This is a genomic window from Polyangium sorediatum (genome assembly GCF_029946465.1).
GTDB classification, from domain to species: Bacteria; Myxococcota_A; Polyangia; order Polyangiales; family Polyangiaceae; genus Polyangium; species Polyangium fumosum.
Window position 1 is genome coordinate 1 of record NZ_JARZHI010000083.1, and the last position, 41,807, is coordinate 41,807.

At 69.1% G+C, this 41,807-nt stretch carries 31 protein-coding genes; 18 read left to right on the forward strand and 13 right to left on the reverse strand.

The genetic code is table 11. The annotated features are described in order from the left end of the window. Window positions 1–1,079: ferritin-like domain-containing protein (locus tag QHF89_RS43580; protein ID WP_284721717.1), on the reverse strand; the 1,079-nt coding region annotated here is incomplete at its 3' end. 27 nt (window positions 1,080–1,106) lie between these two features. Here QHF89_RS43580 and QHF89_RS43585 point away from each other — a divergent pair. The 8 genes from QHF89_RS43585 (at window position 1,107) to QHF89_RS43620 (ending at window position 11,441) form a co-directional block, all read left to right on the forward strand. After that, window positions 1,107–1,871: a glutathione S-transferase gene (locus QHF89_RS43585; RefSeq protein WP_284721718.1), complete on the forward strand. Its 765-nt coding sequence runs from the start codon at window positions 1,107–1,109 to the stop codon at window positions 1,869–1,871. A gap of 122 nt (window positions 1,872–1,993) precedes the next feature. Next, window positions 1,994–3,349 carry a restriction endonuclease gene (locus QHF89_RS43590; protein ID WP_136968076.1) on the forward strand — a complete coding sequence of 452 codons (1,356 nt, stop codon included), beginning with the start codon at window positions 1,994–1,996 and terminating at the stop codon, window positions 3,347–3,349. A 442-nt stretch (window positions 3,350–3,791) separates the two neighbouring features. Next, the gene (locus tag QHF89_RS43595; protein WP_136968075.1) at window positions 3,792–6,503 is read left to right on the forward strand and encodes a bifunctional serine/threonine-protein kinase/ABC transporter substrate-binding protein; all 2,712 of its coding nucleotides are present in this window, start codon (window positions 3,792–3,794) and stop codon (window positions 6,501–6,503) included. 63 nt (window positions 6,504–6,566) lie between these two features. Continuing rightward, the gene (locus QHF89_RS43600; protein WP_136968074.1) at window positions 6,567–8,231 is read left to right on the forward strand and encodes a hypothetical protein; all 1,665 of its coding nucleotides are present in this window, start codon (window positions 6,567–6,569) and stop codon (window positions 8,229–8,231) included. Between the two features lie 18 nt (window positions 8,232–8,249). Then, window positions 8,250–9,314, forward strand: coding sequence for a hypothetical protein (locus QHF89_RS43605; RefSeq protein WP_136968073.1), 1,065 nt, complete (start codon window positions 8,250–8,252; stop codon window positions 9,312–9,314). An 80-nt stretch (window positions 9,315–9,394) separates the two neighbouring features. Beyond that, a complete protein-coding gene (locus tag QHF89_RS43610) occupies window positions 9,395–10,279 on the forward strand; it encodes a phytanoyl-CoA dioxygenase family protein (RefSeq protein WP_136968072.1) in 885 nt (294 codons plus the stop codon). A gap of 7 nt (window positions 10,280–10,286) precedes the next feature. Next, window positions 10,287–11,051, forward strand: coding sequence for a hypothetical protein (locus QHF89_RS43615; RefSeq protein ID WP_136968071.1), 765 nt, complete (start codon window positions 10,287–10,289; stop codon window positions 11,049–11,051). A gap of 21 nt (window positions 11,052–11,072) precedes the next feature. Then, entirely contained in the window at window positions 11,073–11,441 is a 369-nt protein-coding gene (locus QHF89_RS43620; RefSeq protein ID WP_136968070.1) for a VOC family protein, read from the forward strand. Between the two features lie 3 nt (window positions 11,442–11,444). Here the strand turns inward: QHF89_RS43620 and QHF89_RS43625 are convergent, their stop codons facing one another. The 5 genes from QHF89_RS43625 to QHF89_RS43645 form a co-directional block, all read right to left on the reverse strand. Continuing rightward, window positions 11,445–12,014 (reverse strand): cytochrome C, encoded by a 570-nt coding sequence (locus QHF89_RS43625; RefSeq protein ID WP_136968069.1) that lies wholly within the window; start codon window positions 12,012–12,014, stop codon window positions 11,445–11,447. A 107-nt stretch (window positions 12,015–12,121) separates the two neighbouring features. After that, window positions 12,122–13,390: a c-type cytochrome gene (locus QHF89_RS43630; protein WP_136968068.1), complete on the reverse strand. Its 1,269-nt coding sequence runs from the start codon at window positions 13,388–13,390 to the stop codon at window positions 12,122–12,124. A 146-nt stretch (window positions 13,391–13,536) separates the two neighbouring features. Next, window positions 13,537–14,196 carry a tetratricopeptide repeat protein gene (locus QHF89_RS43635; protein WP_284721719.1) on the reverse strand — a complete coding sequence of 220 codons (660 nt, stop codon included), beginning with the start codon at window positions 14,194–14,196 and terminating at the stop codon, window positions 13,537–13,539. 206 nt (window positions 14,197–14,402) lie between these two features. Further along, a complete protein-coding gene (locus QHF89_RS43640) occupies window positions 14,403–15,821 on the reverse strand; it encodes a tetratricopeptide repeat protein (RefSeq protein WP_136968067.1) in 1,419 nt (472 codons plus the stop codon). 85 nt (window positions 15,822–15,906) lie between these two features. After that, window positions 15,907–16,284: a PDZ domain-containing protein gene (locus tag QHF89_RS43645; protein WP_136968066.1), complete on the reverse strand. Its 378-nt coding sequence runs from the start codon at window positions 16,282–16,284 to the stop codon at window positions 15,907–15,909. 811 nt (window positions 16,285–17,095) lie between these two features. On the opposite strand from QHF89_RS43645, the gene QHF89_RS43650 reads away from it, so the two are divergent. Next, on the forward strand, window positions 17,096–20,266 hold the full coding sequence (locus QHF89_RS43650; protein WP_136968065.1) for a beta-propeller domain-containing protein: 3,171 nt from the start codon (window positions 17,096–17,098) through the stop codon (window positions 20,264–20,266). A 69-nt stretch (window positions 20,267–20,335) separates the two neighbouring features. Here the strand turns inward: QHF89_RS43650 and QHF89_RS43655 are convergent, their stop codons facing one another. Continuing rightward, a complete protein-coding gene (locus tag QHF89_RS43655) occupies window positions 20,336–22,264 on the reverse strand; it encodes a potassium transporter Kup (protein ID WP_136968064.1) in 1,929 nt (642 codons plus the stop codon). A 138-nt stretch (window positions 22,265–22,402) separates the two neighbouring features. Here QHF89_RS43655 and QHF89_RS43660 point away from each other — a divergent pair, with 138 nt between their 5' ends. From QHF89_RS43660 to QHF89_RS43700, 9 genes are all read left to right on the forward strand, one after another. Then, window positions 22,403–23,569, forward strand: a complete 1,167-nt coding sequence (locus QHF89_RS43660; RefSeq protein ID WP_284721720.1) for an outer membrane beta-barrel protein — start codon at window positions 22,403–22,405, stop codon at window positions 23,567–23,569. Window positions 23,570–23,571: 2 nt separating this feature from the next. Continuing rightward, entirely contained in the window at window positions 23,572–23,820 is a 249-nt protein-coding gene (locus QHF89_RS43665) for a hypothetical protein (protein ID WP_136968062.1), read from the forward strand. A gap of 88 nt (window positions 23,821–23,908) precedes the next feature. Beyond that, window positions 23,909–24,001 (forward strand): K(+)-transporting ATPase subunit F, encoded by a 93-nt coding sequence (kdpF, locus tag QHF89_RS43670; protein ID WP_136968061.1) that lies wholly within the window; start codon window positions 23,909–23,911, stop codon window positions 23,999–24,001. Next, window positions 23,998–25,743: a potassium-transporting ATPase subunit KdpA gene (kdpA, locus tag QHF89_RS43675; RefSeq protein WP_136968060.1), complete on the forward strand. Its 1,746-nt coding sequence runs from the start codon at window positions 23,998–24,000 to the stop codon at window positions 25,741–25,743. Before kdpF ends, kdpA begins: the two co-directional genes overlap by 4 nt. Window positions 25,744–25,756: 13 nt before the next feature. Further along, entirely contained in the window at window positions 25,757–27,832 is a 2,076-nt protein-coding gene (gene kdpB, locus QHF89_RS43680) for a potassium-transporting ATPase subunit KdpB (protein WP_136968059.1), read from the forward strand. Window positions 27,833–27,844: 12 nt separating this feature from the next. Next, on the forward strand, window positions 27,845–28,426 hold the full coding sequence (gene kdpC / locus QHF89_RS43685) for a potassium-transporting ATPase subunit KdpC (RefSeq protein ID WP_136968058.1): 582 nt from the start codon (window positions 27,845–27,847) through the stop codon (window positions 28,424–28,426). After that, window positions 28,423–31,128: a DUF4118 domain-containing protein gene (locus tag QHF89_RS43690; protein ID WP_136968057.1), complete on the forward strand. Its 2,706-nt coding sequence runs from the start codon at window positions 28,423–28,425 to the stop codon at window positions 31,126–31,128. Before kdpC ends, QHF89_RS43690 begins: the two co-directional genes overlap by 4 nt. Continuing rightward, on the forward strand, window positions 31,125–31,844 hold the full coding sequence (locus QHF89_RS43695) for a response regulator (RefSeq protein WP_136968056.1): 720 nt from the start codon (window positions 31,125–31,127) through the stop codon (window positions 31,842–31,844). The genes QHF89_RS43690 and QHF89_RS43695 overlap by 4 nt, the downstream gene beginning before the upstream one ends. Window positions 31,845–31,980: 136 nt before the next feature. Next, entirely contained in the window at window positions 31,981–32,271 is a 291-nt protein-coding gene (locus QHF89_RS43700; RefSeq protein ID WP_136968055.1) for a hypothetical protein, read from the forward strand. Here QHF89_RS43700 and QHF89_RS43705 read toward each other — a convergent pair. The 6 genes from QHF89_RS43705 to QHF89_RS43730 form a co-directional block, all read right to left on the reverse strand. After that, the gene (locus QHF89_RS43705) at window positions 32,268–33,605 is read right to left on the reverse strand and encodes an ArsB/NhaD family transporter (protein ID WP_136968054.1); all 1,338 of its coding nucleotides are present in this window, start codon (window positions 33,603–33,605) and stop codon (window positions 32,268–32,270) included. The two genes, QHF89_RS43700 and QHF89_RS43705, sit on opposite strands and share 4 nt — an antisense overlap. Beyond that, complete coding sequence (locus QHF89_RS43710; protein WP_284721721.1) at window positions 33,602–34,306, reverse strand: hypothetical protein; 705 nt, start codon at window positions 34,304–34,306, stop codon at window positions 33,602–33,604. The genes QHF89_RS43705 and QHF89_RS43710 overlap by 4 nt, the downstream gene beginning before the upstream one ends. Further along, window positions 34,303–34,836, reverse strand: a complete 534-nt coding sequence (locus QHF89_RS43715) for a hypothetical protein (RefSeq protein WP_284721722.1) — start codon at window positions 34,834–34,836, stop codon at window positions 34,303–34,305. Before QHF89_RS43715 ends, QHF89_RS43710 begins: the two co-directional genes overlap by 4 nt. 83 nt (window positions 34,837–34,919) lie before the next feature. Then, complete coding sequence (locus tag QHF89_RS43720) at window positions 34,920–38,072, reverse strand: CusA/CzcA family heavy metal efflux RND transporter (RefSeq protein WP_136968053.1); 3,153 nt, start codon at window positions 38,070–38,072, stop codon at window positions 34,920–34,922. Between the two features lie 4 nt (window positions 38,073–38,076). Then, window positions 38,077–39,333, reverse strand: a complete 1,257-nt coding sequence (locus QHF89_RS43725; protein WP_284721723.1) for an efflux RND transporter periplasmic adaptor subunit — start codon at window positions 39,331–39,333, stop codon at window positions 38,077–38,079. Next, window positions 39,330–40,673, reverse strand: a complete 1,344-nt coding sequence (locus tag QHF89_RS43730; protein WP_136968051.1) for a TolC family protein — start codon at window positions 40,671–40,673, stop codon at window positions 39,330–39,332. Before QHF89_RS43730 ends, QHF89_RS43725 begins: the two co-directional genes overlap by 4 nt. Window positions 40,674–41,807: the final 1,134 nt, after the last annotated feature.

A 41,807-nucleotide genomic window follows, 5' to 3' on the forward strand; every position in this document is an offset into this window, starting at 1 on the left:
GCGCGGGGCACGTGGCCATGCGCCGCGGCCACGGCGGGCGCGAGCTGCGGCTCCGCGGGCGGCGGCGGCAGGCGGCCCGCGGCGTCGCGAAACGCTCGCGCGACGGCGTCGCGCACGGGGGCCCCGCCTGCGGCGATCGTGAAGGAGATGATGCGGAATGCGAGTTCTGCGTGGCGTGCTTCGTCCTCTGCGATGCCTGCAAGGACGTGGCGCACGGCGGGGTCGGAAGCGCGCTCGGCTTGCTCGGCTGCGAGCACGGCTGCGAGTGTCTCGCCCACGGCGCCCTCGATCACGGTGGAAACGGCGAGCTCCGTGAGACCCTCGCCGAGGGGGAGCGAGAGCGCCTCGGGCAAACCTCGGGGTGCGATGGGCGCGCCTCGGTAGGCCGCTGCCAGGGAGAGCGAGAGCCGCGCGTGCCGCACCTCGTCGAGCGCCGCTTCATGGGCGGCTCGCACGAGCGATTCGTCGGCTCCGTGTGCGAGCAGCGCGAGGGCGAGGCGTGAGAAGGCGGCGACCGAGGCGTGCTCGAAGAGACCGTCTCGGATCCAGCGCTCGGCGAGCACCTCGCGTGCTTCGGCGGAGAGTCCTTCGACGTTGGGCGCGAGGGGCTCCTCGGACCAACCTCGCCGCGTGGCCTCGACGGGCGCGACCACGGGGCCGTCCTCGGCGCGGAGCGGCCGGCCGATGGCGCATGTGACCTCGATCGTGGTGTCGTAACAGCAGAAGCCATTGCCGCTCGGATCGGGCTTCGGGCCGGCGTCGACCGAGTGCAGACAGGAGCAGGAGTCGAGGTTCTTCGCGATGAGGCCGGGGGCCTCGTTCGTCGACGGGCAGGACTCGCCCACCGAAGAAGGGAAACACGCGAGGAACGGCGTGATCGTCCCGGTGCCCTCGCACGCGGGGATGCCCGTCGAGCTCGTGCTGCCCGTGCCGCCTGTGCCGCCTGCGCCCGTGGACTCGCTGTCGACGACGACCTTCGCGCCGCAGCCGACGAATGCGACGGGCGCGGCGAGCGTGACGCCGAGCGCGGCCGCGACGCGGTATACGAGTGTTCTCCGAAAGATAAGCGAGCTGTCCATCGGCGCATGATACATGACGAGGCGCCCATGCAAGCCCCCCAGCTCGTGACGATCACGTTCAGCCACTACTGCGAGAAGGCTCGGTGGACGCTCGATCACGCGGGCATCCCCTACCGCGAGTCCGGGCACCTGCCCGCGTTCCACATGCTCGCCGTGCGCCGCGCGGGCGGGCACCGCAGCGTGCCTGCGCTCATCACGGACGAGGGCGCGATCAACGACTCGACGGACATCGCGAAGTGGGCCGATCGAAGAGCGCCGGCGGCGCGGCTCTACGGGACGAACGACGCCGAGCGCCGGGAGATCGAGGCGCTCGAAGAGCACTTCGACGAGCATTTCGGGCCGCACACCCGGCGATGGATGTACTTCCACATGCTGCCGGATCGCGACCTCGTGCTTGATCTCTCGAACAAGCAAAACGCGCCGGCGCTGGAGAAACGCCTGCTCCCGTTTTTCTTCCCCGTCGTCCGCCCGGCCATGCGCAGGGCCATGCGCATCACACCCGAAGGCGCCGAGCGCTCGCTCCGCAAGATCGAGGCGATGTTCGCCGAGGTCGGCAAGCGGATCGAGGACGGTCGATCGTTCCTCGTGGGCGACGCGCTGACGATGGCGGACATCACGTTCGCGAGCCTCGCGGCGGTGGTCCTGGCCCCGCCGGAGTACGGGGCGCCGCTCTGCCCGATCGAGACGCTGCCGCAGGAGCCCGCCTCGCACATGCGCGGCTGGCAAGAGCTGCCCGCGGGGAAGTTCGTGGCGCGTATGTTCCGCGACCACCGCGCCCCCGCGCGCGCTTGAGGGTCGACGGCGGACCCATCCCGCGTGACAAGCCGTCCCACCCGCACCGGCGCGCATGGTAACGTCAAAGGGCAGACGCTCGCCGGGATCCCCATCCCGCTCACCGAGCCTCGGTTCTCCCCATGCCCCGCCGCTACCTCGTCCTTCGCACCGATCGCACGCAGCGCGCGTTTCTCACCCGCGAGCTCGAGCAGGGCCGCCTGCGCCAGGGCTTCGGGTGGCGACGCGAGCACGATCTGCGGCTCCTGCGCGACCAGGTGCGCGCAGGAAAAAAGCTGACCGAGGAGGAAGCGAGCGTCTGGCGAAACCGGCGCCTGCTCGACACCGAGCCCGACGGCCTGAAGCCAGGCAACGTGCTCATCCTGCCAAACCTGCTCGATCAAGGCCGATGGGCCCTCGCACGCGTGAAGGGCGCATACGAGTACGCGCCCATCGTGGCGCCCGGGCGGGAGGGCCCCGATTACGGCCATATCATCGCCGTGGACCCCATCCGCACGCCCGCCGGGAAGGTCGCCAGCGTGGAGGCGGAGAACACGCACGTCGACGCAGAGCTACGCGCGACGATGCGGAACCCATCGAGGATGTGGTCGATCGACGCGCTCGGCTCCACGGTGGAGGCGCTCGTCCACGCGATCGAGTCCGGCAAGGATACGTGGACGCCGGACCCGGAGACGCAAAAAGCCGAAGGGTTCTTCACGGCGGTCCGCGACGCGGCGTGGAAGCACATCCTGACGAAGTACAAGGGCAACGAGCTCGCGCACCTCGTGCATCACCTGTTCATGTGCATCTACGAGGGCGGGCGCGTCGAGCATTGGGGCGGCGCCGGCGAGAGGGGCACGGATCTCATCGTCTACACGCGCGATCCGCTGGGCCTCGAATACAAAGTCGCCGTCCAGATCAAGCAAAACGACGGGCTCCACGACGACGAGCGCACGCTCAGTCAAATCGAGCAAGCCAAGGAGCTGCACAAGATCGACGCAGGCGTGATCGTGACGACCGCCGAGGTGACGAGCAACGGATTCGAGGAAAAGTGCGCCGCCCTCGAAGGCCGACTCGGCATCGACATTCGCGTGATCGCAAGGGGCGAGCTCATCGAGCTCGTGATGAAGTACCTCGGCAAAGCCCGAATGACAGTCCGCGAGGCGCTCATCGACCTGCTCCGCGGAAGCACCCCCACCCCCGAACCCAGGGAGCACACAGCCGTCACGGACCGCATCTACGACGAGCTGCAACGTCTCCCCGAGCTCGAACGCCAAATCGCCGGAACCAAGGTGGCCCACCAGAACCGCGGCAGCGGCATTCACTTGATCCGCGTCGAACTCCCCCAGGAAATGATCGGCGCCGTCGTCGAGCCCATCGCCCAAAGCATCGTCTCCTGTCTGCGGCGCATGGTCCCAAGCGCAAAATGCCAGCGCGGCAAACCAGGCGGCAGCGGCACGAAATGGATGGTCGTGGACACCCTGCTCGAGCTCGCTTGATGGGCGTCGCGCTGGGGCTTTGCCCCAGACCCCACCAGGGGTTGTCCACCCCTGGACCCGGACCAGGCACGGCCTGGACCGGGGTCGATGAACTGCGCTCCGCGCAGTTCATCGAACAGCCAGGGTCAAGACCCTCCACGATCCTGCCAACCACCGCGACGACGCTGCAGGTTCAACGGGCAGCGTCACCGTCGCCGGCTTGAAACCCCCCCCGTGGTCTTGCCACCGGCTCGTGGGAAGAACTGCGCATCGCGCAGTTCTTCCCCTCGGTCCAGGCCGTGCCTGGTCCGGGTCGAGGGGCGGACAGCCCCCGCGGGGTCCGGGGCAGCGCCCCGGCGCGACGACCTGGTGAGGCGGAGAACCGCTTGCCGGGACCGACGTAGCGCATCGCGGCGAACCTCCCGTTCCGGAAATTCCCTGATCGGGTATCCTCCTTTCCGCCATGCCCCCGCCTTCCGCCCGAGAGCACGCCGAACGTCGTGTCGGCAGAACGCTCCGGGAGAAGTATCGCATCGAGCGTGTGCTTGGTGTGGGTGGGATGGCGACGGTGTACCTCGCGGTTCATCGCAACGGCCATCGGGTGGCGGTCAAGATCCTTCACCCGGAGCTCTCGGCCAGCGTTACCCAGCGGGATCGCTTCGTTCGTGAAGGGTACGTCGCGAACTCGATCGAGCACCCGGGGGCTGTGCGCGTCCTTGATGACGACGTCTCGGATGATGGGTGCCCTTTCCTCGTGATGGAGTTGCTCGAGGGTGAGACCCTCGACCAGCGGCGTAGACGCGCGGGCGGCAAGATTGCTTGCCGTGAGGTCCTCGTCATCGGGCATGCGCTCTGCGATGCGCTTGCGGCGGCTCATGACAAGGGCATCGTGCATCGCGACATCAAGCCGGAGAACGTGTTCGTCACGTCGGACGGCACCCTCAAGATCCTCGACTTTGGCATCGCGCGGGTCGTCGCCGATGAGGAGGGCGGGCCCGGCGGCGTCGCGGGCACCCCTGCGTACATGCCGCCTGAACAGGCGCTTGGGGATCGGGGCGCCATCGATGCGCGCACCGACCTCTGGGCTGCGGGCGCGACCATGTTCACGCTCCTCACGGGCAGGCTCGTGCATGATGCGAGCCGCGCGACGGAGCTCCTCACGAGCACGGCGACCAAGCCTGCGCCGCGCCTCATGGATGTCGCGCCCGAGGCTCCGCGCGATGTGGCCCGCGTCATCGACCAGGCCCTTGCTTACTCGCGCCATGACAGGTTCGAGGATGCGCGCGAGATGCGGGATGCGATCGGCTCGGCTCACATCGCGGTGTATGGCGAGCCCCTCTCTGTCGTCCCTCGCAACAGCGGCAGTTCCCTCGCGTTTGCGCCTTCGTCGTCGGGGCGTATCTCGCTTCAGCCTGCTTCGGGGCGCATCGTCGCTTCGCGACCGCGGGCCGAGCTCGTCGAGACGGTGCTCGATGTGCCTCCTGGACAGGAGGGCACGCCGCGCCCGCCCTCGCTCGCGCCGGCCGCTGCGCCTGTGGACGGCGCGCCGCAGAACACGATCAGCGAGCCTCTCTCGTCGAGCCCCACCGAGGAGCGCCCTTCCCGGGCGCGGGCCCTGCTCATGATGTCGGCGGGGTTCGGCATGATCGCCACGCTCGTCGTCCTCTTCGTCGCGCGGGCCAGCCGCACCGCGCCGACCGAGGCCCCGCCGCCTCCGACGCCGCGGAGTGCCTGCGTCACGAACGCCGACTGCATGCCCCCGGGCGGGGACAAGCATGCCATCTGCCGCAAGGATCGCGGGGCCTGCGTCACGCTCGAGACCGATCAGTGCCGCGTCCTCGCCGAGGCGGGCGACGTTGAGAACGACGGCACGATCTGGATCGGCGCGATGTACCCGCACGACGAGAAGAAGGGCACGACGTACGGCCGGCAAGCGGCGCGCGCCGTGGACCTCGCCCGCCGTGATTTTGCGGGCCTCACGGGCGGCTTGCCGCCTGCGAGCGGCGCGGGCAAGCCTCGCCCGATCGGGATCGTCCTCTGCGATGACACCGAGGCGGCCGAGCGCGCGGCGTCGCACCTCGTCGACGACGTCGGTGTCCCTGCGGTCCTCGGCTTTGCGCGCAGCAAGGAGGTCCTCGACCTCGCGCAGGCGTACTTCCTGCCGAAGGGCGTGCTCGCGCTCGCCTCGAACACCGCCTCCATGCTCACGGACATCGCGCATGCGCCGGACGATCCGCGCCTCGTCTTGCGCGTGACCTCGAGCGCGACCATGTCGACGGGCGCGAAGGCCGCGTTCCTCGAACATGTGCTCGAACCGGAGATTCGCAGGCGCCCCGGGATCCTCCGCCCCGGCGAGCCGCTGCGCGTGGCCATCGTCCGCGTGGACAATGCGTCCGGCGTGAGCCACGCGGACCAGCTCCTCTCGGTGTTGCGCTGGAACGGCAAGAGCGCCGCCGAGAACGGCGACGACTTGCGCCAGTTCGTGGTGAAGGACGAGCTCGCCGGTTCGCAGACCGGGGACGCCGTCGCGAGCTTGATCACGTCGATCGGCGCGTTTGCGCCGCACGTCGTCTTCGAGGCCGGCGCGGGCGCGCAGTTCCTCGTCGAGCTCGAACGGCGCTGGCCGAAGAACCGCTTCTTCCGGCCGCATTACGTCCTCTCGGGCTCGCTCGGGTCCGACGACTTCCTCAAGCTCGTCGCCGAGCGCCCCGACGCCTCGCGCCGGCTGCTCAGCGTCGACGCCGCGATGAACCCCGCGCTCGCGAAGTTCGTCGTGCACCACAACGAGATCTTCCCGGACAAGGTCACGCCGTACGACTCGACGAGCGCCCCGTACGACGCGTTTTACGCCGTCGCGTACGCCGCGCTCGCGCTCGGCGACGAGCCGATCACGGGCCGCGGCCTCGCGCGCGCCGTGCGCCGCCTCGTGCCCCCGGGCGAGCCGGTCGAGGTCGGCCAGGGCGGGATTTACTCGGCGATCAGGGTCCTGCGCGGCGGTAAAAATATCGACCTCACGGGCTCGCAGACCTCGCTCGACTTCGATCCGGAGACCGGCGACGCCACGGTCGATTTTGCCGTGTATTGCCTCGATCCGAAGCGACGCATCGCGGCCGAGTCGGGCCTCGTCTACCGCGCGAAGACCGGCAAGCTCGAAGGCGCGATGCGCTGCCCCTGACGGATGCGGCAAGCCGTTGCGCGTGCGGGCCGAGTGCGGATACCGTGCGGATCCCCCCGCGCCATGCGAACGCCCGCTGCCCTCCTCGCCTCCCTCCCTTCGGCCCTCGCCCTCTCGCTCGTGCTCTGTACGGGCGACGCGCACGCGCAAACGGAGGCGTGGTCGGATCCGGATCCGAAGGGCCAGGGGACGCGGTATGCGCTCGACAAGTTCGGCTTCCGCGCCGGCGCCGAGTACCGCGCGAACTTGCTCTACGTGAACCCGATCGCGGTGAACAGCGAGTCGAACCGGCGCGTGAGCTGGATCGAGCACCGCCTGCGCCTCGACATCGGCGTCGACTACCTCGACAAGGTGCGCCTCTACGCCTCGGCCGACATGCTCGACGGCGTGCTCTGGGGCGACAACGGCACGCTCGCCTCCGGCCCCAAGCCGAACTTCGGGACGAACATCAACGCGCGCAGCCCCAACGTCACCACGCCCTGCGTGGGCCTGCGCGGCACCGACCCTTTGAACGCCGACGACTACGGCTACACGCTCTGCTCGCAGGAGCAGGTCCGGTTCCGCAAGGCCTACGGCGACGTCGTGCTCCCGATCGGCTTGCTCCGCGTGGGCCGCCAGTCCGCGAACAACGGCACCGGCATCCAGGCCGCGGACGGCGACGGACGGACGAACCGCTTCGGCTTCAGCCGGCAGGGCAACCTCGTCGACCGTGTCCTCTTCGCGACGAAGCCGCTCGAAGCCTTCAAGCCCAAGGAGGAGCGCGACACCTCGGAGAACCGCGGTGTCATCCTCGCCCTCGCCTACGATCGGTGGGTCACCGACAGCGTGCAGCTCTTCGCCGACGACGTGCAGCAGGTCGACGTGGCCGTGCGTTTCCTCGCGCCGAAGCTCGGCCCCGCCCGCGACGTCTTCGTCGGCGGCTACTACGTGCATCGCTGGGACGACGCGAACAGCTCCCGCATCAACAGCTTCGGCCTGAAGGCGACGTCCCGCTTCGGCGACTTCCACGTCACCGCCGAGGCCGCGATGAACGTCGGTTCGACCCGCGAGATCGCCCAGGCGAACAGCTACATCTCGAACGATCCCGTCGTCGATCAGCGCATCCTGCAAGGCGGCGCGCGCGCCGTCGTGCGCTACGACCGGCCCCTCTACACCGCGTACCTCGAGTTCGATTACGCCTCGGGTGACGCCGATCCGAACAACCGCACGCCGCTCACGCAGTTCGTCTTCGCCGAGGACGCGAACGTGGGCCTCTTGCTCTTCGAGCACGTCGTCGCGTTCCAGACCGCGCGCGTCGCGGCCGCGGGCACCGAGCTCTTGAACCGCCTCGGCGCCCCGAGTTTTCCCTCGGACTCGGTCTACAACCGCGGCGCCTTCACGAACGCGCTCGCGATCTTCCCGCAGTTCGACATCCGCCCCGTCCGCGGCCTCACGCTGCGCGGCGGCGTGCTCTTCGCGTTCGCGGCCGAGCCCGTCGTCGATCCGGTCAACTCCCTCCTCGCCCGCGACGGCCTCACGATCGAGGACGACCTCGTGAACTTCGCCGGCGGCAAGCCCGGTCAGTACTGGGGCACCGAGCTCGACGGGCGCATCTCGTATCGCTACCTCGATCACTTCCTCTTCGACCTCGAGGGCGCGGTGCTCTTCCCCGGCGACGCTCTGCGAAACGAGGACGGCTACGCCGTGCGCAGCGTCCTCGTCCAGGGCCGCACCACCTTCTTCTTCTAGGTCTCGCGGAGCACGGACATGCGACGTCTTCCTCTTTCGCTCCTCTTGCTCTCCCTCGCGGCCCCGGTCGGCGCCGGTTGCGAGCTCTACGATGGCCCCCCGCAGCCGCGTATCGTCGGCGCTGAGGACGGCGTGCTCGAAGACGCGTCGGCGCCGATCGTCCTCGCCTTCTCCGAGCCCGTGGATCCCACGACGCTCCATGTCTCGATCCTTCGCCTGGAGACCGACGTCGAGGGCAACCTCTTCGACGAGGACGACGATCCCGAGAGCACGCCCGCGGTCTTCTTCTCGTTCACGACGAGCCTCACGGAGGGCGGCACGGCCGAGCTCGTGGACGGCAACGCGACGCTCGTGATCAAGCCGGGCGCGCCGCTGCCCGTGGGCCCGAAGCTCGCGCTCGTGATCGAGGCGGGCCTCGCGGATGTCGAAGGCCACGTCACGAAGACCCGCAAGCGCCTGCTCTTCGGCTACACGTTCAAGCTCGAGTGCGACAAACCCTCGACGGTCTTCCCGACCGGGAAGTACTTCCTGCTCGCGGACATCGAGAAGCCGCTCCAGACGCAGGTCCAGCTCTGGGCTGCGTTTTACGTCGATCCGGAGACGGGGCGCGTGCGCGGGCAGGCCACGAACGCCGATCGCGACAAGACCCAGGTGTGTCCGATGTCGTGCGCGACCGGCGAAGTCTGCCGGCTCCTGCCCATGCCCCAGTGCGTCGCGCAATCCGAGCGCGCGGGCACGGTGGACGAGCACTCGGATTACGTGCCGTATGGCACGCCGCCGACCGGATACTCGTTCACGATCGAGGGCTGCGCCGTGGACCAGCCCGGTGGCAAGGCCGTGTTCGCCACGGCGCCGACGGACATCGTCGTGCAGATCCCGCCGGTCACGCTGCGCAACGTGACGCTCACGGCCGAGTTCGCCCCGGGCGCGGACGGCGTGCTGCGCGGCACGGGCACGCTGGCGGCGGACACGGTGCTCCTCGGCACGTCCGCGAGCGGCAAGGGCGAAGGGAACATCGTCGGTCGGATCGTCGCTGCGGACGAGGCGCCGCCGGACATCCCGGATCCGCCGCCGGCGCCGTAGAGCATCGAACCGGACGGTGGCCGATTCGTGACACGGGAGCGGGCGGCTTCGCGGCGGAAATTTGGTAAAAAGCCAAGACCATGACCACGACGACCTTCGAGGCTCCCGAGGCACCGGCGAAACCGACGAGCGCGGCCGCGCTGCCGCCGATGAACCGCTGCATCGAGATGCCGCGCTTCGAGCTCGGCGAGCGGCTGACGCCGGAGCAGATCGAGTTCCTCGATACGTTCGGGTTCATCCGCTTCAAGAGCTTCCTGCCGCGCGCCGAGGTCGCGAAGCTCGTCGAGGAGGTCGAGGCCATCGACGCGCGCCTCGTCGCCGAGGGGCGGACGGTCATCAACGGCGTGCCGCTCATCCTCGGCAAGCGCAAGGACGGCCGCGGCTTCGTGCAGCGCATGTGCTTCTCGTCGACCTTCGGCGAGCGGCTGCACGCGTTCCTGCAGGATCCTCGCTTCAAGGCGATCCTGGAGATCGCGGGGCCCGGGTATCGGATCGGCGAGCGGGAGCGGGATGGGCTCGTCATCAACCATTACCGCCGCGAGGAGGGGTCGAGCTACAAGCGGCTCGGCTGGCACACGGACAGCTTGCGGGATCTCTTCTATTTCGAGATGCCGCGGCGGTACCTGAACGTCGGGTTTTATCTGGACGATTCGCCCATCGAGAAGGGCGGCGTGCGGCTGATTCCGTTCTCGCACCAGCAAGGGCTCTGGCCGATGCTGACGCGGAAGGCGCATTTCATGGATACGGACGCGGATCCGGCCGAGTATGCGCTCGTGGCCGAGGCGGGGGATCTGACGATCCACGACGGCCGCATCTGGCATCGGGTCGCGGAGGCGAGCGCGACGGGGGACGCGAGCCAGCGGCGCGTGATGTACGTGCCCTTGATGGAGGGGCCGGAGAAGCTGAAGGACGAGAACAGCCCGACGCCGGTGTACTTCCGGCTCCGGCGATTCGCGCGGTTCTGAGGCACTCGTGACGCCGCGACGCACGGACTCGTCCCTCCAGCTCCTCGCACGCGCGGCGGGGAGCCCGGCGGCGCTGGCCGGGAAAATGGCCCGGTTTGGGAGGATGCTGGCGGGATACGGCGATGGGCGCGAGCTCGACGCGCGGCTCGCGCGCCTCCTTCAAGCGGGGGTCCTCGACGCGGCGCCGACGCGGATCCAGCTCGTCGTGGGCTCGATCGACATGCTGCGGTTCTGGATCTCGCCCGCGTCGTCCGAGTATTACGAGACCCTCGGGATCGATTACACGTTCCACCAGATCCTGCGTTTCCTCGAAGAGCCAGCCTCGCTCGCCGATCCGGTCGGGTTCTTCAGCACCCGGGACAACGTGATTGGCCACCTGATGCAGGTCGTGCACGCGAATCCGCGCTACGACCTGGAGCTGCTCACGATGTGGGACGACGGGCTCGCGGAGCTCGAACGGCAGGTCGAATCGATGATCGCGGGGACGCACCCGCGGGGCGAGGCGATCGCGGCCATCGTGGAGGAGCCCGAATACCACGGGCGGCTGCTCGCGTACGTGCGCGTCTTTCGCAAGGACCCGGCCGCGCCCCCTCCCCTGCGCGCGAACGTAGAAGGGAGCGCCCACTGGGAGGATCGCGAGCGCACGTTCGGATCGCTGCGGACCTCGATGCGATACTTTTGCAGGCTGCCGACGGATCCGATGTCGGTGGCGCGGCATCTCCTCACGGTGAAGGAATTTCCGCGGCACCTCGGGGAGCCGAATCCAAGCTAAGGACGAGGGAGGGACCCTTTCATGCCCATCGTAGCCATCGATCACGTGCAGCTCGCCATGCCCGCGGGGCGCGAGGACGAGGCGCGCGTGTTTTACGGAAAACTCCTCGGGCTCGCGGAGGTGCCGAAGCCGGCGGACATGGCCAAGCGCGGCGGCGCGTGGTTCGAGGCGGGCGCCGTGAAGATCCACCTCGGGGTGGAGGCGGAGTTTCAGCCGGCGCGCAAGGCGCACCCGGGCCTACGCGTGGAGGGGCTCGCCGCGCTCGTCGAGGGCCTGCGGGCCGCGGGCGTGACGGTCGCCGACGGCCCGCCGATCGACGGCATCACGCGGGTCTTCGTGGAGGATCCCTTCGGCAATCGCATCGAGCTTCTGGAGCACACGCCGGGCTGACGTTTATTGCCCCGGGCCGGTGCACGCGCCCGGCTGCGCGGGCGGAATGGCGCGCAGGTATTCGTACATGGCGAGGAGGTCCTCGTCGGCCATGATCCGGTAAAGGGCCCAGGGCATGACCTGGAGCGTTCGATTCGGGTCCTTGGGATCCTTCCCCGTGCGCATGACCGACATGAATTGCTCGCGCGTGAGCCCGCCGGGCAAGCCTTTCGCGTCGGGCGCGAGGCTCGGCGCCTTCAGGTTCTGCCCGAAAGGCACGCCGCCCGCGAGGTACGTCGCAGCCGAGAGGCGGCCACGCCCGCCGGTGAACGGGGACTCGCCGGGGCGATAGGTCGGGCAGCTATGACAATCGATACACCCGGACGCGGCGTTGACGAAATAACTCCCGAGCCCGACGAGGGCCCGATCCGCGCTCTCCAGGTTCAGCGGCACGGGGGCGAATCGCAGCCCGATCACGACCCGCGGGTCGAGCGGCATGGGCGCCTCTCCGGGGTCTCCGGTTCCCATGTCCTCGGACGCGCAGGAGAGGAGGAGCCCCACGAATCCGATCGTGATGAAATGCCGCCACTGCATGGATGAACCCCTCCCTAGAGCCCACGGCTCCGCGTCGGCCCCATGCAAGCGTGGCGCCCGTCCGTCCGTGCGCGGGGAGCACGGGCGGACGACCTTGGATTCGGGGGTTATTGCGGCCGGCCCTGCGCGATCCAGGTCTCGACGAGCTGGATGTCCTCGGGCGTGACGGGCGGGAGCGCGAGCGGCATTCCGCGGACGACCGGATCGGTTTGTCCCGCCTCTTCGCGGTACCGGGCGAGCATGGCGTACACGAGGCGCGGCGTGCCGTCGGGCATCGGCGAAAAGATGCTGCGGCGTTCGCCCTTGTCGTCGACGTACCCCGCCTGGATGCCCTCGTACTCGGCGAGGTTCAGGCCGCGGGGCCGATAGCCAAAGCCACCCGTATTGCCAGGCCCGCCGTCGCCGATCGCGTAATCCGGTTCGGCGTGGCAATGCCAGCAGGTGTTGCGGAAGACGCGGCGGCTGACCTCCTCGTACGTCACCTTGCGGTCGAGCACGGGCAGGCGCGGCGGGATGATCTTGGCCACCTTGGGCGCGAGATCGGCGCGCAAAAGGAAGGCGGAAAGGTCGCGCTGCTCCTCGGGCGTGAGCGGCGTCTTTGGCATGAGCGTGTCGGGCTTCTGCGCCTTCGGGTCGTCGAGCCAGCGGACGAGCTCGCCCGGGGCCATGCGCTCCCGGACGTACCGCAGATCCGGCGCGAGCGCGCGGGCCATACGCTCGCCCTTGCCTTCGAGATCGGCCACGCCCGCCGGGAGCGCCGCGCGCGGGGCGCCGGTGTATTCGTGGCACTGGCGGCAGCCCTTCGCCTCGAAGAGCGCGCTTCCCTTTTCGACGTTCGCGCCTTCGAGCGCGACCGCCGGGGCCGGCGTCGCCGAGGACGTGAGCCACGCGGCGACGTCACGCGCCTCCTCCGGGGTGATCACGAGGCGCGGCATCGTCGTGTCGAGGTGCGGGCGGACGTCGTGTGGTTCGAGGAGGAATTTTTCGAGGAAGCCGCGGCGCAATCGGCCGCCGATGTTGGCGAGCGACGGCGTCTCGCGGAAATGGACGATGCTCTTTTGCCACTTCGCGAGCGAGGTCGCCGAGGCCTGGTACGTGCCGGCGTGAATCTCCTGGTGGCAGCGGACGCAATCCTGGTCGAGCGCGGGTTTTTCGAAGCCGGTGCCCTCGTGGCAGCGGTTGCACTGGAACTTGGCGACGAGGGTTTTCCCTTTTTCGGCGTCGCCAAGCGGCGGCTCGGGGCTCGGGGCGGACGCCGCGAGGGTCGTGGAGCTCGAACGCGCGGAGGGAGCGGCAGGAGGTGCCTCCGCGCGCTCGTCCTTGCGACAGCCGAGAAGGAGGAGGACTAGACTGACAAGGACGAGCGCGCGGGGCACGGAGGAAATCCTTTCAAACAAACCAGCAGGTTGTCGAGAAACGCCGCGAGCGCCCTGGAGCTAGGGAGGAGGACGCAGGAATACGAGAGTATTCCGAGGACGACGACCGACGATCCAGGGCGCGCAGCAAGTTTATCGACAGCCTGCTAGCTCTGGCCCCCCGAGTTCGTGGGCACCTGGCAGACGGAGCTGTCCTTGGCCATCGTGTTGCAGCGCTGGACGGCGGCGTCGCGGGCGGTCGTGTTGCCGGCCTCGTGCTGGAGGCGGCCGAGAGCCGCGTAGCCCTGCGGGCTGGCCATGAGGTCGCGGTCCGCGAGGCCCTGAAGCAAGCTGCGCGCCTCGTCCTTGCGGCCCTCGACCTTGGCGAGCGCCTCGCCGAGATCCGTGTCGACGGAAGGATCGTTCTTGCGCTGCTCGCGCAGCCGCTCGAGGGCCGCGACGGCCCAGGCGACGTTCTTGGCGCGCTGCTCGGTCGTCTTGCCCCGCCAGGTCGGGTCGAGGTCGATGCCGCCGTCGGTGCGGACGAGGGCGACCGCGAGGGTGCGCTGGGCGCGCTGGAGCATGCCGTCCTTGCCCGGGTTGATGCTGCGGATCTCGGGGAACATGCGCACGATCGACTGGGCCGAGGCCACGATCTTGCCGTCACGCATGGTCTTCTCGGCGCTCGCGAGGCCCTGAATGCGGTGGTCGATCTCGGGGATGAAGACGTCGCCACACGCCGCCGCGTCGTTCGAGACGGCCGGAATGGCGGCGAGGGCAGCGAGACCGAGGGCGAGACGAACGGCGAGACCCTTGATGGTGAGCATCGAAACCTCCTCCTGGTGCGACGAGCGGTTCAACCCGGGTATCGGGGCGGGCGGTTCTTCTGTGACAGCGGCCGGCGAAAAAAGTTTTGCGAGAAGTTCCGACGTCCGCGACCGTGGGGTTCGGGGCGAAGGGCGCCGAAGGCGACCCGAAGCCCCGAGTGTCGAACGAACGACAAACGCGCTTCGAGGGCGGGATCTTTCAGCGGTCAGGCAGAAGGAAGCGACGCGAGCGAGAGGCGGGCGACGGCGGCGAAGAGGAGGTTTCCGTCGAGGACGACGGCGTCCTGGTAGAGGCGCATGCGCTCGGCGGGGTCGTCGACGAGGTTGCCGAGCTTGACGAGGAGCTGGGTGCGGACGTCGGGCTCCTCGGCGACGTCGAGGCCACGGCGGTAGGCGGCGCGCGCTTCGAGCGGTTTTCGCTGGGCCGCGAGGGCGTCGCCGAGTCCGACGTGGAGCAAGCCGAGGTCGGCCTTCGCGAGGGCCTCCCGGGCGCGTCGGGCTTTTTCCGCCGGGTCGAGGTCGGGGCGGTCGAAGTCGGAGACGAGGGCGAAGACGGCCGGTTCGAGGGCGCCTGCGGCGATCCGTTCGGCGAGGAGGCGGTAGGCGCGGCAGCGGAACCAGCCTGGGGCGAGCTCTTCCGTTTTGCGGAAGAGCTCCGCGGCCTCGGCGGCGCGGCCCATGAAGAGGCACGTGACGCCGGCCTGGTAGACGGGCGAAGGGGCATGCCGATCAGCGACGGCGCCGCGGCGGAAGGCTTCGAGCGCCCGGACGAACTCACCGGCCGCGCCGAGGCGCTCGCCCTCCTCGGTGGCAATGGACGAGGCGCGGAGCTCGGGCCGATTGCGCTCATAGATGAACTGGACGGAGCCCTGGAGGCCGCCGAGCTCGTCGATCTCGGCGGGCTTGCCGTCGACGAGGGCGACGACGCGGCACCGGGGCTCGCCGGCCCGGATACGATCGGCGCGGCGGCGGAAGGCGCGGGCCTCGTCGGCGTCGCCGAGTCGATCGAGGACGGAGGCGATTCGCTCGGCCCTGGCGGCGGCCTCGGCCGTCTCGCCGAGGTACCGGTGGACCTCGAAGAGGGAGAAGAGGGCGGCGAGGGCGCCCTGGTCGTCGCCCGACTCTTCACAAAGGGTGAGGGTCTGCTCGAAAGGCGCGCGGGCCTCGGCGACGCGGCCGGTGTGGAAGAGGCATTCGCCGAGGCGGCCGACGAGCATGGCCTGATGGCCGCCCTTGGAGCCCTCGGCCTCGGCGAGCGCGGCGCGGGCCATGGTCTCGGCCTCGGCATACCGGCCCTCCGCGGCGAGGGCGTCAATGTCGGCGAGGGTCTGTTCGAGGCGCCGGAGGAGGGCCTGGGTGCCCTCGGGGACGGTGGTGAGGGCCGCGAAGAGCTCGGGCCGACCTCGCATCGCGGCCATGTGCTGCGCGACGGAGGTCATGCCCTGGATGTACCAGCGCAGCCGCGGGCCCTCGCGGAACGGCTCGGGGACGGTGCGCCAGCCGGGGAAGGCGTCGCAGATGGCTTGCTCGTGCGCCTCGCAGAGGGAGGAAAGGCGGTCGAGGTCGCCTTCGTCGACAGCGTCGAAGAGGGCCTCGCGGAGGGCGTCAGGGGGGAGCGGCTGCATCGGGCGGGAAGGTAGTCGAGGGGGGACGGGAGCGGAAGCGGCAAGCGGGCGCGGGTGCGGGCGAGGGCGGGGCGGCAGCGTCTTGCTAATCGAGCTTCACCCATACGTGCACGGTCCTGCCCGTGCGGACGTCCACGATCCCCAGCTTCACCTCGTCGCCGCTCGACATGCCGCGCAACCTCGCGGCGAGCCCGGCCTCGTTCAGGACCCGACGGTCGTTGACGGAGGTGATGATGTCGCCCGCCTCGGCGATGTAGGTCCCACCTCCCACGAGGCGCGCTCGCAGCAGCGGGCTGAGGGAATGAAGTGTGAGAATTGGAGCGCCCTCCCGGCCGGGCCTGGCACGGGTATCGAACTCGGCGCCGAGGAGCTGGGAGCTCAGGGGGATGACGATGTTGGCCTGCGCCGGCGCGGGCGGCATCCCGAGGAGACTGCTGGTCGCCAGCGCAAATGCGAACGTCATGGACCTGATGAACGGCATGATTCCCCCTTCCGGCGCAGTCGCGGCTGCGCCCCCCACATCTTCAATGCGTCCCCGGCCCAGGCGCGTCAACGCAGAGGACGGCCGGAGGGAGAAGCGGACGCGCACGCGGCAACCCTTCCGCCAGGTGCGCGGCGCGCCGTGCACGCGCGCAACGCGCCCGGTGGCAGTCGCTCGGTGGGTGTTGCACGCGCGCAAGACACGCCAAACGATCTGCACCACGTGCCTTGCACGTGCGCGAGGGACGTCGCGCCCGCGGCGCGGGAGCCCTTGCGCACGCGCAAATATCGCCGTGACAGGGTCCAGCCGGCCTTTGCATCGACGCAAGCGCACGGATCCCACCGTCCCACCCCCCGTTGCGCCGATGCATCCCACGCCGTGCACGTGTCCCGGCCGCCTTCGCGCCGATGCATCCCACGCCGTGCACGTGTCCCGGCCGCCTTCGCGCCGATGCAAGGACGACCGCGCAGTCGGAACGCGCCCCCTCGCGCGCGGGCCGCAGCGGCCCTCCGGACACGCGCGCGCATGTCGCATCACGGCACTCGATTCCGGAGCGACGCACAGGAAGCACGAACTCGTCGCAACCCCGCCGAGATGATTTTTTCTTTCACACCTGCACGAACCGCCGGGGAATTTCGAGATGAACGCAGGGCCCAAAGCCGCGTGTGTCACATCGTGGCACATCGGTCCCTGCAAACGTGGCACGTAAGCGCCTTGACCCTCCCGGAGGCGTCGGTTAGGTAGGAATGCTTTTATTCCTTCATCGTGTGTGAAGGAAGAAGGGAACGAATCGATGCGCAGCTTTTTGAATCGTGGTCCCACGGCACGAACGGCGGGTCTCTTGACCGCGCTCCTGTTCGTGGCTGGGCAGGGATGCGCCACGAATACGGTGGATGGAGAAGAGAACACGGGCGAGAGCAAGGAGGCCGCAAAGGCGACGACCTCGTTCCTCTCGGCCGACGCCCCGACCTACCGGTTCTTATGGGGCGAGGAGGAGGAAGAGGAGGAAGAAGAGGAGGAGGAAGAAGAGGAAGAGGAGCAGGAGCTCGAGGAGGGCGACATCTACCGTGTCATGAACAATGGCACCCTCCTGAACCTCAACGCGTATCGCGGCTTGCAGGTGATCGACGTCAGTGACGTGACCACGCCCAAGGTCGTCGGCCAGCTCCAGGTGGCCGGCGTGCCGGTCGAAATGTACGTCGACGGGACCCGCGCGATCCTCTTGATGAACGGCTGGAACGGCTTCAAGGGCAAGCCGAACAGCCTCGAAGTCGAGCAACTCTCGGGCAGCACCGCCCTGCTCGTCGACATCTCGAACCCGTCGAAGCCCGTCGTGCTCTCGCAGCACGCCGTGCCGGGCAACATCCAGACGAGCCGTTATGCAAACGGCGCGACCGAGGACGCGCTCTTCATCGCGTCGGGTTATTACGACTGGTTCGTCAACAACCAGGGCAACTGGGAATGGGTCATGGGCAGCATCGTGAAGAGCTTCGACGTCGGCCCGACGGGCTTGACGGAGAAGAGCGAGTTGCCCCTCGGCGGCTACGTCTCGGCCATCCACGCGGACAACGAGGTGCTCCTCGTGGCGCGCCAGAGGGACTGGTGGTCGAACCATCAGAGCGACGTCGCGATCATCGACATCTCCGACAACGGCGGCACGATGGTCCAGCGCGACGAGGTGACCGTCAACGGCTACATCCGGTCGCAATTCCACATGGACTACCGGAACGACCAGCTCCGGGTCTTCTCGGGCCCGCAATGGGGCTGGGGCCAGCATAGCTACCTCCAGACGTTCGACGCGACGAACCTCGACAACGTCACGCCCGTCGACGCCGTGCCCTTCGGCGCGGACATGAACCTCTTCGCCGCGGTCTTCCTCGACGATCGGGCGTTCGCCGTGACGTACCGCAATTTCGATCCGTTCCACGCCTTCTCGATCGACGCGAACGGCCACGCCGAGGAGAAGAGCGAGTTCATCGTCTCCGGCTGGAACGACTTCTTCCGGCCCGCGTTCAACAACACGCGCCTCGTCGGCATCGGCGTCGACGATCAGAACGGCCGCAAGCTCGCCGTCAGCCTCTACGACATCACGAACCTCGAAAACCCGAACCCGCTGCTCGCGCGCAAAGAGGTGCAAGGTGATGACAACGGCTGGAACTGGTCCGAGGCGAGCTGGGATCACCGCGCGTTCAGCGTGCTCCACAACGCGGTGAACGTGGCGGCGCCGACGGGCGAGATCGAGACGGGCCTCGTGCTCCTGCCCTTCGCCGGCTACAAGTACACGGACGATACCTGGAGCAACTGGACCTACGAGTCCGCCGTCCAGATCTTCACGTTCTCGGCGTCGACGATCACGCGTCGCGGCATCATGAACCATCCCGATTCGGTCCGTCGCACGTTCAAGCTCGACGCGACGAACGGGGCGAACCTCTCCGAGACGCAGCTCCGCATCTGGGATCAATCGAACCTCGACGCGCCCGAGAAGGTCGGCGAGCTCAGCGTGGCGCCGGATTACACGAAGGTCTGGGTCTACGGCAATTACCGCGCGCGCCTCCGCAGCCCGGACGACGACAGTTATTGGTACTGGTACGATCCGAACGCGAAGGCCAAGGTCGACATCATCCGGAACAACCAGCCCGTCGACACCGGCACGCCCGTGGCGACGATCGAGGTGCCGGCGAACGCGCAGCACTACCAGGTGGATGATCTGTTCGTCGCCGTGTCCGGCAAGTGGCTTGCCTACCCGACCTACGAGACGACCATCAAGGTCTGGGACCTCTCGAACCCGAAGCACCCGGTCGAGCGTGGGCAGCTCGTCACGACGGAGCTGTCGAGCGACGCGTCTGCTTATTACAACACCACGGGCGTCGTCGGGAAAAAGACCCTCGGATTCGCCCAGACGAGCCAGGTCACGGAACCGGTGACGCTCGACATCTGCACCTGGTACCCCACGAGCTACTCTGCCTGCGACGGCGAGCAGGGCTGCTTCCTCGCCGGCAGGCGGACCTGCACGACGGTCAACGGCGGCCCGTCTTCCTGCAACGGCGGCTTCGCCGAATGCGTCATCACGAACCTGGAGACGACCTGCACGCCGATCTCCCCGGAGCAGGCGGACGCGTATGAACACTGCTACGGCCCCTGGTATGGGGATGAAGGGGAGCACATCCGGCAAAAGGCCCAGGTCAAGCTCGTGAACCTGTCGAACCCCTCGCAGCCGACGATCCTGCCCGCGATCGACGTGACGCCGGCGCCGGCCGAGGAGTTCGTCGCGATGAGCGGGCACGACGACGACCTCTACATCACCGTCAAGAAGCCGGAGCAGGTCGCGGGCGACACGCGGTCGCATGCCCGATATTTCCTGAAGAAGCTCGACCTGAAGAAGCCCGCGCAGCCGAAGCTCGAAGCGGGGATCAACGTGCCCGGCACGATCATCGCGAAGGATGGCTCGACGATCTTCACGCGGGATCAGGTCTGGGGCTCGCAGTACATCGAGACCGCCGTCTCGAGGCTGAAGCTCAAGAGCAACAAGGCCGAGCTCGAGAACCGGCACCTGTTCGCGAACCGCATCGTGCGCGAGCTGTTCATCGACGACGACAGGCCCGTCGTCACGCACGACCTCGTGTGGTACCCGAGCCACTCCCAACTGTTCAGCATCCTCAAGCCGAGGAGCGGCAACAACGATACGTTCCAGGTCCTGTCGAACGTGAATCGCCCGCAATACTCGATCTTGCTCGGCGCCGCCGAGCGCCGCGCCTTCTTCTACCTGTACGGCGGCGTTCTCATGGCGGACCTGGACGATCCGACGACGCCGACCTCCACGGCCTACTTCCCGGCGATGTACTCGTACAACAGCTCGAACCTCAGGCCGATCATCGACGACGACGAGGTGCTGATCCCGGGCGGTCGTTACGGCATTCATGAGGCCGACCTCGACACGCACAACCTGCTGACGACCGGCGACTGATCACGCCCTCCCCTCCCCCGCCGCGCGCTCGCGAGCCCACCCGGGTTCGCGAGCGCCGCGCCCCGCCCCTCACAGATCGATCTGCATTCCCAGCTCGACGACCCGGCCCGGCGGCAGGCCGAAGTAGGCCGTCGCCGGGCGGGCATTGCGCGAGATGAACGCGAAGAGGTCCTTGCGCCACTTCATCATGCGTGATCTCCCCGTCGGCAGGAGCGTCTCGCGGCCGAGGTAATAACTCGTGTTCTTGAGGTCCACGTCGAGGCCGTGGTCCTTGCACGCGGCGAGCACGCTCGGCACGTGGGGCGTCTGCATGAAGCCGTACCGCGCCGTCACCCGATAAAACCCGTGGCCCATGTCGTCCACGGAGACACGCGCGTCGGGCGTGATCTCCGGGACACGCTCGTTCACCACGGAGAGGAGCACGACCTGCTCGTGGAGGATCTTGTTGTGGATGAAATGGTGGAGCAGCACGGGCGGCGTGCCCTGCGGGTTCGACGCCATGAACACGGCCGTGCCCGACACGCGGTGGGGCTTTTTTTCTTCCACGTCACGCAGGAACGATTCGAGCGGGAGGAGGTTCGCCTTGAAGGACTCGCCGAGGATGCGGCGGCCGGTCTTCCAGGTCGTCATCACGGCGTAGATCGCGGCGCCCATCACGATGGGGAACCAGCCGCCGTGGAAGAACTTCGCCGCGTTCGCGCCGAAGAACGCGAGGTCGATGCTGAGGAAGAGCAGGACGGGCGGGAGCGCCTTCCAGAGCGGCCATTTCCAGCGCTGCGTCACGACGACGAAATAGACGACCGTCGTGATGCCCATCGTGCCCGTGACGGCGATGCCGTAGGCGGCGGCGAGCGCGCTCGAGTTCTGGAACCAGAGCACGAGGAAGACACACGCGACAGAGAGCGCGCGGTTGATCTCGGGGATGAAGATCTGGCCTTCGGTCTCCTTCGAGGTGTGGATGATGGTCACGCGCGGGAAGTACCCGAGCTGCACGGCCTGCTGCGTGAGCGAGAAGGCGCCGGAGATGAGCGCCTGCGAGGCGACGATCGTGGCCGCGGTGGCGATGGCGACCGTCGGGTAGAGGGCCCAGGAGGGGACGAGGGCATAAAAGGGGTTCGCCGACGCCGAGGGATTGCGGAGGAGGCACGCGCCCTGGCCGAAGTAATTGAGGAGCAACGCCGGCCAGACGACCGCATACCAGACCGTGCGGATCGGGCCGCGGCCGAAATGCCCCATGTCGGCATAAAGCGCCTCGCCGCCGGTGATGCAAAGGACGACGGCGCCGAGGAGCAAGAAGCCGTGGGTCTTGTGCGCGAGGAAAAACGCGACGGCGTGCCGCGGGTCGACCGCCGCGAGCACGGAGGGCTCGATCCAGATCCAGCGGACGCCGAGCGCCGCGATCGTCACGAACCAGACGAGCGTGATCGGACCAAAGACGTTGCCAATGCCCGCGGTGCCGCGCTTCTGCACGAAAAAGAGCGCGAGCAAGACGACGACGGTCAGCGGGACGACGGCCGGCTTGAGGGACGTCGTCGCGACTTCGAGCCCCTCCATCGCGGAGAGCACCGAGATGGCAGGCGTGATGACGCCATCCCCATAAAGAAGCGCCGCGCCGAAGAGGACGAGGAGGACGAGCGGACCCGCAATGGCGCTGCCGTCCTTGCGCGGGGGGACGAGCGCGAGCAGCGCGAGGATGCCGCCCGAGCCTTGGTTGTCGGCCTTCAAGATGAAGGTCAGGTACTTGACCGTCACGACCATCAAGAGGGACCAGAAGACGAGCGACAGGACGCCGAGGACGTTCTCCGGCGTGGCGTCGACCCGGTGCGTGCTCGCGGGGCTGAAGCACTCTTTGATGGCGTAGAGGGGGCTCGTGCCGATGTCGCCGAACACGACGCCGAGCGCGCCGAGGAGGAGCGGCCAGCGAGCCGCGTGCGCTGCATGCGCCACGGACGGCGCATGCACGCTCGTAGATGGCACTTGGGAGGGGTCGATCGTCATGAGGCCCGAGGGTAACCCCATTCCGGCAGTCCCCGACGTCACCCGGGCAATCTTGATACTTTCTTGATACGCGGCCGCGGGACCTTGACGTCCCCCTGACACGGAACGCCCTATACATGGGGCATGCAGCTCGCCGGCATGCTCCCTGATCCTCGCGCCGTCCTCGGCGCGACGGCTCTGCTCCTCGGCTCCGTCCCCGCGGCGCGCGCGGACGAGGCCCCGCCCCCCGCCACGTTCCAGCTCGGCGGGTATGCAGAGGCGTTCTACCAGTGGAATTTCGAGCGCCCCTCGAATGGCATCACGCACTATCGAGGGTTCGACAACCGACACAATACGTTCACGCTCTCGAACGTCGCGCTCTCCGCGACCTGGGACGTAGAGCGGCTCTCGGGCCTCGTGACGCTCCAGGTGGGGCACACGCCGAGCACGTATTACCTCGCCGAGCCGGCGCTCGCGGGCGCGAGCGGGACGAACGCCACGGGCGCAGAGCTCTGGAAGTACGTCCAGCAAGCCTACGCCGGGTATCGCTTCGACGTCGGGCGCGGGCTCCTCGTCCAGGCCGGCCTCTTCCTCTCGCCGATCGGGCCCGAGGCGATGGCCGTGCGCGATAGCTGGAACTTCTCCCGCTCGAACCTGTTTTTCGGGCTTCCGTTCTACCACACCGGCGCGCGCGTCACGTATCCGCTGAGCGACGCCTGGGCCTTGACGCTCGCCTGCTACAACGGCTGGAACAGCGTCGTCGACAACAACGAGGAGAAATCGCTCGCCGCGCAGGTCACGTACACGCGGCCGGAAAAGCTCGCGCTCTCGTTCCTCTACTTCACGGGCGTGGAGCGGCCCCGAGGCGCCCCCGAGGGCCGCGCGTGGCGGCACCTCGTGGACGTGCACGCCACGGTCCACCCGACGAACCGGCTCTCGTTCATCGCCCACGTCAATGGCGGGACGGAGCCCAACCGTTTTGGCACGAGCGCCTGGATCGCGGGCGCGCTTTATGCGCGTTTCCGCGTCTCGGACAAGCTCTTCCTCGCGGCGCGCGGGGACGCGTTCCACGAGCGGGTGCCGGAGAGCCCCGAGGGCACGGCCGCGCCCCTCTTCTGGCCGGTCTCCTGGGTCGCGTCCGGCACGGCGACGGCGGACTTCCGCCCGCACGAGCGAGCCTCCTTCCGGCTCGAATACCGCCACGATCACGCGGCGGGGGACATGTATTTCGGCGGCGACGTCGAAGGGAACGGCGTGGATACGCCGTTCGTGCCGAACCGCCATGCGGAGGACACCGTCACGCTCGGCGCGACGACGTGGTTTTGACCATGAACCCCTACCGACGAAATGAAACGACCGGAATCGATCCTGATGCCGACGGGCGCGCCGAGCAGAAGAGCCTGCTCTGGGTCTGGCTCGGGATCGGGCTCTTGCTCGTGGTGTACGACGCCGGCCGGCCGGGCCCCTGGGGCGCCGTGGGCTCGGTCGGCATGTTGATGTCTTTTTTCGCGCTGAAGGGCCTCTTCGGCCCCTGCATCACGCGCCTCCGCAGCCGCGGACGGCGCGGGAGGAGTTGAGCCATGGACGCCGTTTTTCTGGCCCTCACCGCAGCGTTTTTCCTCGTGTCGTGGGGCCTCGTGCGGCTCTGCGAGAAAGTCTGACGCCATGGCGACCCTGACGAACCTCGGCGGCGTGCTCGCCGCTCTCCTGTTCGCCTACCTCTTTTTCGCGCTCCTCTATCCGGAGAAGTTGTCGTGATCGAGAATGCCGTCTTCCGGTGCGGGCTTTTCCTGCTCGTGCTCGTCGCGCTCGCCGTTCCGCTCGGATCGTACATGGCCCGCGTGTACGAGGGGAATGCCAAGTTCGCCGCGCGCGTGTTCGGGCCGGTCGAGCGCCTCTTCTATCGCGCCGCGGGGATTCGTGTCGACGAGGACATGTCGTTTCCGCGGTATGCCGCGGCCGTTCTTCTCTTCAACCTGTTCGGCCTGCTCGTGGTGTACGGGCTCGAGCGATTCCAGGCCCTCCTGCCCGTGAATCCGGCCGGGCTCGGCGCGGTCTCGCCGGAGGTCGCCTGGAACACGGCGGTGAGCTTCGCGAGCAATACGAACTGGCAAGCGTATGCGGGCGAAACGACGCTCTCGCACCTCACGCAAATGCTCGGGCTCACCGTGCAGAACTTCGTCTCCGCGGGCACGGGCATGGCCGTCCTCGTCGCGTTGATACGAGGGTTCACGCGGCGCACGGCGGAGGGCATCGGCAACTTCTGGGTCGACCTGACGCGGAGCACGCTCTACGTGCTCGTGCCGCTCTCGTTCGTCCTCGCCCTTTTGCTCGTTTCGCAGGGCGTCGTGCAGACGTTCGCCGCGCATCACGTCGCGGATCTGCTCGACCCGACGACCTCCGGCGACGGGACCGGCGTCGCCCGGCAGATCCTCGCGCTCGGGCCCGCGGCCTCGCAGATCGCCATCAAGCAGCTCGGGACGAACGGCGGCGGCTTTTTCAACGTGAACGCGGCGCACCCGTTCGAGAACCCGAACGCCCTCACGAACCTGCTGGAGGTGATCTCGATCGTGCTCGTCCCCGCGGCGCTCTGCTTCACGTTCGGCGCAATGGTGAAGGACAAACGGCAGGGCGTTGCCGTCTTCGCGGCGATGCTCGTGATCTTCGTGCCCCTGCTCTGCGTCGCGGTGGCGGCCGAGCAGCACGGAAATCCCATCCTTTCGAGCCTCGGCGTCGATCAGGGCGCGAGCGCGCTCCAGCCCGGCGGGAACATGGAGGGCAAGGAGGCGCGCTTCGGCGTCGTCGACAGCGCGCTCTGGGCGACCGCGACGACGGCGGCCTCGAATGGCGCCGTGAATGCGATGCACGACAGCTTCACGCCGCTCGGCGGGCTCGTCCCGATGTGGCTCATGCAGCTCGGCGAGATCGTGTTCGGCGGCGTGGGCTCGGGGCTCTACGGGATGCTGATGTATGCGGTCATCGCCGTGTTCATCGCCGGCCTGATGGTCGGGCGCACGCCGGAGTACCTCGGCAAGAAGATCGAGGCCTTCGAGATGAAAATGGCCTCGCTCGTCATCCTGCTCCCGGCCGCGGCGGCGCTCGTCGGCACGGCCCTCGCGAGCGCGACGCCCGCGGGCACCGCGCCCCTCGGCAACCCCGGCGCCCATGGCTTCAGCGAGATCCTTTATGCCTTCTCGTCCGGCGCGAACAACAACGGTTCTGCCTTCGGCGGGCTCACCGTGAGCGGGATGTTTTACACGACGGCCATCGGCCTCTGCATGCTGATCGGCCGTTACTGGGTCCTCGTCCCCGTCCTGGCCCTGGCTGCGTCCCTCGCGCGGAAGAAATCGATCCCCCCGAGCGCCGGGACGTTGCCGACACACACGCCGCTCTTCGTGCTTTTGCTCGTCGGGACGATTCTGCTCGTCGGTGCGCTCACGTTCGTCCCGGCGCTCGCGCTCGGCCCGGTGGTCGAGCATCTCTCCCTGTTTGCAAGGTGAATGGAGCCCCCTCATGACGACCCGAACCCAGGCTCGTCCGCTCTTCGAGCGCGCCATCGTCGGCCGCGCGGCCGTCGACGCATTCCGCAAGCTCGATCCGCGGCGGATGATCAAAAACCCGGTCATGTTCGTGGTGGAGGTCGGCAGCGCCTTCACGACGGTGCTCTTCCTCCACGCGGCGATCACCGGTCGCGGCGAGGCCCCCGCCGGCTTCATCCTCGCCGTTTCGCTCTGGCTCTGGTTCACCGTCCTTTTCGCCAATTTCGCGGAAGCGATGGCCGAAGGGCGTGGCAAGGCGCAAGCGGACGCGCTCCGGAAGACCCGGAAAAACGTGAACGCAAAGCGCCTGGACGCGCCGCGGCTCGACGCGCGGCGCGAGGAGGTCGATTCCTCGACGCTCCGCCGCGGCGACGTCGTGCTGGTTGAAGCCGGAGATACCCTGCCCAGCGATGGGGAGGTGATCGAAGGGGTCGCCTCGGTCGACGAGAGCGCCATCACGGGCGAGAGCGCCCCCGTCATTCGCGAGAGCGGCGGGGACCGCAGCGCCGTCACGGGCGGGACACGCGTGCTCTCGGATTGGCTGCTCGTGCGCATCACGGAGAACGCGGGCGAGACCTTCCTCGACCGCATGATCGCGATGGTCGAGGGCGCCAAACGGAAAAAGACGCCGAACGAGATCGCGCTCGACATCCTGCTCGCGGCGCTCACGATCGTGTTTTTGCTCGCGACCGTGACGCTCTTGCCCTTCTCGAAATATGCCGTCGCGAGCTCCGGGCAAGGCGCGCCCGTGAGCCTCACCGTGCTCTGCGCCTTGCTCGTATGTCTCATTCCCACGACGATCGGCGGGCTGCTCTCCGCGATCGGCATCGCGGGGATGGATCGAATGGTCCAGGCGAACGTGATTGCGACCTCGGGGCGCGCCGTCGAGGCCGCCGGGGACGTGACCGTGCTCTTGCTCGACAAGACGGGCACGATCACGCTCGGCAATCGGCAAGCGACGGCCTTCCTGCCCGCGCCTGGGATCCAGGAGAGCGAGCTCGCGGACGCGGCGCAGCTCTCGTCCCTCGCCGACGAGACGCCGGAGGGCCGCAGCATCGTGGTGCTGGCGAAGGAGCGTTTTGCATTGCGGGCGCGGGACGTGCACGCGCTCGGCGCGACGTTCGTGCCATTCACGGCGCAGACGCGGATGAGCGGGGTCGATCTCGACGGGCGTCTCATCCGGAAGGGCGCGACCGACGCCGTGACGAAGTTCGTCGAGGCGCAGGGCGGAAGCGTCCCGGCCGAGGTGAAGGCGCTCGTGGACGAGGTCGCGAAGCAGGGATCCACGCCGCTCGTCGTCGCGGACGGGGCGCGGGTGCTCGGCGTGGTCGAGCTCAAGGACATCGTGAAGGGCGGGATCCAGGAGCGATTCGCGGAGCTACGCCACATCGGCATTCGCACGGTGATGATCACGGGCGACAACCCGCTCACCGCCGCGGCGATCGCGGCCGAGGCCGGCGTCGACGATTTCCTCGCCGAGGCGACGCCCGAGCAGAAGCTCGCGATGATTCGCTCCTACCAGCAGGAAGGGCACCTCGTCGCGATGACGGGCGACGGGACGAACGACGCGCCCGCGCTCGCGCAGGCCGACGTGGCCGTGGCGATGAACACGGGCACGCAGGCCGCGAAGGAGGCGGGGAACATGGTGGATCTCGACTCCAACCCGACGAAGCTGCTCGCCATCGTGGAGATCGGAAAGCAGATGCTCATGACGCGCGGCGCGCTGACGACGTTCAGCATCGCGAACGACGTGTCCAAATACTTCGCCATCATCCCGGCCGCGTTCGCCGCGACCTACCCCGCGCTCGGCGCGCTGAACGTGATGCGGCTGCATTCGCCGGCCACGGCCATCCTGTCGGCCGTGATCTTCAATGCGCTCGTCATCATCGCGCTCGTCCCCATCGCGCTCCGCGGCATCCGGTACCGCCCCGCGCCCGCGCCCGCGCTGCTCCGGCGGAACTTGCTCGTGTATGGCCTCGGCGGCGTGGTGCTGCCGTTCCCGTGCATCAAGCTCATCGACCTCGTGCTCGCGGGCCTCGGCGTCGGCTGAAAGGAATCAAAGATGAAATCGCTCCTCCGTCCCGCGATCACACTGCTCGCCGCATTCACGCTCCTGACGGGCGTCGTGTATCCGCTGCTCGTCACCGCCGTCGCGCAAGCGGCCTTTCCGGCGCGCGCGAATGGCAGCCTGATCCATGAGGGGGGAAGAATCGTCGGCTCCGAGCTGATCGGGCAGCCGTTCGATGATCCGCGATACTTCTGGGGTCGCCCGTCCGCGACGCCGAGCCATCCCTACAATGCGGCGGCGTCGAGCGGCTCGAACCTCGGGCCGACGAACCCAGCGCTCCGAGACGCCGTCGCGGCGCGCATCACGGCGCTTCGCGAGGCAGACCCGGGCCATGCCGCGCCCATTCCGGTCGACCTCGTCACGGCCTCGGGCAGCGGCCTCGATCCGCACATCTCGCCGGCGGCCGCTCATTTCCAGGTCGCCCGCGTCGCGCGGGCCCGCGCGCTCGATCCGGCCCGCGTCCGCGGCCTCGTCGACGCGCACGTGGAGGGCCGTATCCTCGGCGTCCTCGGCGAGCCGCGCGTGAACGTGTTACGCCTGAACCTCGCGCTCGATCAGGCGAAAGCCCATCCATGACCGATCCCGACAGCCGACCCGATCCCGACGCGCTCGTACGGAGGGCGCACGCCGAAGAGGGACGCGAACACCGCGCGCGGCTCCGCGTGTTCTTCGGGTTCGCCCCCGGCGTCGGAAAGACGTACCGCATGCTCCAGGTCGCGCGCGAACGGGCGCTCGAACAGAAGGTCGACGTCGTCGCCGGGATCGTGGAGACACACGGGCGCGCGGAGACGGAGGCGCTGCTCGAAGGGCTCGACGTGCTGCCGCGGCGCAAGGTGGAGTATCGCGGGCGCGCCCTCGACGAGTTCGACCTCGACGCCGCGCTCGCGCGGAGGCCCGGGCTGCTGCTGCTCGACGAGCTCGCCCACACGAACGTCCACGGATCCCGGCATGCGAAGCGCTGGCAAGACGCGCTCGAGCTGCTCGACGCGGGCATCGACGTCTTCACGACCGTCAACGTGCAGCACGTCGAGAGCCTGAACGACGTCGTCGCGCAGATCACGGGCATCCAGGTCCGCGAGACGATCCCCGATTCGATCCTCGATCGCGCCGACGAGATCGAGCTCGTCGACATCGCGCCCGAGGAGCTGCTCGCGCGCCTGCGCGAAGGAAAAGTCTATCTGCCGGAGCAGGCGAAACGCGCGGCCGCGCATTTCTTCCAGCGCGGCAACCTGCTCGCGCTGCGCGAGCTCGCGCTGCGGCGGACGGCGGAGCGCGTCGACGTGGACATGCGCGAGTATCGCGAGCAGCACGGCGTGATCACGCCCTGGCCGGCCGGCGAGCGGATCCTCGTGTGCATCAGCCCCGCGCCGAGCTCGGGCCGGCTTTTGCGCGCGGCGGCGCGGATGGCCGCGGGCCTGCGCGCGCCGTGGGTCGCCGCGTACGTCGCGTCGCCCGCGGCGAAGGCGCCGAGCGAGGCCGATCGGGCGCGGCTCGAAGCCCATTTGCGCCTCGCAGAGACGCTCGGCGGCGCCGTGACGCGGCTCTCGGGCGCGAGCATCTCCGAGGCGCTCCTGCGCTACGCGCGCAAGCACAACGTCACGCGGATCATCATCGGCAAGCCGACCCATTCTCGCCTCCGCGACCGGCTCCGTGGCTCGCTTCTCGACGAGGTCGTGCGCGGCAGCGGGGACGTGGACGTGCTCGTCATCAGCGGCAGCGAGAGCGCCGAGACGGCGCCGGCGCCGCCGGAGCTGCCGAAGGAGTCGGCGCGGCCCGTGATGTATGGGTCGGCCGTGCTGCTCGTGGCGGCCACCACCGTGCTCGCGGCGGCCGTGCGCGCAATCTACCCCGTCCCCGATCTCGAAGTGCTTTACGTGCTCTGCGTCATGCTCGCGGCCGTGCGCTTCGGGCGAGGCCCCTCGATCCTCGCGTCGATCCTGGCGGTGGCTTGTTACGATTTCTTCTTCGTCCCGCCCTTCCACACGTTCGACGTGGCCGACGCGAAGTACCTGCTGACGTTCGCCATGATGCTCGGCGTCGGCCTGCTCCTCAGCGCGCTGACGGCCCGCATCCGGCGGCAGGAGCAAGACGCGCGGCATCGCGAGGCGCAGACCGCCGCGCTTTACGATCTCAGCCGGGATCTCGCGGCGGCGGACGATACCGGGGCCGTCGCCTCGGCCGTCGCGGGCCACGCCGAGCAGGTCTTCGAAGCAGCGGCGCACGTGCTGCAATCCAGGGCCGACGGCGCGCTTCAGGCGGTCGCCGTCGCCCCGGCCGCGGCGTCCCTCGATACGGCCGATCTTGCGGTCGCCCGCTGGGCTTTCGAGCACGCGCGTCCTTCGGGCCTGGGCACGGACACGCTCCCGGGATCGAAGGTCGTATGTGCGCCGCTCTCCGTGCGCGGCGCGCCGCTCGGCGTGCTCGTGCTCGCGCCGAAGAGCGCGACGCCGCTCGGGGCCGAGCAACGCGCGTTCCTCGATGCTTTCTGCCGGCAGGCGGCGTTCGCGTTCGAGCGCGTGCGGCTCACGAGCGAGGCGAACAGCGCGGCCCTGCGCGCGAAAACGGAGGAGATGCGCAGCTCGCTCCTCTCGGCGGTCTCGCACGACCTTCGCACGCCGCTCTCGGCGATCACGGGCTCGGCCACGGCGCTGCGCGACGACGGGGGCCTCGGCGAGACCACCCGCGCCGAGCTGCTCGACTCGATCTGCGAGGAGGCCGAGCGGCTCGAACGGCTGGTCGCGAACCTGCTCGACATGACGCGCCTCGAAGCCGGCCCGGTCGCGCTGAAGCGCGCGTGGGTGCCGCTCGAAGAGCTCGTCGGCTCCGCGCTGACGCGGCTCGAACGCAAGCTCGGGGACCGGCCCGTGAACGTCACGTTCCCGGAAGCGTTACCGCTCCTGTCCGTGGATCCCGTACTCTTCGAGCAGGTGTTCATCAACCTCTTCGAGAATGCAGCGCGCTACACGCCGCCCGGATCGCCGATCGAGGTCGTCGCCCGCGGCGAGCCCGGCGGGGTCGTCGTCGAGGTGGCCGACGCGGGCCCCGGGCTCGCCGCGGGGAGCGAGTCGCGCATCTTCGAGAAGTTTTACCGCGGAGGGCATACGACCGCGGTCGGCGCGGGGCTCGGGCTCGCGATCTGCAAGGCGATCGTCGAGGCGCACGGCGGCACGATCGCGGCCGAGAATCGCGCCTCCGGCGGCGCGAACTTTCGCATCCGCGTGCCGATCCCCGGCGGCGCCCCGCAGGTCGCTGCGCACGTCGAGGAGGCGCGCCCATGACGGACTTTCGCCCGCTCGTCCTCCTCGTCGAGGACGAACCCCAAATGCGCCGGTTCATGCGCGCGACGCTCACGTCGCACGGCTATCGCCTGCTCGAAGCGGGCACCTCCGCGGAGGCGCTCATGCTCGCGAGCACGCACAATCCGGAGCTTTTGCTCCTCGATCTCGGTCTACCGGACGGCGACGGAATCGATCTGACGCGCCGGATCCGCGAATGGGGACGGATGCCCGTGATCGTCATCTCGGCGCGGGGGCGCGAGGACGACAAGGTGGCCGCGCTCGACGCGGGGGCGGACGATTACCTGACCAAACCCTTCGGCGTGAACGAGCTGCTCGCGCGGATGCGGGTCGCGCTCCGGCACGCGGCCGCGGGCGTGACGTCGAGCGGGGTGCAGACGATCGAGATCGGCGAGCTGCGCATCGATCTCGTGCGGCGGGAGGTACGAAAAGGCGGCCAGGACGTGCACCTCACGCCCATCGAATACAAGCTCCTCGTGCTGCTCGCGCAGAACGCAGGGAAGGTGCTGACCCACCAGCACATCCTGAAAGAGGTCTGGGGGCCGGCGTATGCGAACCAGCCGCATTACGTCCGCGTGCACATGGCCGAGCTGCGGAAGAAGATCGAGGCGAATCCGGCGCGGCCGAAATGGCTCGTGACGGAGCCGGGCGTCGGGTATCGGCTGCGGGATCGAAGCGCGGACGACGCGGGGACCTGAGGCGTCCGGGACCGGAAAAATTCCCAGCACCCCGGAGAAATTCCCATCCCAGACGCCACGCGCGCGTGCGGGATCCCCACGCTTTCCCCGTGGCATGCTCTCTGCTTTTGCGAACGAGCGGTTGGAGGTCCTCTACGTGAAACCTTCCTTCACACGCTGGTTCATTGTTTCTGTCGGAATCATCCTCGCAGGGGCCGCATGTGCGCCCGCGCCGAAATCGGTGCCGTGCTCGAATCAGACCGACTGCGAGAGCAAGAATGCGGCCTTCCAGTACTGCCTCGAACGGCGCTGCGTCGAATGCGTGAGTGATGCGACCTGCGGCATGGGCAATGCCTGTGTCGACGGCGTCTGCGAGCGCTCTTGCAGAGACGGTCGTGATTGCCTCGACGGCTACGCCTGCACGAGCGCCCGCTGTACGCAGCTTTAGCCCGCCCGGGCCAAGACCCACGCCGCATACCCGATCGCCGTCGCCTCGATGATGGCGAATCCCACGAGCCCCGTCGGCAGGAAGTCGAAGAAGCCGAACCGGAGCGGCCGCCCTTCCGGGTCGCGGATGTCTGCGCGCTCGGTCAACGCCTGGGCCAGCGGGCCGGACGTCGCCGCGGTCAAAAAGAGGGAGCTGCCCGCGCACACCGAGAGCGCGAGGCCCACGTACACGGCCGAGGGCGGCAAACGCTTCGCGAGCGACTCCGCCACTTCGAGGAGCGCGGCCATGCTCGGCCCCGCCGAGAACAGGCCCGTGAGCACCCCTGCGAAGAGGAGGAACACGAAGAGCTGGCCGGCCCCGGAGAGCGGCAGGCGCTCGAGGCTACGCGCGACGAGCTCGAAGAGCCCCGTGTCGCGCACGGCGCCGACCATCACGAAGAGCGAGAGCAAAAAGAGCACGGCCTCCGCCTCGAGGCCATTGCGGGTGAGCCTCTCGCCGAGGCCACGATTGAGGAGCAGGGCGAGCGACGCCCCGAGCCAGCAGACGAGCTCCGGGCCGACGCCGAGCGAGGTCGGGAGAAAAAGCCACGCCGCGATCATGAGCAGCAGCGACGCCGCAGCCGGCCAGAAGATGCGTCGATCGAGGGTGATCCGCCGATGCAACGCCGTCATGACGGCGCGCGCGATCCCCGCCGAGATCGGGTCCCGCGGCATGCCTTTGGCAGGACGCACCACGAGGGCCGTCACGAGGAGGAGCACCCCGAGCGCCACGAGGGTCGCCGGCCCGGCGTTCACGAGATAACCGACGAACGTCATGCTGCCGCGGCCGAGCAGCAAGATGGCCGGGAAATCTCCGATCGGCGTCGCCGCCCCGCCCAGATTGCACGCGACGAGCAGCACGCCGAGCGTCCACGACACGTAGCGCTGGTTCGTCCCGCCAAGCCTGAGGAGCACGTGCAGCACCGGGAGCACGAGGACGAGCGCCGTCAGGTTGTTCACGACCGCGCTCACGCCATACATGGCCACCGCGAACACGAGCGTGAGGCGATGCGGATCGCCGCGGCTCGCCCGGGTCGCGACGAGCGCGAGGCGATCGAAGAGGCGAGACGCCGCCAGGAGCTGCGAGACGAGGCCGAGCGTGACCAGGATGATCAGCACGTCCCACGGCACCTCGGCCAGGATCCGCGAGGTATTGGCGACGCCGAGCAGCGTCGTGGCGAGGCACGAAAGGCCCGCGCCCGCGCAGACCACGAGCACACGGTACGACGGCAAAAACGCCTGGAGGAAGAGGGCGAGCAGCAGGATGCCGCTCAGGATGATTTGCGCCTGGGTCACAGCGGTGCGGGGTGGGCCTCCGGCCCGGAAAGGGTCGAGCGGCGCGGAGGGCCGACGAGCGCAGAGAAATCGTCACGGCCCGTCTCCACGAGCCAGCGTGGATGGAGGCGCATGGGCTCCCCGAGGACATCCCAGCCCACGAGGGAACGGAATTGCGGGCGCACGTCCGGCCCCGCGACGCGGAGCCATGTCGCGGCGACGTGGGCCGTATGGCCATTGGTGCCATACACGAACGTCAGGAGCGCGCTGCGCCTCCCCGCCCAGCGCCGGAACTCGGTCAAGCTGACCGGTCGAACGGCATCTCCATAATTGGCGAGGACGCGGCGCATGTCCGGCTCCACGCCGAACGGCTCCGCGACGAGGCCGATGTCCACGCCCGGCAATGCGGTGACGAGGGCGTCGAGCGCGTCGGTCTCGAGCCCGATGACGAGCAGCCGCGAGATGCCTTCGAGCGCGCGCGCCGCGGGCGCCGGGTCGAGGATCGGATCAAGCGTCGGATCCCGGTGCCCGGAGCCCCAGCGGTGTGCCACGAAATCGAAGACGGGATACTCGCGGCCGAGCATGTCGCAGGCCTCGCCGACGAGCGCCTCGCCGCCGATCTGCGAAAGCTCGCGGACGAAGAGGCGCGCCGCGCTGGCCATGCCCAGCTCCCCCGCGGCCATGAGGAAGGCCTGCCCGAGGTGCCTGGGCAAGCTCGTCATCCGCGGGCCTCCCCCGACGGCCCGGGGAAGCGCTCGAGCAACGCGCCGAGCGCGCACACGAGCGCGGCGTTCGCGAGCGCGTGGTGCGGCGGGCCGTCGAGCAGGCAATCGACGAGCGCCTCGGCCGCGGGAGCTTTTCCGGAGACGATGGCCTCGATCGGCGCGAGCGGCATGCGCAGCGGATAGGCCTGATCCTCGTCGTTTTCGTCCGCGAGGTGGGGCGGCAACCGAAGGGGGACGGACACCGCCTCGCCGGCGGGAGGTTCGGCCGGCAGGCCTCCCGTGCGTTCGAGGAGCAGCGCGGTGAGGGCCAGGAGCGCGAAGCTCGCGCCGCGGTGATGGGTGGGCCCCTGTTCGAGAATGCACCGCGCGACGTAGGCGCGGTCCGCGGCGTCCGGGATGAAGGCCCCGAGGAGGGATTCGAGCCTTTGGGGTGCGAGGAGCGCGCGGATCGTGGAGGGCGGCAGCGGGTGCTTCGGCGGCGGGTGATGGGGGGGCCCGTGGTGGTGCTTCGGCGGGTGCGGCGGCATCTCGACTCCTCGGCGGGCAGCGGAGCGCGCCGCGAACATTCGTATGAGGTCAAAATACACGACCTCACGCGGGCGCGTCAAGCTCAGCCGTGCGCGGCTCCCCCCGAGGCACTGGTGCAATCGACCGGCGAATACGCGCGGCCCTGTGCCTCCTCCCCGGCGCGCGCGGCGAGGCGCTGGCCCGCGAGCGCGGCCCGGAGGACGCCGGGGAGCACGGCGAGCGTCGTGATCGTCCCGAAGAACATCCCGAAGATCACCACCGTGGCGAGCGGGCGTTGCACCTCGGCGCCCGCGCTCTCTGCGACCGCCATCGGCATGAAGCCGAGCGCCGCGACGGCGGCCGTCGTGAGCACCGCGCGCACGACCGCCGTCGCGCCACGCGTGACCGCCACGTCGAGCGCCTCGCCTGCAGACAGACGCCTGCCCACCTCGCTGGCGATCACCACCCCATTCAGCACCGCCACGCCGCCGAGCGCGATGAACCCGACCGCCGCGGACAGGCTGAAGGGCAAACCCCGCGCGAGCAGGCCCAGCATGCCGCCCACGAGCGAGAGCGGCACCATCATGAAGACGGCCAGGGCGAGGCGCGCGTTCTGGAACATCCAGAGCAGCATGCCGAAGATGAGCACCACCACGGCCGGCACCAGCAGCGCGAGCCGCTTCTGCGCCCGCTCGAAATTCTCGAATTGCCCGCCCCACGCCATGCGATACCCCGTGGGGAGCGGCACGTCGCGCTCGACGGCCGCCTTGGCTTCGTCGACCCACGAGACCAGATCGCGTCCCCGCAGGTTCACGTCGACGCGCACCGTCCGTTCGCGATCCTGCCTTCGGATCGAGCTTGGTCCGTCCCCCTCGGCGAGCGTGACCACCTCCCGCAGCGGGACGCTGCGCCCGCGCGAGGTCTCGACGAACAGCTCGCCGAGCGCCGCCGCCGAAGGCTCGGACGGAGGATTCAGCACGCGCAGGTCGAACTTGCGCTGATCCTCGTAGATGTCGCCGACGCGCACGCCCTCACGCGCCGCGGCGATCACGGTGAATGCGTCCTCGACCCGCACGCCGTGCCGCGCCATCCTCGCCCGATCCGCGACAGCGCTGATCACGGGCTGGCCGAGGAGGCGCTCGACGCGCACGTCGCCGGCCCCCCGGATCGCCTTCACCCGTGCGCCGATCCGGTCGCCGAGCGCGGCGAGCTCCTCGATGTCGCTCCCGACCACCTTGATCGAGATGTCCGCGCGCGAGCCGCTGATGAGCTCGTTCGTGCGGTCCTCGATGGGCTGCGAGACGGAGACGAACGTCCCCGGCACGCGCGCCTCGACCGTCTCCTTGAAGGCCTCGGAGAGCGCGTCGAAATCGCGGGCCGTCTTCCATTCCTCGGTCGGGCGGAGCCGCACGAGGATGTCGGTGTTGTCGTTGCCCACCGGATCGGTGGCGACCTCGGCGCGCCCGGTCATGCCGAGCGTGCTCACGACCTCGGGGAAGCCGTGCAGCACCTTCTCGGCCGCGAGGTCGAGCCGCCGCGCCTCGTCGAGCGAGATGCTCGGCGCGCGACGGATGGTCACCACCGCGTCGCCCTCGAAGATCCGGGGGACGAACTCCGCGCCGGCCCGGGCGAACCAGAAGGTCGTCACGACGAAGGCCACCGCCGACGCGCCGAGCAGCGGCCATCGGAGCGTGACGGCATGTCCGACGATCCGCTCGTACCGCGCCGTGATCCACTCCATCCACCGCGGCCCATGGCCCTCGGCCGGCGGCACCAGCGTGACGAGGAGCGCAGGGAAAAAGAGGACCGAATAGACGAGGGCGCCGAAGAGGGCGCACGCCATGGTCAGGGCCATCGGCCGGAACATCTTCCCCTCGATGCCTTCGAGGAAAAGCAGCGGCACGTAAACGAGCATGATGATGGCCACGGCGAAGGCGACCGGTCGCGCCACCCCCTGCGCGGCTTCGGCATACGCCCGCGCCCGCGCGTCTCCCGCGAGCTTCTGGCCCGCCACGGCCGCGATGACCGCTTCGAGCATCACGATCGGCCCATCCACGAGGAAGCCGAAATCGATGGCGCCGAGGGACATCAGATCGCCCGTCACGCCAAAGGCGTGCATCCCGAGCACCGCCACCGTCATGGCCGCGGGGATCCCGAGGACGACCGCGAGCGCGCCGCGCAACGTGCCGAGGAAAAGCGCGAGCACGATCGTCACGACGATCACCCCCTCGGCCAGATTCTTGAGCACGGTGCTGATGGTCCGGCCGACGAAATCGGCGCGATCGTAGACGACCTCGATGGTCGCGCCGGGCGGCAGCTCCGCCTCGATTTCCTTCACCCGCTCCCCGACAGCGGCGACCACTTCGCGGCTGTTGCCGCCGAGGAGCATCATCACGATGCCCGTCACCGCTTCGCTTTCGCCTCCGTGGGTGATGACCCCATGACGCAGCGCCGCGCCGATCTGCACATCCGCGACGTGCTTGACGAGCACGGGCGCGCCGCCTCCGTCCGCGCGCAGCACCACGTTGGCGATGTCTTCCTCGTCGCGCAGCATGCCCTGCCCGCGCACGGTGAACGACTCCTCGCGCCGCTCGACATAACCGCCGCCCACGTTGACGTTGGCGGTGCGCAGGGCCTCGATCACATGCTGCACGGTCATCGATTGGGCATTGAGGCGCGCCCGATCCACGACGACCTGGAACTGCTTGAGCTCCCCGCCCATCGTGTTGACCTCGATCACGCCGGGCACGCCGCGGAGCTTGGGCACGATCTCCCAGTCGAGCAGCGTCCGGAGCTGCATCGGCGAGTGCTGCGAGCTGCGCACGACGAACTGAAAGATCTCGCCGAGCCCCGAGGAGACGGGGGCGAGCTCGGGCGTGCCCGCCGAGGCCGGCAGCTCGCGCTCCACGGTGCGCAGGCGCTCCAGGACGAGCTGGCGCGCGAACCACACGTCCGTGCCGTCGGCGAAGACCACCGTCACGGCCGAGAGACCACCGCGCGAGACGCTCCGCAGCTCGGCGCCGCCGGGGACACCATTGAGCGCATTCTCGACCGGAATGGTCACGGTCCGCTCCACCTCGACGGCGGAGAGGCCCGACGCGCTCGTGAGCACCGAGACCTGGATCGTCGAGACGTCCGGCATCGCGTCGATGGGGAGCGCGCGCACGGCCACGGCGCCCGCGCCGAGGAGCAACGCGAAGAGGACGAGCATCAATGCCCGCAGGCGAATCGAGGCAAGGACGATACGTGACAGCATGGTTTTACCGGTAAAGCTCGCTCTTCAGGGCAAACACGCCGCGGCTCACCACGAGCTGCCCCTCGGAGAGGCCCGCGGTGACGCCCTGGTGCGTGCCGTCGTTCGGGCCGAGCTCGATCGTCGTCGGCACGACACGATCGGGGCTCTCGGCGAGGAACACCGTCGGCCGCCCGTCGATGTACGTGACGGCCGTGATGGGCACGGTGAGCATCGTGCGCGAAGGGCCCGTGGCCTGGATGATCGCGGTCACGGATTGCCCCGGCCGGAGCTTTCGTTCTTGGTTCGAGACCGCGACCCGCACCTCCGCCGTGCGCGTCACGGGATCCACGACGTCGCCGACGTGGGCGACACGGCCGGGGATCGGCTCGCCTCCCACCACGCGCGAGATCTCCACCGGATCGTCCTTGTGGATCGCGTCGACGTTGCTCTCGAACACCGAGAGATCGACCCAGAGATGATCGAGGTTCGCGACGCGGAACGCGACGAGGTGGGCGTCGACGGATTGGCCCGCGAAGATGTGCCGCTCGACCACGGTCCCTTCGAGCGGCGCGCGCAGCATGTACACGCCGAACGGGCTGCCGGGGGAGCCGCTCATGGCGTGCACGCGTTGTCGCGCGGCTTCGAGGACGGCGCGTTGCTCCTCGTGCGTCGCGGTCGCGACCTCGTGCTCGCGCGCCGTCGACAGACCACGCTCGGCGAGCTCGCGCTCGCGTTTCTCGTTGATCGAGGCGGCCTTGCGATGCGCATGGGCCACGGCCACGCTGGCCTGCGCCGTGCCGAGCTCCGCGCTCTCGATTTCGGCGAGCACGTCCCCCTTCTTGACGCTCTCGCCCTCGACCTTCACGAGCGAGCGGACGAGCCCGGGGATCCGCGTCCCCACCGCGGCCACGTGCGCCGGGTCGAAATCGACGGTGCCGACGACCTTGATCCGCGGCACGAGCGGCGAGAGGCGCACGGGCTCGGTCTCGATGCCGGCGCGTTCGCCAAAGGCCTTCGAGAACACGATGGCCTTGCCCTCGACGTGCGGGACATCGGCCTTCGTCACGGGCACATCGGCCTCACCGTCGCCTCCGCGCAGCCACACGAGCATGCCGGCAGCCGCGAGCGCGGACAGGCCCGCGGCGATGCCCCAGCGCGCCCATCGTGGCCTCGGCGGCTCCGTGGACGCTCGGGGGGGCTGCGTGTCGCGCTCCGGGAGGCCCTCGTCCGCGGAGAGCGGGGTCTCCGCGTCCTCATCGTTCGGCTTCGTCTCGTTCGTCACGGCAATTCTCCCGTCCACGCGACGATGTCGCCGAGGATCGACCATTCACGCGCAATGAGCTCCAGGCGTCGCAATCGCAAAAGCTCGAGGTCGCGGCGCGCGGTGAGCACGAGGAGCATCTCCCCCTTGCCGGCGGCCTTCGTGGCAATCGCCGCGTCGGCGGAGGCTTGCGCCGCGGGCAGGGCGGCGGTGTCGATCACCTCGCGGGCGCGGCGCACCTCGGCGCGCTCGAGCTCGAGGCCCGAGAGGCCCTGCACGACGAGGCGTCGCTTCACCTCGGCCTCGGCGAGCGCGCGCGCCCGCTCGGCGTCCGCGCGGGCCACCTCGGCCTGCTTGCGCCGCGCGACCGGGAAGGTCCACGAGAGGCCACCGCCGAAGCGCGGCTCGCCCAGGTCGCCGCGGCCCGCAGTCACGATCAAGTTCACAGGCGGGTGGGCCTCGATCGCGGCGCGCTGCCCCGCCCGCGCGTAAAAGCTCGCCTCGCGCGTCGAGGCGGCCACGTGGGGCGACGCGTCCGCGAGCCGCGCGGCGCCAGCTTCTCCGTACGTCTCGTCCGGGACAGGAGGCATGGCGGACGTGCTGTCGGGGGGTTTGAACATGCGCCCCGTGGCGCGCGCGAGAACAACGAGCGCGCGCGTGAGATCGGCGCGGCTCTCCTGCAACATCACCAGATACCGCGCGTGCTCCATGCTCGCGAGCTTCTCCTCCTGCAGCGTCGCGTCGCCGGCTTCGCGTCGCTGCTGATACACCTCCGCCTCCGCGCCGGCGTCGCGCACGATCCCTTCGAGCGTGCGGACCCGCGCCCCCGCCACGAGCGCGGCCCCATAAGCCCGCACGGCGTCGCCCTCGGCGGAGAACTGCGTCACCTCGAACAGGGTCTTTTGCCAGGCGACGAGCGCATCCGCCTCGTCGATCCTCCGGGCCCGCTGCCCGGACACTTCGAGCGGAAGCCAGAGGTTCGCCTGCACAGCCGCGTCCTTCGTCACCCCCTGGAGGCCACGGTCCACGAAGACCTCCAGGTACGGGTTGTCGAGCGCCGAGAGCCGCGCGCCTGCATACGAGGCCTGCGCGACGCCCACGCTTCCCCGTGCACGCACGACGTCGGGGCCACGTTCACGCGCGAGCGCCATGGCGCGTCCGAGGGAAGGAAAGGCTTCCCATGCGGGCAACGCGGCGGCGTCCGGGGACGACGCCGCGCCGCCGATGGCGCCTGCGGTCCTGCGGCGCTCGTCCGCGCCAGCCGCGCCGGCCGCGAGCATGATGGCCAGCAACGCGGCCAGCACGGGCGTGCGCCGCCGCGCGCGTGGAAGGGCCGATGTGCCCGAAATCAATTGGGTCACAAACGATTGCATCAGGCTGGTTCAACTCCGAAGGGGGTTCCGTCAAACGTCCTTCGAGCGGGGCATGCAGCGGCAATGCCGAAGGCCGAAGGAAGCGCGACCGCGACGAGAAACACAGCAGGACGCGTGCCACCACGAGACGAGGCCCCCATCGCGCTGGGCCCACGCCCTGGCAGGGAATTTTTCCCAGGCGACCGGGAATTCTTCCTATCGCTCCGTCGCGCGCGCATGCTTCGCTGGGGCTTTGCCCCAGGCCCCAGCAGGGGCTATCCGCCCCTGCACCCGGACCAGCCAGGGGCTGGACCCGAGGTCGATGAACTGCGCGATGCGCAGTTCATCGAACAGGCCCGGTCAAGACCGGCAGCGACGTTGCCAACCGAGACAGGCACGCGGCCGTCCAGCGGGCCGGTGGCAAGACCATGGGGAGGTTCGCTGGCGTTGGTTCGATGAGCTGCGCGATGCGCCGTTCATCGATGAGGCCGTGTCTTCAAGCTTGGCGGCCGAGCCAAGAAGCGACGGGCACGTGTGTGCGAGGGATGGGGGGCATGGTCCGAAGAGACGACGTCGAGTCTCCGGAGGTACGAGGCCGTGCCTTGGAGGGACGGGGACGTGTCTCTGCGGCGTGCGGTCGAGCCTCCGGAGGTACGAGGCCGTGCCTTGGAGGAACGGGGACGTGTCTCTGGAGCGTGCGGTCGAGCCTCCGGAGGTACGAGGCCGTGCCTTGGAGGAACGGGGGCGATGGAAGGGGCGACGGGCTCGTGGCGTCGAGAAATGGGCACGATGCAGGAGACCATGGGCTCATCGCCCGAAGACCTACGGCCGCATCACGTGGAGGGACGGAGCCGTGCGGTTTGGAACGTGAGGCCACCGCATCACGCCACGACATCATGCGACGAGGCGTTGGCCGCCGACCTGTCAACGCTGCGGCCTTTGGTAGGCAAGATCATCCCTGGCCTTGACCGGCGGCGGCGTTCCCCACCAAGACAGCCGCGCTACGGCTTCTGCTATCCCCCCGGCTTCTTCGTCGGCCTGTTTGAAAAACTGCGCACCGCGCAGTTTTTCAACCCTGGGTCCAGCGCCTCGCTGGTCCGGGGTCGAGGGGGCGGACAGCCCCCCGCGGGGTCCGGGGCAGCG

What these genes read in the sequence shown, in the direction of transcription:
- QHF89_RS43640 (WP_136968067.1), bottom strand. Translation starts at nt 15,821, where the DNA reads ATGCAGCCGCTCCCCCCTGACGCCCTCCGCGAGGCCCTCTTCGACGCT.
- QHF89_RS43650 (WP_136968065.1), top strand. Translation starts at nt 17,096, where the DNA reads ATGCGCAGCTTTTTGAATCGTGGTCCCACGGCACGAACGGCGGGTCTC.
- kdpB (WP_136968059.1), top strand. Translation starts at nt 25,757, where the DNA reads ATGACGACCCGAACCCAGGCTCGTCCGCTCTTCGAGCGCGCCATCGTC.
- QHF89_RS43695 (WP_136968056.1), top strand. Translation starts at nt 31,125, where the DNA reads ATGACGGACTTTCGCCCGCTCGTCCTCCTCGTCGAGGACGAACCCCAA.
- QHF89_RS43710 (WP_284721721.1), bottom strand. Translation starts at nt 34,306, where the DNA reads ATGACGAGCTTGCCCAGGCACCTCGGGCAGGCCTTCCTCATGGCCGCG.
- QHF89_RS43690 (WP_136968057.1), top strand. Translation starts at nt 28,423, where the DNA reads ATGACCGATCCCGACAGCCGACCCGATCCCGACGCGCTCGTACGGAGG.
- QHF89_RS43600 (WP_136968074.1), top strand. Translation starts at nt 6,567, where the DNA reads ATGCGAACGCCCGCTGCCCTCCTCGCCTCCCTCCCTTCGGCCCTCGCC.
- QHF89_RS43610 (WP_136968072.1), top strand. Translation starts at nt 9,395, where the DNA reads ATGACCACGACGACCTTCGAGGCTCCCGAGGCACCGGCGAAACCGACG.
- kdpC (WP_136968058.1), top strand. Translation starts at nt 27,845, where the DNA reads ATGAAATCGCTCCTCCGTCCCGCGATCACACTGCTCGCCGCATTCACG.
- QHF89_RS43655 (WP_136968064.1), bottom strand. Translation starts at nt 22,264, where the DNA reads ATGACGATCGACCCCTCCCAAGTGCCATCTACGAGCGTGCATGCGCCG.
- kdpF (WP_136968061.1), top strand. Translation starts at nt 23,909, where the DNA reads ATGGCGACCCTGACGAACCTCGGCGGCGTGCTCGCCGCTCTCCTGTTC.
- QHF89_RS43715 (WP_284721722.1), bottom strand. Translation starts at nt 34,836, where the DNA reads ATGCCGCCGCACCCGCCGAAGCACCACCACGGGCCCCCCCATCACCCG.
- QHF89_RS43620 (WP_136968070.1), top strand. Translation starts at nt 11,073, where the DNA reads ATGCCCATCGTAGCCATCGATCACGTGCAGCTCGCCATGCCCGCGGGG.
- QHF89_RS43720 (WP_136968053.1), bottom strand. Translation starts at nt 38,072, where the DNA reads ATGCTGTCACGTATCGTCCTTGCCTCGATTCGCCTGCGGGCATTGATG.
- QHF89_RS43595 (WP_136968075.1), top strand. Translation starts at nt 3,792, where the DNA reads ATGCCCCCGCCTTCCGCCCGAGAGCACGCCGAACGTCGTGTCGGCAGA.
- QHF89_RS43635 (WP_284721719.1), bottom strand. Translation starts at nt 14,196, where the DNA reads ATGCTCACCATCAAGGGTCTCGCCGTTCGTCTCGCCCTCGGTCTCGCT.
- QHF89_RS43645 (WP_136968066.1), bottom strand. Translation starts at nt 16,284, where the DNA reads ATGACGTTCGCATTTGCGCTGGCGACCAGCAGTCTCCTCGGGATGCCG.
- QHF89_RS43585 (WP_284721718.1), top strand. Translation starts at nt 1,107, where the DNA reads ATGCAAGCCCCCCAGCTCGTGACGATCACGTTCAGCCACTACTGCGAG.
- QHF89_RS43665 (WP_136968062.1), top strand. Translation starts at nt 23,572, where the DNA reads ATGAACCCCTACCGACGAAATGAAACGACCGGAATCGATCCTGATGCC.
- QHF89_RS43660 (WP_284721720.1), top strand. Translation starts at nt 22,403, where the DNA reads ATGCTCCCTGATCCTCGCGCCGTCCTCGGCGCGACGGCTCTGCTCCTC.
- QHF89_RS43590 (WP_136968076.1), top strand. Translation starts at nt 1,994, where the DNA reads ATGCCCCGCCGCTACCTCGTCCTTCGCACCGATCGCACGCAGCGCGCG.
- QHF89_RS43625 (WP_136968069.1), bottom strand. Translation starts at nt 12,014, where the DNA reads ATGCAGTGGCGGCATTTCATCACGATCGGATTCGTGGGGCTCCTCCTC.
- QHF89_RS43605 (WP_136968073.1), top strand. Translation starts at nt 8,250, where the DNA reads ATGCGACGTCTTCCTCTTTCGCTCCTCTTGCTCTCCCTCGCGGCCCCG.